Annotated in this window: 44 protein-coding genes; 28 read left to right on the top strand and 16 right to left on the bottom strand. The window is 69.0% G+C overall.

Annotated features, from left to right (window positions below):
* Window positions 1–306: 306 nt before the first annotated feature.
* The 10 genes from fbaA (at window position 307) to ABZ348_RS33030 (ending at window position 11198) form a co-directional block, all read left to right on the top strand.
* Window positions 307–1338, top strand: coding sequence for a class II fructose-bisphosphate aldolase (gene fbaA, locus ABZ348_RS33075; RefSeq protein WP_358939433.1), 1032 nt, complete (start codon window positions 307–309; stop codon window positions 1336–1338).
* Between the two features lie 181 nt (window positions 1339–1519).
* Complete coding sequence (locus tag ABZ348_RS33070; RefSeq protein WP_358939431.1) at window positions 1520–2998, top strand: MFS transporter; 1479 nt, start codon at window positions 1520–1522, stop codon at window positions 2996–2998.
* Window positions 2999–3106: 108 nt separating this feature from the next.
* Complete coding sequence (locus ABZ348_RS33065) at window positions 3107–3520, top strand: DUF3151 domain-containing protein (protein ID WP_358939429.1); 414 nt, start codon at window positions 3107–3109, stop codon at window positions 3518–3520.
* A gap of 153 nt (window positions 3521–3673) precedes the next feature.
* On the top strand, window positions 3674–4495 hold the full coding sequence (locus tag ABZ348_RS33060; protein WP_358939427.1) for a tryptophan 2,3-dioxygenase family protein: 822 nt from the start codon (window positions 3674–3676) through the stop codon (window positions 4493–4495).
* Window positions 4488–5837 carry a kynureninase gene (gene kynU / locus ABZ348_RS33055; RefSeq protein ID WP_358939425.1) on the top strand — a complete coding sequence of 450 codons (1350 nt, stop codon included), beginning with the start codon at window positions 4488–4490 and terminating at the stop codon, window positions 5835–5837. The genes ABZ348_RS33060 and kynU overlap by 8 nt, the downstream gene beginning before the upstream one ends.
* 118 nt (window positions 5838–5955) lie before the next feature.
* Window positions 5956–6825, top strand: coding sequence for an alpha/beta hydrolase (locus ABZ348_RS33050; RefSeq protein ID WP_358939423.1), 870 nt, complete (start codon window positions 5956–5958; stop codon window positions 6823–6825).
* 99 nt (window positions 6826–6924) lie between these two features.
* Window positions 6925–7746 (top strand): NAD(P)H-binding protein, encoded by an 822-nt coding sequence (locus tag ABZ348_RS33045; RefSeq protein ID WP_358939421.1) that lies wholly within the window; start codon window positions 6925–6927, stop codon window positions 7744–7746.
* A gap of 112 nt (window positions 7747–7858) precedes the next feature.
* Window positions 7859–9199, top strand: a complete 1341-nt coding sequence (locus tag ABZ348_RS33040; protein ID WP_358939419.1) for a histidine kinase — start codon at window positions 7859–7861, stop codon at window positions 9197–9199.
* Window positions 9196–9864, top strand: coding sequence for a response regulator transcription factor (locus ABZ348_RS33035; protein WP_358939417.1), 669 nt, complete (start codon window positions 9196–9198; stop codon window positions 9862–9864). Before ABZ348_RS33040 ends, ABZ348_RS33035 begins: the two co-directional genes overlap by 4 nt.
* 128 nt (window positions 9865–9992) lie before the next feature.
* Entirely contained in the window at window positions 9993–11198 is a 1206-nt protein-coding gene (locus ABZ348_RS33030; protein ID WP_358939416.1) for a cytochrome P450, read from the top strand.
* 103 nt (window positions 11199–11301) lie between these two features.
* On the opposite strand, the gene ABZ348_RS33025 is transcribed toward ABZ348_RS33030, so the two are convergent.
* Entirely contained in the window at window positions 11302–12132 is an 831-nt protein-coding gene (locus ABZ348_RS33025) for a diacylglycerol kinase (RefSeq protein ID WP_358939414.1), read from the bottom strand.
* Window positions 12133–12285: 153 nt separating this feature from the next.
* Here ABZ348_RS33025 and ABZ348_RS33020 point away from each other — a divergent pair, with 153 nt between their 5' ends.
* Both ABZ348_RS33020 and ABZ348_RS33015 read left to right on the top strand, forming a co-directional pair.
* Window positions 12286–13569: an adenylosuccinate synthase gene (locus ABZ348_RS33020; protein ID WP_358939412.1), complete on the top strand. Its 1284-nt coding sequence runs from the start codon at window positions 12286–12288 to the stop codon at window positions 13567–13569.
* A gap of 281 nt (window positions 13570–13850) precedes the next feature.
* Window positions 13851–14372, top strand: a complete 522-nt coding sequence (locus ABZ348_RS33015; RefSeq protein ID WP_358939410.1) for an SMI1/KNR4 family protein — start codon at window positions 13851–13853, stop codon at window positions 14370–14372.
* A 102-nt stretch (window positions 14373–14474) separates the two neighbouring features.
* On the opposite strand, the gene ABZ348_RS33010 is transcribed toward ABZ348_RS33015, so the two are convergent.
* The 7 genes from ABZ348_RS33010 to ABZ348_RS32980 all read right to left on the bottom strand — a co-directional run bounded on the left by ABZ348_RS33010 (window position 14475) and on the right by ABZ348_RS32980 (window position 20748).
* Window positions 14475–14858: a peptidoglycan-binding domain-containing protein gene (locus ABZ348_RS33010; protein WP_358939409.1), complete on the bottom strand. Its 384-nt coding sequence runs from the start codon at window positions 14856–14858 to the stop codon at window positions 14475–14477.
* A gap of 157 nt (window positions 14859–15015) precedes the next feature.
* Window positions 15016–15636 carry a hypothetical protein gene (locus tag ABZ348_RS33005; protein ID WP_358939407.1) on the bottom strand — a complete coding sequence of 207 codons (621 nt, stop codon included), beginning with the start codon at window positions 15634–15636 and terminating at the stop codon, window positions 15016–15018.
* Window positions 15633–17096: a hypothetical protein gene (locus tag ABZ348_RS33000; RefSeq protein ID WP_358939405.1), complete on the bottom strand. Its 1464-nt coding sequence runs from the start codon at window positions 17094–17096 to the stop codon at window positions 15633–15635. The genes ABZ348_RS33005 and ABZ348_RS33000 overlap by 4 nt, the downstream gene beginning before the upstream one ends.
* 12 nt (window positions 17097–17108) lie before the next feature.
* Complete coding sequence (locus tag ABZ348_RS32995) at window positions 17109–17594, bottom strand: hypothetical protein (protein ID WP_358939403.1); 486 nt, start codon at window positions 17592–17594, stop codon at window positions 17109–17111.
* A gap of 225 nt (window positions 17595–17819) precedes the next feature.
* The gene (locus ABZ348_RS32990) at window positions 17820–19583 is read right to left on the bottom strand and encodes a serine/threonine-protein kinase (RefSeq protein ID WP_358939401.1); all 1764 of its coding nucleotides are present in this window, start codon (window positions 19581–19583) and stop codon (window positions 17820–17822) included.
* 59 nt (window positions 19584–19642) lie between these two features.
* Window positions 19643–20089 carry a MarR family winged helix-turn-helix transcriptional regulator gene (locus ABZ348_RS32985; protein WP_358939399.1) on the bottom strand — a complete coding sequence of 149 codons (447 nt, stop codon included), beginning with the start codon at window positions 20087–20089 and terminating at the stop codon, window positions 19643–19645.
* Entirely contained in the window at window positions 20086–20748 is a 663-nt protein-coding gene (locus ABZ348_RS32980; protein ID WP_358939397.1) for a type 1 glutamine amidotransferase family protein, read from the bottom strand. The genes ABZ348_RS32985 and ABZ348_RS32980 overlap by 4 nt, the downstream gene beginning before the upstream one ends.
* A 155-nt stretch (window positions 20749–20903) precedes the next feature.
* On the opposite strand from ABZ348_RS32980, the gene ABZ348_RS32975 reads away from it, so the two are divergent.
* Window positions 20904–22274: an aspartate aminotransferase family protein gene (locus ABZ348_RS32975; RefSeq protein ID WP_358939395.1), complete on the top strand. Its 1371-nt coding sequence runs from the start codon at window positions 20904–20906 to the stop codon at window positions 22272–22274.
* Window positions 22275–22335: 61 nt separating this feature from the next.
* On the opposite strand, the gene ABZ348_RS32970 is transcribed toward ABZ348_RS32975, so the two are convergent.
* On the bottom strand, window positions 22336–23826 hold the full coding sequence (locus tag ABZ348_RS32970) for a TerD family protein (RefSeq protein ID WP_358939393.1): 1491 nt from the start codon (window positions 23824–23826) through the stop codon (window positions 22336–22338).
* Window positions 23827–24079: 253 nt separating this feature from the next.
* On the opposite strand from ABZ348_RS32970, the gene ABZ348_RS32965 reads away from it, so the two are divergent.
* Complete coding sequence (locus ABZ348_RS32965; RefSeq protein ID WP_358939392.1) at window positions 24080–24961, top strand: hypothetical protein; 882 nt, start codon at window positions 24080–24082, stop codon at window positions 24959–24961.
* Between the two features lie 140 nt (window positions 24962–25101).
* Here ABZ348_RS32965 and ABZ348_RS32960 read toward each other — a convergent pair whose 3' ends face one another.
* Entirely contained in the window at window positions 25102–25539 is a 438-nt protein-coding gene (locus ABZ348_RS32960; RefSeq protein WP_358939390.1) for a hypothetical protein, read from the bottom strand.
* 69 nt (window positions 25540–25608) lie between these two features.
* Here ABZ348_RS32960 and ABZ348_RS32955 point away from each other — a divergent pair, with 69 nt between their 5' ends.
* The 3 genes from ABZ348_RS32955 to ABZ348_RS32945 all read left to right on the top strand — a co-directional run bounded on the left by ABZ348_RS32955 (window position 25609) and on the right by ABZ348_RS32945 (window position 29969).
* Entirely contained in the window at window positions 25609–26286 is a 678-nt protein-coding gene (locus ABZ348_RS32955) for a GntR family transcriptional regulator (RefSeq protein ID WP_358939388.1), read from the top strand.
* A 356-nt stretch (window positions 26287–26642) separates the two neighbouring features.
* Window positions 26643–29087: a dolichyl-phosphate beta-glucosyltransferase gene (locus ABZ348_RS32950; RefSeq protein ID WP_358939435.1), complete on the top strand. Its 2445-nt coding sequence runs from the start codon at window positions 26643–26645 to the stop codon at window positions 29085–29087.
* 231 nt (window positions 29088–29318) lie between these two features.
* A complete protein-coding gene (locus tag ABZ348_RS32945; RefSeq protein ID WP_358939386.1) occupies window positions 29319–29969 on the top strand; it encodes a hypothetical protein in 651 nt (216 codons plus the stop codon).
* A gap of 207 nt (window positions 29970–30176) precedes the next feature.
* Here the strand turns inward: ABZ348_RS32945 and ABZ348_RS32940 are convergent, their stop codons facing one another.
* A complete protein-coding gene (locus tag ABZ348_RS32940; RefSeq protein ID WP_358939384.1) occupies window positions 30177–30923 on the bottom strand; it encodes an SLATT domain-containing protein in 747 nt (248 codons plus the stop codon).
* Window positions 30924–31246: 323 nt separating this feature from the next.
* Between ABZ348_RS32940 and ABZ348_RS32935 the strand changes: the two genes are divergently transcribed.
* From ABZ348_RS32935 to ABZ348_RS32905, 7 genes are all read left to right on the top strand, one after another.
* On the top strand, window positions 31247–31582 hold the full coding sequence (locus tag ABZ348_RS32935; protein ID WP_358939382.1) for a YbaB/EbfC family nucleoid-associated protein: 336 nt from the start codon (window positions 31247–31249) through the stop codon (window positions 31580–31582).
* Window positions 31583–31657: 75 nt separating this feature from the next.
* Window positions 31658–32257, top strand: a complete 600-nt coding sequence (recR, locus tag ABZ348_RS32930) for a recombination mediator RecR (RefSeq protein WP_358939381.1) — start codon at window positions 31658–31660, stop codon at window positions 32255–32257.
* Entirely contained in the window at window positions 32250–32906 is a 657-nt protein-coding gene (locus ABZ348_RS32925) for a DUF5063 domain-containing protein (RefSeq protein ID WP_358939379.1), read from the top strand. Before recR ends, ABZ348_RS32925 begins: the two co-directional genes overlap by 8 nt.
* 335 nt (window positions 32907–33241) lie before the next feature.
* The gene (locus ABZ348_RS32920; RefSeq protein WP_358939377.1) at window positions 33242–34513 is read left to right on the top strand and encodes an aspartate kinase; all 1272 of its coding nucleotides are present in this window, start codon (window positions 33242–33244) and stop codon (window positions 34511–34513) included.
* Between the two features lie 15 nt (window positions 34514–34528).
* Complete coding sequence (locus tag ABZ348_RS32915) at window positions 34529–35584, top strand: aspartate-semialdehyde dehydrogenase (protein ID WP_358939375.1); 1056 nt, start codon at window positions 34529–34531, stop codon at window positions 35582–35584.
* A 569-nt stretch (window positions 35585–36153) separates the two neighbouring features.
* Window positions 36154–36729, top strand: a complete 576-nt coding sequence (locus ABZ348_RS32910; RefSeq protein ID WP_358939373.1) for a SigE family RNA polymerase sigma factor — start codon at window positions 36154–36156, stop codon at window positions 36727–36729.
* Between the two features lie 71 nt (window positions 36730–36800).
* The gene (locus ABZ348_RS32905; RefSeq protein WP_358939371.1) at window positions 36801–38282 is read left to right on the top strand and encodes a hypothetical protein; all 1482 of its coding nucleotides are present in this window, start codon (window positions 36801–36803) and stop codon (window positions 38280–38282) included.
* Between the two features lie 371 nt (window positions 38283–38653).
* Here the strand turns inward: ABZ348_RS32905 and ABZ348_RS32900 are convergent, their stop codons facing one another.
* Together ABZ348_RS32900 and ABZ348_RS32895 are read right to left on the bottom strand one after the other, a co-directional pair.
* Entirely contained in the window at window positions 38654–39409 is a 756-nt protein-coding gene (locus ABZ348_RS32900; RefSeq protein ID WP_358939370.1) for an SURF1 family protein, read from the bottom strand.
* 202 nt (window positions 39410–39611) lie between these two features.
* Window positions 39612–41441: a prolyl oligopeptidase family serine peptidase gene (locus tag ABZ348_RS32895; protein ID WP_358939368.1), complete on the bottom strand. Its 1830-nt coding sequence runs from the start codon at window positions 41439–41441 to the stop codon at window positions 39612–39614.
* A gap of 69 nt (window positions 41442–41510) precedes the next feature.
* On the opposite strand from ABZ348_RS32895, the gene ABZ348_RS32890 reads away from it, so the two are divergent.
* On the top strand, window positions 41511–42344 hold the full coding sequence (locus ABZ348_RS32890; protein ID WP_358939366.1) for a methyltransferase domain-containing protein: 834 nt from the start codon (window positions 41511–41513) through the stop codon (window positions 42342–42344).
* Window positions 42345–42399: 55 nt separating this feature from the next.
* Here ABZ348_RS32890 and ABZ348_RS32885 read toward each other — a convergent pair whose 3' ends face one another.
* The 3 genes from ABZ348_RS32885 to ABZ348_RS32875 form a co-directional block, all read right to left on the bottom strand.
* Entirely contained in the window at window positions 42400–42699 is a 300-nt protein-coding gene (locus tag ABZ348_RS32885; protein WP_358939364.1) for a DUF6191 domain-containing protein, read from the bottom strand.
* 27 nt (window positions 42700–42726) lie between these two features.
* Complete coding sequence (locus ABZ348_RS32880) at window positions 42727–43470, bottom strand: 4'-phosphopantetheinyl transferase superfamily protein (RefSeq protein WP_358939362.1); 744 nt, start codon at window positions 43468–43470, stop codon at window positions 42727–42729.
* A gap of 325 nt (window positions 43471–43795) precedes the next feature.
* A complete protein-coding gene (locus ABZ348_RS32875; protein WP_358876662.1) occupies window positions 43796–44371 on the bottom strand; it encodes a TerD family protein in 576 nt (191 codons plus the stop codon).
* 152 nt (window positions 44372–44523) lie between these two features.
* Between ABZ348_RS32875 and ABZ348_RS32870 the strand changes: the two genes are divergently transcribed.
* The 3 genes from ABZ348_RS32870 (at window position 44524) to ABZ348_RS32860 (ending at window position 46615) form a co-directional block, all read left to right on the top strand.
* Window positions 44524–44898, top strand: a complete 375-nt coding sequence (locus ABZ348_RS32870) for a metalloregulator ArsR/SmtB family transcription factor (RefSeq protein WP_358939360.1) — start codon at window positions 44524–44526, stop codon at window positions 44896–44898.
* Window positions 44898–45539 carry an SRPBCC family protein gene (locus tag ABZ348_RS32865; RefSeq protein ID WP_358939358.1) on the top strand — a complete coding sequence of 214 codons (642 nt, stop codon included), beginning with the start codon at window positions 44898–44900 and terminating at the stop codon, window positions 45537–45539. Before ABZ348_RS32870 ends, ABZ348_RS32865 begins: the two co-directional genes overlap by 1 nt.
* Window positions 45540–45796: 257 nt before the next feature.
* Window positions 45797–46615, top strand: a complete 819-nt coding sequence (locus ABZ348_RS32860; protein ID WP_358939356.1) for a hypothetical protein — start codon at window positions 45797–45799, stop codon at window positions 46613–46615.
* Window positions 46616–46770 lie beyond the last annotated feature (155 nt).

Raw genomic sequence — 46770 nt, 5'->3', positions numbered from 1 at the left:
CTCATGTGACTGTATTTCAGTCGTGTGCTCTTCCGAGGCCCGGGCGCGCCCGGGCCCTCCGCACGGGCCGTCTTCCGGTCGATGGTCGGGATCCGGCCACCTCGGCACATCACCCGATGCCCCTGTCTGACCTGCGGCAATGAAGTAGATCTTGCCCTTTCGGTGGAAACCGAAAGATCGTCGCGAAGGGGCGGGCACCCGGTGTGCGGGAGTCCCTTGGGGAGTCTGGAAAGATAGGGGCTGACGATGACGTCGCCCCAAGGTCAGGGCCCATATCGCCAACCCGCACATACAAGGAGCGGACAGATGCCCATCGCAACCCCCGAGGTCTACAACGAGATGCTCGACCGGGCGAAGGCAGGCAAGTTCGCCTACCCGGCCATCAACGTGACCTCCTCCCAGACGCTCCACGCCGCACTGCGCGGCTTCGCGGAGGCCGAGAGCGACGGCATCATCCAGATCTCCACCGGCGGTGCCGAGTTCCTCGGCGGCCAGCACAGCAAGGACATGGTCACCGGAGCGGTCGCGCTCGCCGAGTTCGCGCACATCGTCGCCGCCAAGTACGACGTGACGGTCGCGCTCCACACCGACCACTGCCCCAAGGACAAGCTCGACGGCTTCGTCCGTCCGCTGCTGGCCGTCTCCGCCGAGCGCGTCGCCAAGGGTGAGAACCCGCTGTTCCAGTCCCACATGTGGGACGGTTCCGCCGAGACCCTCGCCGACAACCTCGCCATCGGCCAGGAGCTGCTGGCGCAGGCCGCCGCCGCCCGGATCATCCTGGAGGTGGAGATCACCCCCACCGGTGGTGAAGAGGACGGCGTCACGCACGAGATCAACGACGAGCTCTACACCACCGTCGACGACGCGCTGCGCACCGCCGAGGCGCTCGGACTGGGCGAGAAGGGCCGCTACCTGCTCGCCGCCTCCTTCGGCAACGTCCACGGCGTCTACAAGCCGGGCAACGTCGTCCTCCGTCCCGAGCTGCTGAAGGACCTCCAGGCGGGCGTCAGCGAGAAGTACGGCAAGGCCCAGGGCAGCCAGCCGTTCGACTTCGTCTTCCACGGCGGCTCGGGCTCCACCGCCGAGGAGATCGCCACGGCCCTGGAGAACGGCGTCGTCAAGATGAACCTCGACACCGACACCCAGTACGCGTTCACGCGTCCGGTCGCCGCGCACATGTTCACCAACTACGACGGCGTCCTGAAGGTCGACGGCGAGGTCGGCAACAAGAAGACCTACGACCCGCGGACCTGGGGCAAGCTCGCGGAGGCCGGCATGGCCACCCGCGTCTCCGAGGCGTGCGCCGCGCTGCGCTCCACCGGTACCCGACTGAAGTGAGTGCTTCCTGACGTCCGTGGCGTCTTTGACGTCCGGACGCCGCCCTCGGGCGGCGAAGGACACCCGACCCGGTGCATCCCCGCGGGGGGCACCGGGTTTGTCGTGTTCCGGGCCGTGTGGACGCAGCGACGGCCCCGGCTCCCCGGTAGTCGCCCGCGTCCCCCGCTGCGATGATCCGCGTATGGATGACCGTCCGGGAGACATCAGGCTGTCCACCCCCAAGGGCCGTTGGGTGATCCTCACGACCGTCCTCGGCTCCAGCATGGCCCTGCTGGACTCGACCGTGGTCAATGTGGCGCTCCCGCGCATCGGTGAGGACCTCAACGCGGACATGGCGGTCCTCCAATGGACCATCAACGCCTACATGCTCGCGCTCGCCGGCCTGATCCTCCTCGGCGGCGCACTCGGCGACCGGTACGGGCGCCGGAAGGTGTTCGTCGTCGGAGTGGTCTGGTTCGCCCTGGGGTCACTGCTCTGCGGGCTCGCCAGGAGCGGCGAGATGCTGGTCCTCTCACGCGCGCTCCAGGGCATCGGCGGGGCACTGCTCACCCCCGGCTCCCTCGCCCTGATCCAGGCCAGCTTTCACCCGGATGACCGTTCGCGGGCGGTGGGATTGTGGTCGGGGCTCGGCGGTGTCGGGGCGGCGATCGGCCCGTTCGTCGGCGGCTGGCTGGTCGACGGCCCCGGATGGCGGTGGGTGTTCCTGATCAATGTGCCCCTGGCGGCGATCTGTGTGCCCGTCGCCCTGAGGCACGTGCCCGAGTCCCGCGACCCCGCCGCCCACGACACCCACTTCGACGTGCTGGGTGCGGCGCTGGGCGCCCTGGCGCTGGGCCTGGTGACGTACGGGCTGATCGCACCGCAGTGGGTGGCGGCCCTGGCGGGCGTGGTCGTCGCGGTGGTGTTCGTCGGGGTGGAGCGAAGGCGCCCCGATCCCATGCTGCCCCTGTCGATCTTCAGATCGCGGCTGTTCACCGCGGTCAACGTCGTGACGCTCTGCGTGTACGCCGGGTTCGGCGGCTTCTTCTTCCTGGTGGCGCTCCAGTTGCAGGTCGTGGTCGGCTACTCGGCGCTCGGCGCCGGACTCGCCCTGCTGCCGACGACGGTCCTGATGCTGTTGTTCTCGGCGAAGTCCGGCGAGCTCGCGGAACGCATCGGGCCACGGATCCCGCTGACGGTGGGCCCGCTGCTGTGCGCCGCGGGAATGCTGCTCATGCTGCGGGTCGGGCAGGGCGCCTCGTACCTCGCCGACGTACTGCCCGCGCTGGTGGTGATGGGCCTGGGCATGGTGACCCTGGTCGCCCCGCTGACCGCGACCGTCCTGTCGTCGGTGGGGACGGCCCGTGCGGGGATCGCCAGCGGGGTCAACAATGCCGCGGCCCGGGCCGCCGGTCTGCTGGCCGTGGCGGCGCTGCCCCTGCTCGCGGGCATGGGCCCGGAGGCGTACCGCTCGGCCGACGAGTTCGGGGCGACGTTCCGCAGGGCGATGCCGATGTGCGCTGGGGTGCTGGTGCTCGGGGCGATCATCGCCTTCGCCACGGTCAGACGGCCGGCGCCGGCCCCGGACGGCACCGAGGCGCGCCCGGAATGCCGGGTGAACTGCGGGGTCGGCGCACCCCCGCTGGAGCCCCGGGCCGCGGAGAGTGCCCCGGGCGGCTGAGCAGTGCGGTGCGGCCCGCCCGGTGCGCCGGGCGGCCGTCGTCGCCCCGATCCGGTGATGGGGGCGGGGGCCGCCGTGGAAGCCGGCGCCGCCTGGGACACTGGAGGCATGGGCATCCATGAAAACCTCCTCGGGGGCCCGCCCCCGACCCACCTCCCCGACGACCCCGAGCCGCGCGAGCTGCTCGCCTCCGGCGCATCCCCGGCCGAGGTGGCCGCGAAGTACCCGACCTCGTCCCTGGCGTGGGCGCGACTCGCCGACGACGCATTCGAGCGCGGCAGCGTCGTCGAGTCCTACGCCTACGCCCGCACGGGCTACCACCGCGGACTGGATTCACTGCGCCGCAGCGGTTGGAAGGGACACGGCCCGGTGCCGTGGGAGCACGAGCCGAACCGCGGTTTCCTGCGGGCCCTGCACGCCCTGGCCAGGGCCGCAGGAGCGATCGGGGAGCAGGCGGAGTACGAGCGCTGCTCCACCTTCCTGCGCGACTCCTCGCAGACCGCTGCCGACACCCTGGGCTGAACCCCGGCCCCGCACATGCCGCGGGATGTGACACGGCCCGCGCCCTCGGAACGATCACGGGGTGCGGGCTGCGGCTTATGATGCGCTTGGGGACCGGGGCTCCCACACCAACAGGAAGGGGCGGACCGCTACCCGGACGTCTAGGAGACAGCGATGTCACATGACGCTGCCCCGCATCTGGATTTCGCGGGCACCACTCCGTACGAGGACTACGTCCAGGCGGATGTCCTCACCCATCTCCAGCGCACCCTCTCCGACGATCCCGGAGAGATGGTCTTCCTGGTCACCACACAGGTGATGGAGTTGTGGTTCACCGTCATCGTGCACGAGTGGGAGACCGCGTCCCGTGCCCTGAGCGAGGACCGGGTGCCGGACGCGATAGATGCACTCAAGCGGTCCGTGCGCGAACTGGAGGCGTTGAACGCGTCCTGGAGGCCGCTGGGCCAATTGACCCCCGCCCAGTTCAACTCCTACCGGGACGCCCTCGGCGAGGGCTCGGGGTTCCAGTCGGCCATGTACCGGCGGATGGAGTTCCTGCTCGGCGACAAGTCCGCGTCGATGCTGGTGCCCCACCGGGGTGCTCCGCGCGTCCACGCCGAGTTGGAGAAGGCCCTCCACCAGCCGAGTCTGTACGACGAGGTCCTGCGGCTGCTCGCCCGCCGCGGCCACGCCGTGCCGAGCGCCATCCTGGAGCGCGACCTCGCACTCAAGCACGAGCCGTCGCAGGACGTGGAGGCCGTGTGGGCGCGCATCTACGCCGACCCGGACGGCCATGCCGAGGTGGTGCGTCTGGGCGAGGCGCTGACCGATGTGGGCGAACTGGTGTGGCGCTGGCGCAACGACCACCTGGTGGCCACGCGCCGGGCGATGGGTTCGAAGACGGGCACCGGCGGCTCGGCCGGGGTCGCCTGGTTGGAGAAGCGAGCCCGCAAGAACGTCTTCCCCGAGTTGTGGACGGCGCGCAGCCATGTCTGAGGCCCTACAGCAGTCCGTGTCCGAGGACCTGGAAGAGCCCGTGTCCGAGGGCCTGGAAGAGCCCGTGTCCGAGGACCTTGAGAAGCAGGCCGCAGCGTTGAAGCAGAAGGCCGCGGTGTTGGGGCAGCAGGCCGCAGCGCTGGACGACGCCGATGAACTGCGTTCGCGCCGGGCCCTTTTCCAACTCGGCGACCTCGACGAGGACGTCTATCTGGACGGGAACTCACTGGGCGCGCTGCCCGCGCACGTTCCCGCGCGCATCGCCGATGTGATCCAACGCCAGTGGGGCGAACTGCGCATCCGCTCCTGGGACGAGAGCGGTTGGTGGAGCGCGCCGCAGCGGGTGGGCGATCGGATCGCCCCGCTGGTGGGCGCGGCCCCCGGCCGCGTGGTCGTGGGCGACTCCACCAGTGTCAATGTGTTCAAGGCGGTGGTGGCGGGCGCCCGGCTCAACCCGGGGCGCACCGAGATCGTCGTCGACTCCACCACCTTTCCCACCGACGGTTACATCGCCGCCTCCGCGGCCCGTCTGACCGGGTGCGGCATCGTCCCCGTGGAGCCCGGTGAACTGGCGTCCGTACTGGGCCCGGCGACGGCGGTGGTGCTGCTCAACCACGTCGACTTCCGCACCGGCCGACTGCACGACCTGCCGTCGCTGACCGCGCAGATCCAGGACGCGGGGGCGCTCGCCGTCTGGGACCTCTGCCACAGCGCTGGTGCCCTGCCGGTGGGTCTCGACGCCCACCGGGTGGACCTGGCGGTGGGCTGCACCTACAAGTACCTCAACGGCGGCCCGGGTTCACCCGCGTACCTGTATGTGGCCGAGCGCCATCAGCACGCCTTCGACAGTCCGCTGCCCGGGTGGAACTCCCATGCCGACCCGTTTGCCATGGCACCCGATCACACTCCGGCAGAGGGGGTGGCCCGGGGTCGGGTCGGTACGCCCGCGATCCTCTCCCTGCTGGCCCTGGAAGCGGCGCTGGACGTCTGGGACGGGGTCTCGATCGACTCCGTACGGGCGAAGAGCCTGGCCCTGACGGACTTCTTCCTGGAGTGCGCTGACTCCTATGTGACGGGCGGTGTGAGCGGACCGGGGTCCCCGGTGTCGTTGTTGACACCTCTCGCGCACGGTGAACGCGGCAGCCAGTTGGCGTTGCGTTGTGCGAACGCTCCGGTGGTGATGGAACGGCTCATCGCCCGCGGGGTCGTCGGGGACCTGCGGAGGCCGGACGTGTTGCGGTTCGGTTTCACACCGCTGTACACGGGGTTCGCGGACGTCGAACGGGCGGCTGCCGAACTCGCCCGGGTGCTGGCCGAGGTCGCAGGGGAGCTCCCTGCTTGATCCGCCTGGCCAACCTGACCAGCGGGGACTGATAGCGTCCCCGCTGGTCAGCACATTTCCGCGGTGACCCGTCGGGTCCGCGGTCAATTCCGAGACAGCTTCGGAAGGTTGGAAGCACATGCCGGACCCCGTCGCCCGTGACACCGCCGAGACCGAGTCGGCCTTCTCGCATCCCGCGGTGGCCCCGGACGTGTCCCTCGCGTACGGCGAACACCCCGATCAGATCGTCGACTTCTATGCGCCGAGGAGCGGACAGGACAGCGTGCCGCTGGTCGTTCTGCTGCACGGCGGGGCATGGCGGGCCCGGTACGACCGGGCGTACCTGACCCCGTTCGCCGACTTTCTGGCCCGTCGTGGGTTCGCGGTCGCCAATGTGGAGTACCGGCGGGGTCGGAGCCTGCCGCAGCAGGGCGGGCAGGGCCCGGTCGCGGGCCGGTGGCCGGAGACCTTCGACGACATCGCCGCGGTCCTCGACGCCCTGCCCGAACTCGCCGGTACCGCGCTGCCGCAGGCCGACGTCCGGCGCACGGTGCTCACGGGGCACTCCGCGGGAGGCCATCTGGCGCTCTGGGCCGCCGCCCGGCACGTACTGCCGGTCGGCTCCGCCTGGCGGCTGCCCGCACCGCCGCCGCTGCGCGGGGTGGTGGCACTGGCGCCGATCGTCGACTTCGCCCGGGCCGTGGAACTCGATGTGTGCGAGGGCGCGGTCGCCGAACTCCTCGGCCCAGAAGCCGAGTTCGCTTCCCGCGTGGCGCACAGCGACCCCGCCGTGCTGCTTCCCACGGGGATCGCCACCGCCGTGGTGCAGGGGCGGGACGACCTCACCGTCCCCCACCACCTCGCCGAGTCCTTCGTGGCGGCGGCGGCCGAGGCGGGAGAAACGGTGGGGCTGACGTTGCTGGAGGAGGTCGGACACTTCCCGGTGATCGACCCGGCCGCGGACGCCTGTGCGGTGGTCGCCGAGGAGATCGCCCAACTCGCCTTTTGAGCCATGCGGCCGGGCCGGCGTCGCAGTGCGGGCGGTTGCATTCGATGGGCTGTGGAATTGAGGACGGTAGGTGACCGCAAGCCCACCTACCTTCTCCCCATGACCTACCTAGTGACCGGAGCAACCGGAACCGTCGGCTCGCAGATCGTGCAGCAGTTGCTGGACCGCGGACACTCCGTCCGCGCCCTGACGCGTGACCCCGCGACCGCCACCTTCCCCGCCGGAGTCGACGTCGTCCGTGGAGACCTCACCGACCCGGCGTCGCTCGCCCCCGCCCTGGCGGGGGCGACGGGCCTGCACCTGATCACCTTCGGCGGCCCCTACTTCGCGGACCTGGAGACCGGTCCGCAGATCCTGGAACTGGCCCGGGCCGCCGGGGTGCGCCGCATCACCGTCCTCAACGGCGGCGGGCCCACCCCGTTGGAGACCGCCGTACGCGAGAGCGACTTCACCTGGACCGTGGTGATGCCGGTGGAGTTCATGTCGAACGCGCTCTCCTGGGCGGAGTCCGTCAAGGCGTCCGACGAGGTGCGCGAGCCGTTCGTGGAGCGGCTGAGCGCCATGGTCCACGAGTCCGACATCGGGGCCGTCGCCGCCGTCGCCCTCACCGAGGACGGCCACGGCGGGCAGCAGTACATCGTCACCGGCCCGGAGGTGCTCACCGTCAAGGACAAGACGGACGTCCTGGCCGCGGCCCGCAAGCGCGAGATCCGCCTCGTCGAGCTGACGAAGGAGGAAGCCGTGGCCGAATGGCGGGCAGCCGGGCAGCCAGACGAGGTGATCGACTTCCTGCTGGAGGTGTACGGCGACACCCCCGCCGTGGGCCGCACCGTCCTGGACACCGTGGAGAAGGTCACCGGGCGTCCTGCGCGCACCTTCACCGAGTGGGCGGCCGAGCACACGGACGCCTTCCGCGCCTGAACCACCCGTCCCCCGGAGGCCGCCCGCGTACGGGAAGGACCTCCGGGGGACGTCCGGCGTACCGGCGGAACCCCGGGTAGTCCTCAGGACGGACGCGGGGGGATCCGCAGTGATGGTGACGACCGCGCCCCCACCGCCACCTACCGTTGAGTACGTGACCGAGAAGACCCGCTCCCCCGAATTCCGCCTGGCAGCGGGGGCACTCAGCGGCCTGCGCCAGGACCTCGTCGTCAACGCCTTCGCCTATCGACCCCTGCCGCCGCTGAACCCCGACGGGTCGCTGATCCGCCGGCTGCCGGCGCGCATACAGGGGGCCGCCGTATGGGCTCCCCATGCAGCCGTGGGACTGTTCTGCCTCATCACCCTGACCGTCTGGCAGACCTCCCAGGTCACCGGCTTCGCCTCGCTGCTGAGCGTGACGCTGCCCATCCTCGCCCTGGCGATGACCCTGGTACGGCCCGTCGGCGGCTTCTGGCTCTCCATCGCGGCCGTTCTCCTGGTCAACGTGCTGGGCACCTACGGGGGGATGTGGCCCTGGTCCCCGACCGTCTTCTTCGCCCATCTCTGCGTGCTGACCGTGGTCACCCTGCGCACCCGCCCCCGCTCCGCCGTGTGGATGTGGCTGATCACCGCGTTCGTCGGGTACTCCATGGAGACGCTCCTCGACCGTTGGTATCCGACCAACACCTCCCAGCTCCTCTTCGTGTCCGGAGTGCTGATGCTGTTGGCGTCCACCCACCTCATCCGCAAGGGCGCCAAGGAGGAGGTCGCCGCCCAGCAGACGGTCACCGCCGTCGAACGCGATCGGCGCACCCTGCTGGAGGAGCGCACCACCATCGCCCGCGAACTCCACGACGTCGTCGCCCACCACATGTCGGTGGTCGCCATCCAGGCGGAAGCCGCCCCCTACCGGGTCGAGAACCCGCCGCCGGAGCTGGAGCAGGCGTTCGCCACCATCCGCGAGAACGCGGTCGCCGCGCTGACCGAGCTGCGCCGCATCCTCGGTGTGGTCAGGGCCGAGGACTACGAGGCCCCGGACGCCCCCCAACCGGTGCTCGCCGATCTCGACCAGCTGCTGGGCAATGTGAGCGAAGCGGGTCTGTCGACGGAGAAGACCATCACGGGAGCCGTGCGCACACTGCCCCCGGGCATCGAACTCTCGGCGTTCCGCATCGTCCAGGAGGCCCTGAGCAACACACTGCGGCACGCGCCCGGCTCGACAGCGAAGGTTGAGGTCTCCTACGTACTCGGAGGCATCGGGCTGCGGATCGTGAACACCGCGCCCCGGGGACTGGTGAAGCCGTCACCCGGCGCGGGCCACGGCATCACCGGAATGCGGGAGCGTGTGACCATGCTCCAGGGCGAGATGACCGCCGAGCCCACCGACGACGGAGGGTACGAGGTGACCGCCTTCATCCCCGTGCCCGCCGCCACCACCGAGGAGTCGGTATGACCGCGCAGCCCATCCGCGTACTGATCGTCGACGACCAGATCATGGTGCGCGAGGGCTTCTCGGTCCTGCTCAACGCGATGCCGGACATCGAGGTCGTCGGGGAGGCCGTCAACGGCCGCGAGGCGGTGGCGAAGGTCGCCGAGCTGGCTCCGGACGTGGTGCTGATGGACATCCGGATGCCCGAGCTCAACGGCATCGAGGCCACCCGCGAGATCGTGGCCGCAGGCGACCGTTCGAAGGTGCTGGTCCTCACCACCTTCGACCTCGACGAGTACGTCTACCAGGCCCTGCGCGCCGGGGCCTCGGGCTTCCTCCTCAAGGACGCGTCGGCCCGACAGCTCGCGGACGGGGTGCGGGTGGTCGCTGCGGGGGAGGCGCTCCTCGCGCCGACCGTGACCCGACGGCTGATCACGGAGTTCTCCAAACTCGGCGCCACGGCCAAGGCGCCCGCGCTCTCCCAGGTCGGAGATCTCACCGAGCGGGAGACCGAGGTGCTGGTGCTGATAGCCCAGGGGTTGTCGAACGCCGAGATCGCCTCGCACCTGGTGGTCGCCGAGTCGACTATCAAGACGCACGTGAGCCGCATCCTGGTGAAGCTCGGGCTGCGGGACCGCACCCAGGCCGCCGTGTTCGCCTACGAGGCACGGCTGGTCACACCCGGCTAGGAGACCCGCGCCGGGCGCGTTGCTGGGTGTGGCGCTGCGGGTGTCGCTGGAAAAGCGCTGGTCACAAACGGGTTGAGCCTCTTCGTGTGCACTGGCCACCATCGGGTCAAGGCGGTTAACGTCCCGCTATGAGCGCACTTTTCGAACCTTGGTCACCCGCTTTCGTCGCCGATCCGTACCCCGCGTACGAGGAACTGCGGGCGCAGGGGCGCGTGCACTGGTTCGAACCCACGCGGCAGTGGCTCGTCCCGCACTACGAGGACGTCTCGGCCCTGCTGCGCGACCGCCGGCTCGGGCGGACGTATCTGCACCGCTTCACCCACGAGGAGTTCGGCCGCACCGCTCCGCCGGCCGAGCACGAGCCGTTCCACACCCTCAACGACAACGGCATCCTCGATCTGGAGGCCCCGGACCACACGCGCATCCGCCGGTTGATCACCAAGGCGTTCACCCCGCGGACCGTGGCCCGGCTGGAGCCCACCGTGCAGCGGCTGGCCGCCGAACTGGTCGCGGACTTCGTCCGGGACGGTGGCGGCGACCTGCTGGCGCGCGTCGCCGAACCGTTGCCGGTGGCGGTGATCGCCGAGATGCTGGGCGTCCCGGACGTCGATCGGGGGCTGCTGCGGCCCTGGTCGGCCGACATCTGCGGGATGTTCGAACTCAACCCGTCGGCCGAGACCGCCGAGCGTGCGGTACGGGCGTCCGTGGAGTTCTCGGCCTATCTGCGGGAACTGATCGCCGAGCGCCGCAAGGAGCCCGGCGACGATCTGATCTCCGCGCTGATCGCCGCCCACGAGGAGGGCGACCGGCTCAGCGAACAGGAAATGATCTCCACCTGTGTGTTGCTGCTCAACGCCGGGCACGAGGCCACCGTCAACACCACAGCGAACGGTTGGTGGACCCTGCTGCGGCACCCCGAGCAGTTGGCGCTGCTCCGGGCCGACCACTCCCTGTTGCCCACCGCCATCGAGGAGCTGATGCGGTACGACACCCCGCTCCAGATGTTCGAGCGCTGGGTGCTGGACGACATCGAGATCGACGGCACCGTCCTGCCGCGCGGCTCCGAGCTGGCGCTGCTGTTCGGCTCCGCCAACCGGGACCCGCGGCAGTTCCCCGACCCGGACCGGCTCGACCTCGCCCGTACCGACAACGCACACATCACCTTCGGCGCGGGCATCCACTACTGCCTCGGCGCCCCGCTGGCCAGGATCGAGCTGGCGGCCTCCTTCGGGGAACTGCTGCGGCAGGCTCCGACGCTGAAGCTGGCGGCCGAGCCCCGATGGAAGCCCGGATACGTCATTCGCGGTGTGTACGAGCTCCCGGTAGAGCTCTAGGTCGTGTCCGTCCCGCGGTGCGTTCGACCGCAGCCGAGGACATCCGGTCCGGGAAGGGCCCGGGTAGGGGTCTGGGAAAGGGGCCGGGAAGGGCCCGGGTAAGTCAGCCCCCCGCGCTCGACGGCAGCGTCAGACCCCAGGCCCCCGCCTGGAGCGTCCACGTCCTGGTGCGCACCGGGCCCGTGACCATGATGTCCGCCCGGTAGCGGAAGTCCGGGCCCGACACCGTGACCGTCAGCGCCTTCGCGGTCAGCGGCTCCGCCGCAGGCCCGGGGCGCACCGGCGGCACCGGTTGCACCACCACCTCGGCCCGCCCGCCCACCGCCCGTACGGTCACCGACTCCAGCTCGCGGTCCAAATCGGCCAGCACCACTCCGTCCACCTCCACCCGCAACCGGTGCGGGCGCACTGCTGACGGCATGGGCACCGGTCTGACCAGCCCACGTACCAACGAACGGCAGCTCTGCCACAGCGAGCCGGCGCCGGCGGGATGTTTCGATCCGGCCACGGGGATGGTGAGATCCCCCACTACGACCCCGTCGCTCTCGTCCACCAGCAGATCCAGTCGCCGTACGGAGCCGTCCAGCACCGTGCGCGCCGCGGCGACCGCTCCACTGGGCACACCGAGGGCGTGCGCCAGCGCCACCGCGGGCCCCGGCCCCACCGGCACCAGCGACAGAGCACCGTTTCCCAGCCATCGATCCCGGTACAACAGGGCCACCGCACGCAACAGGGCACGGTCGTCACCGACCACGACGGGTCTCCTCGACCCCCTGCGGGCGAGGGCCCGCGCAAAGTCCTCGGGCCCCTCCGGAAGGCAGATTTTCGCCTCCGAGCCTCCGAGTAGAACATCCTTCGCGATCCGCACGGACTCGCCGTCACTTCGGCGGGCGACCGGGTCGATGACCACCAGCAGCTGGTCGTGAGCCGACACCTCGGTCCTTCCTCGGGTAGCATCTTTGTGCAAGAGCCCCTTGCGCTATTGCGCCAGGGGCTTCGTCTATTCCGGGGCAACCGGTCCGCGGACTCAGGCACGGCTCACGCCCCCTGACCCTGGACATGCCCCGCCCGGAAGGGGTGTACGCCTGTGCCCGCACTTGTGCTGCTCGGTGCTCAGTGGGGTGATGAGGGCAAGGGAAAGGCCACCGACCTGCTCGGTGGATCAGTGGACTATGTGGTGCGCTACCAGGGTGGCAACAACGCCGGCCATACGGTCGTCGTCGGCGACCAGAAGTACGCGCTGCATCTCCTCCCTTCCGGCATCCTCTCACCGGGGTGCACCCCGGTCATCGGCAACGGTGTCGTGGTCGACCCGGCCGTCCTGCTCTCCGAGCTGAGCGGGCTCAACGACCGCGGCGTGGACACGTCCAAGTTGTTGATCAGCGGCAACGCTCACCTCATCACTCCGTACAACGTCACCCTCGACAAGGTGACGGAACGGTTCCTCGGTACGCGGAAGATCGGCACCACGGGCCGGGGCATCGGCCCCACCTACGCCGACAAGATCAACCGTGTGGGCATCCGCGTCCAGGACCTCTACGACGAGTCGATCCTGGTGCAGAAGGTGGACGCCGCGCTGGAGTCCAAGAACCAACTGCTCGCCAAGGTCTTCAACCGACGCGCCATCGAGTCGGGGCGCATCGTCGAGGAGATGCTCCAGTACGCGGAGCAGCTGCGGCCGTACGTCGCCGACACCACGCTGATCCTCAACGACGCGATCGACAACGGCAAGGTGGTCCTCTTCGAGGGCGGCCAGGGCACACTGCTCGACGTCGACCACGGCACCTATCCGTTCGTGACCTCGTCGAACCCGACCGCGGGCGGCGCCTGCACAGGCGCGGGCGTGGGACCGACGAAGATCAGCCGCGTCATCGGCATCCTCAAGGCGTACACGACCCGCGTCGGCGCAGGACCGTTCCCGACCGAGCTGTTCGACGAGGACGGCGAGGCGCTGCGCCGCATCGGCGGCGAGCGGGGCGTCACCACCGGCCGTGACCGCCGCTGCGGCTGGTTCGACGCGGTCATCGCGCGGTACGCGACCCGGGTCAACGGGCTGACGGACTTCTTCCTCACCAAGCTCGACGTGCTCACCGGCTGGGAGCAGATCCCGGTCTGCGTCGCGTACGAGATCGACGGCAAGCGGGTCGAGGAGCTGCCGTACTCGCAGACCGACTTCCACCACGCGAAGCCGATCTACGAGATGCTGCCGGGCTGGTCCGAGGACATCACCAAGGCCAAGACCTTCGCTGACCTGCCGAAGAACGCGCAGGGCTATGTGAAGGCGCTGGAGGAGATGTCCGGGGCGCCGATCTCGGCGATCGGCGTGGGCCCCGGCCGCACCGAGACGATCGAGATCAACTCCTTCCTGTAGGGATCACGACCCCAGGACGTGTCCGGTGCGGGGTGCGGCGCCAATGCACCCCGTACCGTGCGCGGTCGACGCAGGATGCCCGGGCGGGTCGGTACCCGCCCGGGCATCGGTGTTTCCCCCTCCGGGGTCACGGGCCGGCCGTCCGGTCCGCCGGACTGGGGACCGGCCGCAGGACGCTGCGAGGGAGGCCACGAGACCGCGCTGACCACACGGTTTCCGCCTCCGCCCGCCGGTATCGGCCCGACGCCGTGCGCCGTCGGTCCAAGCGCTAGCCTGCGGCTGTGTCTCTCATTGATGATCGTGACTTTCCTGCGGCCCTCGCAGCCGTCGCCGAGTTCGACTTCGACTACGACGACGGCCACGGCGTCGACCTGTACCCCTTCGACGACTTCGTCTCCGCCGAGGAGACCACCGACTGGCTGCGCTCCTGGACCGGCAACCACGAGCTGGACGGCGACGCCTTCCGGGTGTTCGGCAAGGACGGCACCGGCGGCCAGGTGGCCCTCTGGCTGGTCCGGCCGGATGCACCGTTGATCGAGCAGCCGGTGGTGTTCCTCGGTTCGGAGGGGGAGACGGGTGTGGTCGCCCGCAACCTCAGCGACTACCTCTGGCTCCTGGCCGACGGCTTCGGCCCCTTCGAAGTGGTCGAGTACCCGGACCGCGATCCGCACCCACAGGAGGCGCTGACCGCGATAGCCGAGCGCCATGCCCGCGGGCCGCGCCGATCCGCCCACGAGGTGATGGCTGCGGCTGCGGAGGAGTTCCCGGACTTCCAGAAGACCATCGACGACCTCTGCCGCTGACCCTCCGGCCCGAGCCCCGGCCTGGGTCGGTTCGGGGCTCGGTGGGGAGCAGACACGGAAACGGGCCCGAGCGGCTGGGTCGGGCCCGTTGGGATCGGTCGATCAACAGCCGTTGCGCAGCACGCTCCAGGTGATGGGCCCGACGATCCCGTCGACACCGATGCCGCACGCGGCCTGGATGTCCCGCACGGCGGCTTCGGTACGCGCCCCGAACTGTCCGTCGACCCCGGACGGCCCCACGTCGAAGCCCCAGTACTGCAACAGACACTGCGCCTCTCTGACCGCGTTGCCCGTACTGCCACGCCGCACGGTGGGCGGGGTCACCGCGCCGTGGTAGCCGCAGTAGACGGCGGGTACGGGGGAGGAGGCGGCCACGGCCGGTCGCGGCTTCGTGACGGCGGACGCCGGGTCGGCGGCCAGGGTGGTGAAGGCACTCGCCAAGAGGGTGACGACGGCCAGGGGCACTCCGATTCTGCGCAGGCTCATCAGTTCTCTCCATTCGCTCCGGACGGTTCGGACACCTCCCAGAGCGCCATGAGGGCACGGAACACGCCAAGCAAAACCCAGGCAAACCGCCCTGACGGGGGAGACGGAAGCAGGGGCGTACGCACTGCTGCTGACGGTGCCCCATCATGAGCCGCGGTCAGTGCGCGGACGTTCCACCCGGTGTCGGAGGGCTGGCGCCGGGCTCGACGCTCGCCCGCATGTAGATGCGGGTGGAGCCGGGGGTGAACTCATGGGCGTAGATGTCCACGCAGTGGTGAACGTCGCGCCCCTCCGGAGTGGTGACATCTCCCTGACAGAGCCCCCCGAGCCGCATCCCCGTCACGATGGTCTCCGGCTCCGGCAACCCCAACCGGGCGAAGGGAGCCAACGGCTTGTAGTCCTTCCCCTCGGGGTTGAAGTTCTTGATCAATGTGGTCCCCGGGGGGTTCAACGCCTCCAAGTAGCCGTCAGCCGCCGCGCTCGGCAGGGTGAACGCAAGGAGAGAGGTATCCACGCGACCGCTCTTGTACGCGGCGCGCCGATCCGATGCCGCCCTCGGAACGCTCACACCGAGCAGTTCGATCGTCCACGCAGGTGTGACGCCGGCCGTCCAGCAGCAGTCCTTCTCCTTCTGCACCTGCTCCGACGTCATGCTGTTGCCGAGGTACTGGGCAAGGAGGACCCCTCCGCCGACGATGACCGTCAACGTGGCCGCGATGACGATCAGTCGGGTGGCGAGCGGGAGCTTCCGGCGTTCGTCGGAGTTCGCGGGAGTCATCGGCTCGGGTCCGTCCGTCCGCCGTCGCGACCGGGGTCGGGGGGTTGGGGAAGAGGGTCGGTGTTGGGCGACGATCCGCCCAGGTCGTAGTGCTTGACGGAACTGCTCCCGGCCATGTCGAACTCCTTGGCATGTCCGACGACGTGCTGCCGACCCATCTCACCGTCCGGGATGGACACAGGGCCGATCTCCACTCCCTTGCCGGCGTCCCAGTTGTACCGGTCCCAGGCATTGGCCTGGTAGTCGAGGCCGACTTTGGGCTGGCCGTTGGCATCGGGTACGACGGTGATCACTCCAGTGATGTTGGACCGGGTGGAGCCGACTGCGTAGAACCAATTGCTCTCCGTTTCCTGGCGGAACGTGTAGTCCCTGTTGCCGGTCTCGATCGGTATCGCCACCGGCCGTCCACCACTCTTGTGGAATTCTTCCAGGGCCTGTTCGCGCCACCCTTCCTGATGGTGTCGAATCTGGCTGTCGATATGATCCCGGAATTTCTCGTCATCGGAGAGCATCCTGTCCACCGGCAGTTCCAGGGGGTCTCCGCTCCGGCCGAGATAGTGCTCCATGTGCTTTCCTGCGTCATTGCTGCCGGCCCACTCGGAGCCAGTGATGAGGAGGTGCATCTTCTCCCTGGTGAGCCATTCGTCCGTGCCAGGGCTCTCCGAGTCGAATCGTCCCGAGCCCCGATCCGGCGCTGCTTTCTTGACGCTGGGATTCAACAGTCCGCCTGCGAGCAGGTCATCCCGGTGGCTCTGCCACAACTGGGCCCGTCCCTCCGGGCTCAGGGACTGCCACAACCGCCGCATTTCCGCCCGTTGCTTATCGTTCGCCTCGTCTCCGAGCGCCGCAAGCTTCATCGCACGTGGAAGTTGGTCCTGATCGAGAGATGTGTACCTCGCGTGACCGGCATCGTGCGGGTCACCTCCGTGGGTGGCCTTGAGAGCGCGGGTCGCTGCCGCGTCGACCTCCGCCGCGTGAGCCACCAGACCGGTGAGGGTGTCGGCGTACCATTGGATCAGATCTTCCGTTCGTTGCGACGGGCCCCTCGCATCACAGATCGTCGATACAACCTTCACCGTGCCGTTCCCCGCGTCCGAGACCATGAGGCCGGGGTCCGGCTCGGCCCGTTTCGGATCGCCGGCCGCGGCCTGTCGCACCAGTGACTTGACTCGGTTCTGGATGCGAGTGAGTTCCGCATGGGCGTCGTCCAGTACGTTGTGGACGCTCTGGGTCTGCGCATGGAGATCGGCGAACTCCTTCACCGTACTGCGGACGAACTCCCGGGTGACCGAGGCATTGACTCCCTGCCATCGCGCGGCCTCGGACTTCTTGAGCATTCCTTCGCTTGCGTCGGTCTTGAGTTTGGCGAGTGCGCCGACCATGGTCTTCCAGTCACCCACGGCTGTTTCGAGCTTGCCGAGGTCTAAGGAAATGAGATCGGAGTATCCGAATGTGCTCATCTCAACTCCTCGTTATGTGATGAGTCGAGAGATGTCGGATGCTGCAACGGCTGTTCCGTCGCGGCGACGCAGGCTTGCCGCTATTTCGGCTTCCTCGTTGCTGTGTGACTTCTTGGTGTAGTCCAAGTGGTTGGATATGTGGGCGCACATCTGGAGGAGGGTCTTCACCTGCGTGTCCCACAGGGAGAGGGTGGTGGAGAGTTCGCCACCCATGGCCAGATTGTGGTTCGAACATTCCTGTGCCGCCCGGGCGGTCGATCCGGATTGGCTCTTTCCGCTGCCGGCACCTGCAATGTCCGAGCCCTTGCGCAGTTGATCGTGCAGTCGGAACGCCTCGCTGCCGACCGCCCCGAGATCGTCTTGGGTCACTTCGAGGTCCCGCTCCGTGCTGCCCGACCCTCCACCGGGATCGGGCGCGACCTGATTCAGCTGCATTGCTGTCGCCTGGCGGTCTTTGGTGGCGGCGACAGCGTCAGCCCACTCGCTATTGAACGTCATGCCTGCTCCCCGTTCGCCTGCTCAACGCTAATTACCCATGCTAGTAAGGGAGTTGGCCGGAGGCGAGTTGTCCCGTAATACCCGGTGGATCAGCGCGCGCCTTCCGATGCGGTGCATCGGAAGGCGGAGGGTCGGCCTCACACGGGGTGTACTTGGGCGCTCCGACAACGCGGCGAGGTGCCCGTAGCTGTCGTTGTGCGACCGCCGGGTCTTACGGGACCGCCTTTAGTCGGTCCTGCTGTACGTCAGTGGTGTCCCGCCCGATCCCACCAGTTCGCGGACCAGGGTGCCCGACCCGGTCAGTTCCAGTCGGCTCCACTGTCCGGGGGAGCAGGCGCCGCGGTCGCCGCTGTCCAGTCGGGTGGGGCCCAGTTCCAGGGGAGGGCCCGCCTTCTGGAGGGTCGCGGACCAGCGGCAGTCGTACGTCGGTCCGGTGCCGGTCAGCACCATCGTGCGGTCGCCCGTTTCGCCCTGGCTGATCACCATCTCCCGGGTGTGGGTGCCGTCGTCAGCGCTGAAGGTGGCGCGCCAGGTGCCGAGGTAGTCCTCCGCGATGGCCCCGGCCGGTCGGGGTGAGCGGCTGGGGGACGGGCTGTTCGTCGGGGAGGGGCCGGGTGCCCCGGCGCTCGGGCGGGTGTCCGGTTCCGTACCGTCGGGCTCCTTCAGGGTGTAGTAGACCCAACTCGCCGATGCCACCGCGATCAGCACGGCCACCACGCCCAGGGCGATGGCACGCACGTGGGAGGTCGAAGCCGGAGGCGGCGGCGGAGCGTAGGGCGAGGGCGGCACATGGCCGGTGTCCCGTGTGGTGTGGTGACCGGAGGCCGGGGGGAGGCCGCCGGTGCCCGAGCCCGGTACCGAGCCCCAGGCGGGGGTGGGGGCCTGGCCGGGGGCCGCGGGGAAGGCCGGGTTCGGCAGTTGTACCGAGGGCGCTTGTCCCGACGGCCCCCGTCCGGTGGGCGTCTGGTGGACGGAGGCCTGTGCGGGGCCGAAGCCGGGCCAGGGCGTGTGCCCTGGAGGGCCGGGAGGCGTCGGCGTACGGGAGGCAGCTCCGCTGCCGGGGTCCCGCACCACCTGGGTCGGGGTGCGCTCCGCGGGCTGTTCCACTTCCAGCAGGCTCACGGCATGGCGTCCCAGTTGCGCCACGAGCGGCGCGGGCAGCCAGGGTTCGTCGTCCTCCGCTGTTCGCGTGCGCTCCAGGATCTCCGCCAGCCCCGGCCGTTCGGACGGGCTCTTGTGCAGACAGGCCCGCACCAGGTCGGCGAGCCCGTCCGGCACGTCCGACAGTTCCGGTTCCTCCTGCGCGATGCGGTACATCACCGCGTGCTGACCGCTGTCCGGTGAGCCGAACGGCAGCCGGCCCGTGGATGCGTACGCCAGTACCGAGCCCAGGCAGAAGATGTCGGACGCCGGGGTGACCCGGGTGGCACGCACCTGTTCCGGGGCCATGAAGCCCGGGGAGCCGACGACCGAGCCGGTACGGGTCAGGCCACCGTCGGTGGCGGTCTCCAGGGCGCGGGCGATGCCGAAGTCGATGACCCGGGGCCCGTCCAGGGTGATGAGGACGTTGGAGGGTTTGAGGTCGCGGTGGATCAGGCCCGCGGTGTGGATGTCGGTGAGGGCGTGGGCGAGCCCGGAGGCCAGGATGCGCACCGAACGTTCCGGCAGCGGCCCTGCGGCGATGACCGAATGGAGCGAGGGGCCGGCGACATAGCCGGTGGCCACCCAGGGCACGGCCGCCTCGGTGTCGGCGTCGAGCACGGGCGCGGTCCAGTCGCCGCCGACGCGACGGGCCGCCTGGACCTCCTGCCGGAAGCGGTTGCGGAACTCCTCCTGCTCGGCGAGTTCCCGGCGTACGAGTTTGACCGCGACCGTGCGTCCCCGGTCGTTGCGGGCCAGGTACACCTGCCCCATCCCGCCCGCCCCCAGCCGGGCCAGCAGGCGATATGCACCGATACTCCGCGGATCCCCGGGCGTGAGTTGCTCCATCGCCGCGCGTTCTCCCCCCATCGCGACATCTACGGACCGGGCTGAGGATAGTGCGCTTGTCACCCTTTCTGGATCGTCTCCATCGCCTTGGACAGCCGTTCCAACACCCGTGCGGTCTCCGCGAACTGTTCTGGGCCGAGCACCTCGGCCAGTCGTGCGGCGAGGGCCGCGTGGCCGGGGCCGAGCCGTGCGACGGCCGCCCGCCCCTCGTCCGTCGGCCGGAGGAGCTTGGCCCGCCGGTGGGCCGGATTGGGTTCGTACGCCGCGAGTCCGCGCTCCACCAGCAGATCGGCGATCCGCTGCACGCTCTGCCGGGTGATCCCCATGTCGCGGGCGATGCCGGCGACGGGCAGTGGTTCCGGCAGTACGGCTCCGAGGACCTGCCACCAGGCCGCGGTGAGTCCGGCCGGGGCGGCCAGTTCCTCGGACGCCGCGAGGAACTGGCCGTTCAGTCGGAAGATCCCGAGAGCCGTGCGGCTCAGCAGATCCTGTTCGGCACGGCTCATGAGGCGTCCGCCCCGGTGGAGCCCTCGTCTGTTCCTTCGCGTCCTTCGCGTCCATCGAGTCCTTCGAGGACGGCGTAGGCGGAGGCGTCGGAGTCGTGGAAGAGGCGGTACCAGGCGTCCAGCTTCTTCCCCTCGTACACGCCGAGGCGGGCGAAGACCTCCCGGGCGAAGGCGATCGGCTCGGTGGGGCCGGCGGTGATCAGGTCGCCGTCGGTGACGGCATCGGCCTCCCGGTAGTGGTCGCCGCCCCGGTAGCCGGATGCGGCGAGGTAGTACGACACCGCGCTGGTGTGGTCGCGGTCGTCGAGCAGTCCTTCGCGCGCCAGCCCCAGGGTCGCCCCGCAGATGGCCGCGACCGGGACGCCCGAGGCGAGGAAGTCGCGCGCTGTGGCGGCGAAGGGTGCGAGGTCGTCGCCGGTGTCCCACCGGGTGGAGCCGGTGAGCAGGAGCAGGGCGCTGTCGGCGACGGCCTCCGGGGTCAGTTCGTCGAGGCTCAGATCGGGCTGGATGCGGAGGCCGCCCATGGTGGTGACGGGGTCGGTGGTGAGGCCGACCGTGCGGACGGTGTAGCCGTGCTGGGTGAGCTGGGAGGTGGCGTATCCGGGCTCCCAGTCGGCGAAGTCGTCGTAGACGGCGAGATGGACGGTGGTGCGGGTCATGGTGTCTCCCTCGGTTGCTATGACAGAAGGCTGTCATGTTGACAGTATGTTGTCAAAAATGGGTCGGCTCACCCGACAGAACGACGAGGAAAGCGCCGCAGGACAGACAGGATGGTGATGTCCGGCAGCGGTGGGGCGTCCGTAGGCTCGCCGGCATGACCGCTCAAGCCCATCCCGCTGATCCCCAGGCCGGCGCCGCCGTGAAGGCCGCAGACCGTGCGCACGTCTTCCACTCGTGGTCCGCCCAGGGGCTGATCGATCCGCTCGCCGTCGCCGGCGCCGAGGGCTCGTACTTCTGGGACTACGAGGGCAAGCGCTACCTCGACTTCACCAGCGGCCTCGTCTACACCAACATCGGGTACCAGCACCCGAAGGTCGTGGCCGCCATCCAGGAGCAGGCGGGCAAGCTGTCCACCTTCGCGCCCGCCTTCGCGGTGGAGTCGCGATCCGAGGCCGCCCGGCTCATCGCCGAGCGCACCCCGGGTGACCTCGACAAGATCTTCTTCACCAACGGCGGCGCCGAGGCGATCGAGAACGCCATCCGCATGTCCCGGCTGCACACCGGTCGCCCCAAGGTGCTCTCCGCCTACCGCTCGTACCACGGCGGCACCACGACCGCGATCAACGTCACCGGTGACCCGCGGCGCTGGGCGTCCGACAACGGCACCTCCGGAGTGGTCCACTTCTGGGCGCCGTTCCTCTACCGCTCGCCCTTCTACTCGACCACCGAGGCCGAAGAGGCCCAGCGCGCCCTCCAGCACCTGGAGGACACGATCGCCTTCGAGGGTCCGGGCACGATCGCCGCGATCGTCCTGGAGACCGTCCCGGGCACCGCGGGCATCATGGTCCCGCCGCCCGGCTATCTCCCTGGTGTGCGCGAGATCTGTGACCGGTACGGGATCGTCCTCGTCCTCGACGAGGTGATGGCGGGCTTCGGTCGTACCGGTAAGTGGTTCGCGTCCGAGCACTTCGACGTCATCCCCGACCTGCTGACCTTCGCCAAGGGCGTCAACTCCGGCTATGTGCCGCTCGGCGGTGTGGCGATCTCCGAGAAGATCGCGGCCACCTTCGAGACCCGTGCCTATCCCGGCGGACTCACCTACTCCGGCCACCCGTTGGCCTGCGCCGCGGCGGTCGCCACCATCCAGGTGATGGAGGACGAGAAGGTCGTCGAGCACGCGGCCCGCATCGGCGAGACCGTACTCGGCCCGGGTCTGCGCGAGTTGGCCGAGCGCCACCCGAGCGTGGGCGAGGTCCGCGGCACGGGCGTGTTCTGGGCGCTCGACCTGGTCCGGGACCGCTCGACCCGTGAGCCGCTGGTGCCGTACAACGCCACCGGCGAAGCCGCCGCCCCGATGGCCGCCTTCGCCGCAGCGTGCAAGGCGCAGGGCCTGTGGCCGTTCGTCAACATGAACCGCACCCACACCGTGCCGCCGTGCAACGTGAGCGAGGCGGAGGCCAAGGAGGGGCTGGCGATCCTCGACGCCGCCCTCACCGTCGCCGACGGGTACACCGTCGGAGGCTGACACCACAGCGCAGCCGAAGGGCGGGCCCGGATGCCGGGCCCGCCCTTCGGCGTGTGGCCGGTCAGCGGGCTGCGGCGCCCGCCGCGGGGTGTACGTGGAGGGACCAGTACCCCTCGCCCTCCACGGTCAGGAACAGCGGCCCCGCGGGCACCGGCACGGTCTGCTGGAAGGGCCCGACCGCCCGGCTGAGCAGCGGTTCCGGATAGTCGTCGTACCCGTCCTCGGTGGGGAACAGCGGTCTGGTCTTGACCGTGATGTCATCGTGCCGGGACTCGCTGCCCCAGAACCGCACATCGAGGTTGGCGGACGGCCCCAGATACGCGAACACCTCGTTGCCGCGCCCTTCGACCGCGAGGCCGTCCAACCGCCGTATCGCGGAGAGCGGATGGATCACCACGGTCCAGTTCTCGCTTCCGTCGACCAACAGGAGCAACCGCCCCTCGGTGGGGATGCGGGCGATCGCGCGACCGCGGAAGTCGGTCAGGCTGGTGTTGAAGTACATGTCGTCCGGCTCGTGGCGGGACGTGAGCGAGTGGACCGAGAAGTAGCCGTCTCCCTCGGACCTGGCCTCGATCAGGGCGGGCCCGGGAGGCAGGGGGGCGTCGACGGCGAAGGTCAGCGTGCCGTGCCCGCGCTGGGTGTACGGCTGGAACCCGGGGAGGGCGCTGAACGGATCGGGTACGGGTGCGGCCGGTGGCACCGGCCGCTGGTGCGCGGGCTGGGGGTGGGAAGGCGGCTGCGGGTACGGATACGGGTACGGCAGCGGCGCGGAGGTCGGCTGGTACGCGGCCGGGGGAGCGGGATGTTGCCCCGGCACCCCCGGCACCCCCGGCACTCCCGGCTGCGGCGGGTAGGTGCCGGGAGCGCCAGGGCCCGCCGGGGGGTGGAACGCCCGGGGAACGGTCGCCGGGGCCAGGAACGCCGGCGCGGGTACGGCGGGCGCATGAAAGGGGGCGGGTGCCTGGGGCGCCTGTGGGACGGGCGCGATCGGCGGCTGTGCTGCGGGTGCTTGGGGTGCAGTCGGCGGCTGCGCCACGACGATCCCGAAGTCCGTGGCGAGCCCGGCGAGTCCGGAGGCGTACCCCTGTCCCACCGCCCGGAACTTCCACATCCCGTCCCGTCGGTAGAACTCACCGAGCACGAACGCCGTTTCCGTGGTCGCGTCCGTCACCGGGTAGTGCATCACGACGGCGCCGTCCGGTCCCACCGCCTGGATGAACAGACCCGGCACCGAGCCGAAGGCGGCACCGTCGCAGGACGCGGAGATCACCACGCGCTGGATCGCGGGCTCCACCGACGGGAGGTCCAACTCCAGCCATTCGGCGCGCTGTCCGGCACCCTCTGCGCTCCCCACGTGCCGCACCGAGCCCGACGGGTGCTGCGGCTGGTTGTAGAACACCAGGTCAGCATCGCCCCGTACCCGGCCCGTCGCGTCGAGCAACAGTGCTGAGGCGTCCACCGAGGGAACGCCGGGTGCCGCGTTCCGGCCCACTGCCACCCGTAGTCGGGACGTGGGGACAGGCACATTGGCGCCTTTGATGATCTGGGTCATGGGGCACATGCTGACAAACGGCCCGGGTGAAGTCGATGGGGAAGTCGCGTGAAGTGCCATCACGCGGGGACGCCGACGTGCGTGATGCGAATGCGGAGGGCGTGGCGGTCGCCACATCGGCCAGAACGGCACGGCCCCACCCCTCTTCGACGGCGATCGGATGGGGTGGGTCGTTGTGTGATTTCACGGACATGACGATCCCCACGAGTGCTACACAGGGGAGTTCTGAACGCTGTTGTACGAGGAGCCACTTGTGACATCCGCCCCCGAACCCACCCTTGAGCCCGGTGCGTGGAACCGCGAGCTCGCGAACGCCTTCGAGGTGCTCCTGGGCAAGCCCCTCGACGCGTACCCCGCGACGGCCGAGTACGCGCTCTTCACCTGGAACGACGAGTTGTCGTACCTGATGTACGAGGACCTCCTCAGCGGTGCAGTCGATATGAGCGTCGATGAATCCGATGAATCCGATGAATCCGATGAATCCGATGAATCCGATGAGCCCGGCGAACCGGATGGACTGGTCGACGAGGGTGAACACGGCTCTGAGCAACCGCAGTTCGACTGGGACCTCTGGCCGACGGACCACGAACGGTCGGTCTGGCTGATCGACGAGGGCGCACCGGGTGCGGACGGAGCTCTCGGTGAAGCGATCCACACGGCGTTGAGGGCCGTCTCGGTCGCGTACGACTCCCGGCGGGCCGTGTTCGGCGCGGACCTCGCCCGCGTGCTCGCCGTACACGGCCTCCCACCGGGCGAGGTCGATCCCGCCGATGCCGTGGGCATGGTGCAGTGGCTCCAGCGGGTCCGTACGGGCGGCACGCTGTTCGACGCGATGCGCGCCGCGACGTGGACCACAGGCGGCCCCGGCGCCCTCGTCCCGTTCGAAAGGGGGGCCGAGGTCGAGCCGGCGATGGAGCAGGCCCTGCGCCGGGTCTCCCACCCCCAACTGCGCGATCACCTCGGGATGCTCTGTCTGACGGCACACTGGGCCCGCTCCGACGGCGGGTACTACCTCGGTCCGGGCGGGTGCCCGAACGACCTGCGCTGGATCGCCGAGCAGCCGGGCCATGAAGTGGTGGCCGGTTGGGAGTTCGGCGAGGGACAGGCGTCCTCGGCGGTGTTCAGGATCAAGTAGGGGTCGTCCGGTCGCCCCGGGCCCGGGTCCCGCTCGGGCAGTCGGCCAGGGCCCGGGTCCCGCTCGGGCAGTCGGCCAGGGCCCGGGTCCCGCTCGGGCAGTCGGCCCGGGGCACGGGTCAAGGCAGGATCAGGGCGGGGTCAGGGTGCGGGTTCCACCTCAAGGAAGCGGCGGCGGCGCGGCCCCCGGTACAGCAGCGCCTCCCAACCCGCCGTCACCAGCGCGTCGGCGCACCGGCCGAGCTCCGACTCCTCCTGCTGCGCCGCGCCGCTGCCGCTCGGACCGAGCCAGTCCACGCACACCGTGCCCGGCCGTTCTGCCGGACGTACGCGATAACCGGTGGCCACGCGCGTACCGTCGGCGTCGACCGCGGACGGGGGCAGGCCGGCGGCCTCCAGGGCCAGGGCGACGGCTCGTACCGTCTGGGTCAGCTCCCAGGCCGCCGGAGCCGTCCCCGTCAGCCGCCGGATCTGCATCAGCCCGGCGAACGCCTGGCTCACATCGGCGGCCCGCCCGGCACTGTCCACGAGCCCCGGGGGACCGTCTCCCGTCGCCGCCTTGAACACTCCCTCTGCCACCCTGCACCTCACCTGTCTCGTACCGACTGGCTTATCGTGTCGGGGACCCCCGCGAAGGAGAAGCCATCGATGCCCAGCCCCGGCAGCACTTCCGTCACCCGGAGCACGCTGCGGCAACAGATCGCGGATGCGCTGCGTGACGAGGTGCTGGCAGGTCGCTTGCTCCCCGGGCAGGAGTTCACGGTCAAGCAGATCGCCGAACAGTACGGGGTCTCCGCCACTCCGGTACGGGAGGCGCTCGTCGACCTCTCCGCCCAGGGGTTGCTGGACTCGGACCAGCACCGGGGTTTTAGGGTGCACCAGTTCACGGTCGCGGACTACCGCAACATGGTCGATGCCCGGGCGCTGGTGATGGAGGGCGTCATCCGTCACGCCGAACGCAACGGGCGCACCCGGGTGCGCCCCAAGTCGGTGCTGCCGGTGCGGCGTCGGGCCGAAGAGGCCGCCCGCGCGGCCCGGTGCGGCGACCTCGACATCCACATCGGGTATGACCTGCGGTTCTGGTCCGAACTGGGATCTATTACAGCGAACTGCTATATCTCCGGCTTTCTCCACCAACTACGCGTGCACGGATGGGTTTTCGCGGTACCCCATCTGCGGCAGGACAGCGGTCGGCGCGAGTGGTTGTGGAGCGGACATGAGGATCTGATCGACGCTGTGACACTCGGCGATATGACCGCGGCGCGCGCCACCATCAGCGGATATAACGAACAGGCGCTGACCTGGGCCGATCGGTTGGAGCGGTGAGCGCGGAAATAGAATCGGAACCACAAGTTCCGACACGGGCGCTGTCCACGGAGGGCGCACCCGCCGACGCCCCGCCCCTGACAGGGGGCGCGCCTGCCGACATCCGGACGCCGACGGAGGACGAAGCCCCGGCGCTGACCCAAGACGCCACCCCTGCGGACGTCATCCCTGCGCCCCCTGCGGACGACGGTGCCGCGCCCCCGGCGGACGTCATCCCTGCGCCCCCGGCGGAGGGTCTCGCCCCCGCCGACCAGGACGAGCAGGGCCCGGCGGATCCACCCCATCCGTCCGATGCCGAGGTCATCGAGGCGGATTCCGACTCACCCCTCCCGGACCGCTCCGGCGAAGCGGGCGGCGTGCACTTGAGCATCGTCGTCCCCGCCTACAACGAAGAGGTTCGACTCCGCCCCACCCTGGACGCGATCTGCGCCCACCTCAAGGCCGAGCCGGACCGCTGGGGCAACTGGGAGGTGATCGTCGTCGACGACGGCTCCACCGACTCCACCGCGGCGATCGCGCGCGAGGCCGCCGCCGACGAGCCCCGCATTCATCTCATCTCCGCTGTGAACGGGATGAACCGGGGCAAGGGTGATGCCCTGCGCCGTGGCGTGCTCGCCTCCTACGGGCGCCAGGTCCTCGTCACGGACGCCGACCTCGCCGCCCCCATCGCCGAACTGGACAACCTGGCCGACGAACTCGAAGCCGACGACATCACCGCCGCGATAGGCTCCCGCGCCCATCCCGATTCCCAGATCGACGTACACCAGTGGCGGGTGCGCGAATGGCTGGGCCGCATGGGCAATGGACTCATACGCGCAGTCGCGGTTCCCGGAATTCACGACACACAGTGCGGATTCAAGCTCTTCGACGGAGACAAGGTTCGAGCCGCATTCGCCGATTCCCAGTTGAACGGCTGGGGCATTGACGTCGAAATACTGAGGTTCTTCCGGCGCGCGGGCTGGCCGATCGTGGAAGTTCCCGTGCGCTGGTCACACCAGTCCGGGTCCAAACTCAAACCGCTCGACTACGGCAGGGTCCTCCTCGAACTCCTGCGACTGCGAACCCGCCCACTGCACCGCATTGATCTACTGATCGCCGGCCTCTTCCTGTTGGCGTCCTTCGTCCTCTACTCGGACCTCTGGGGGGACCTCGACCGCGGATACCTCAGGGACGCAGGGCAGGACCAGAACCAATGGGAATGGTTCTTCAGGGTCACGGCCGACAATGTGGTCAATCTGAAGAATCCGCTGTTCACCACGCTCCAGGGATATCCCGAAGGCGTGAACCTCATGGCGAACACCGTGATGCTCGGCCTCTCGGTGCCCCTCACCCCGGTCACCCTGATCTGTGGCCCGCCGGTCACCTGGGCCTTGGTGCTGACGGCCGGTCTCGCCCTGACCGCGGTCTGTTGGTACTGGTTGATGGCCCGCCGACTCGGTGTGGGGCGCTGGGCTGCGGCCCTCGGCGCCGCCTTCGCCGCCTTCGCGCCACCCATGATCTCCCACGGGAACGCCCACCCCAATTTCCTCGTCCTTTTCATGATCCCCGTGATCATCGACCGTGCCCTGCGTCTCTGCGAAGGCCGCGCACCCGTACGGGACGGAGTCTTCCTGGGCCTCTTCGCGACCTATCAGATATTCCTGGGCGAGGAACCGCTGTTGCTGGCAGCGATGGGAATGCTGTTCTTCGCCGTCGCTTATGCGATCGTGCGACCTGCACAGGCCAAAAACTCCTGGCGCCCGCTACTCCATGGAATCCTGATCGGACTGGCGGTCTGCCTTCCCCTCGTGGCCTTTCCGCTCACCTGGCAATTCTTCGGGCCGCAGAGCTATACGCACGTGATGCACGGCTCCAACACCCACAACAGCCCGCTCGCCTTCGTCGAATTCGCAGGACGCTCGCTCCTGGGCAGCGATGAGACCGCGGATCCCCTGGCCATGAACCGCACCGAACAGAACGCCTTCTACGGCTGGCCGGTCCTTCTGCTAGCCACGGGAATCGTCGTTCTGCTCCGCCGGGAACCACGGGTGAAGGCGCTCGCCCTGACCGCCCTCACGGCCGCCTTCCTCTCGCTCGGCGTCAAGGTCCGCATTCCCCACACCGACATCGTGTTCACCGGTCCGTGGCGGCTGTTGGCGAACATGCCGCTGCTTGAGTCGGTGATCGAGTCCCGGGTGGCGATGATCTGCGCACCGGTGCTGGGCATGTTGCTGGCCATCGCGGTGCACCGACTCACGAACGGTTGGACGTCGAAGTCCCGCCGACCCGCGCTGCGGATCGCGGGCTGTCTCGCCATCGCCGCCGCAGTGCTCCCGGTGGTCCCGACGCCCTATCCCGTACGCGAGCGGTCCGAGGTGCCCGAGTTCATCACGGCGGGCCTGTACCGGCCTTACCTCGCGGCGGGGGAGTCGGTCGTGGTCGTACCGCTGCCCTACCCCGGAAACGCCGAAGCCCTGCGGTGGCAGTCGTCCACCGGTCTCGGCTTCTCGCTGGCGGGCGGCTACTTCAACGGACCCTGGGGACCCGACCGCATCGGAATCTACGGCTCCACGCCGCGCCACACCTCGAACCTCCTCTACGAGGTGCGCGATACGGGAGTGGTGCCGGACATCGGCTCGGCAGGCCGGGCCCAGGCACAGCACGATCTGAAGGCATGGCGGGCTGGTGTGGTGGTTCTGCCGCCGGAGTACCACGAGGAGGCGCTGTACCGCACGGTGTCGGCGCTCTTGGGTCGACCGGGGGAGAAGATCGGCGGGGTATGGGTGTGGGACGTGGGAGAACCGCACGGAGCACGGCGGTGATTTCCGCGCCAGCCGGGTACGACGCTGGAAAAGGCGACCTTCGCGCAACGTATCGCGGGCACTACGCTTTCCCGAACTTTGTGGACCCGCTTCGACACCGCACCACCCAGGGTCTGCCCCGGGTCTGGACACCGCACCGGACCTTGGGGTCAGATTCCGGGAACCTCCTTGTCCCGTCCGCTTTGACCGTCGGGCGCGCCGCGCCCCAACCCGCTGGAGAGCGAGCCTTCCTTGGCCTGTGACCTGTGGCTGGTCCCCCTCGTCGACGTGCTGTGCCACAGCCCCGACAACCCCTTCGCGGAAGAGATCGCCTCCTACGACAAGGCGCTGACCACCGCCGGGCTACCGACCGTCCCCGTCTTCGCCTACATGCCCGGGCTGTCGGGCGACGTGGCACCCGTCGCGGGTTTCGACTACGACGCCCTGCACTTCCTGCGCCGCGCCTATCTGCTGCAACTGTGCGGACTCGCCGTGACCCCGGTGGACGAACTGGGTGGGGACTACGAGCAGTTGTTGGAGATGTTCGAGACGACCGCGCAGGGCTCGCACCTGGTCTGGCACTACGACCACGCCGGTGCCTACGTCCCCGTCGACTTCACGGCCCCGCTGTTCAACGACGAACTGCTCGCAGGAGGCGGACCGCTGGGTTCCACCCAGGGCCTGCTGAGGGAACTGGAGTTCGTGGCGCCCGCGATCGGGATCGACCCGTCGAATCCGCCGGCGGCACCGCTGCCGCCCGAGCGTCCGACGACGCTGGAGGAGCCGGCCGGGCCCATCGCCCCCGACGACGGCCCGTTCTCCAGGGAACGCCATGTCTGGTTGGGCCTGCACGCGGCGGCGATCCGCAGCCTGGGCCAAGGCTCCATGATCGTGTTCAGCTGACCTGACCTGACCTGACCTGACCTGACCTGACCTGACCTGACCTGACTAGGCCAGGCCGGCGGGCCTATGCAACAGCGCGAGACCCCGGGCAACTACGGGTGAGCCCGGGGCCTTCGTTGTACACCGCGCGTTCGACGAGCCATGGGTACGTCGCCGGCAACCAGGCCAGCGAGTGCCGGCAGCCTCGCCAACCGAGGGGTGAGGGGTCTAGCGCGGGGTCTCCGGGGGGCGTTGTCGCGGCATGTTGGGACGCGTCCCCGGTGGCAGCATCGCCCGACCCCCCTGCGCCCCGCCTTCCAGCGCACGCGATGCCCCGGTCGGCGACAGGGGAAGCGCCTGGAGCAGCAGCGGCGCGGGGGCGCCGGCGAACTCCCGCATCCAGTCCGCGGTCTCCGCCTGCACGAGTTCGGTCACGTCCTCCGAGAAGCTGCGGAGCACCCCCAAACAGCGTTCGGCCGCCTCGCTCGCCGTGCCCTCCGTCGGCCCGAGGACCTCGCGCACGCTCTCGGACGCCCAGTCGAACTGGAGCCGTTGCAGGCGCCGCTGCACCGCCTGCGCGGTCGCCACGTTGCGCATCCAGCCCGAGGTGACCCCGAAGTACCGGTCGCAGGCGAGACAGGCGGCGCCGAGCAGCAGCGAGAGATAGCCCCAGCCGGCCGCGCCCGCCACCATGCCGGTGAGGTCCAGCAGCGGCAGGGTGGCTCCGGTGGCGACCCCGAGTGCGGCGCCGGCCCGCAACATCCGCCCGGTCCGCCTCTTCCACACCCGGTCGGCGAGGTACCACTCCGTCGTCCGCAGGGCACCCGCCTCGACCCACCGGTACAACTCGTCCAGCCGTTCCGCGGGCTCTCCCCAGTCGCCGAGCGGAAAGGGCCTTCCGGCCAGATCTCCGCGCGCTACCTCGCCGCGTTCCTCCCGGGCCGGCCCCCCGGGCTGCATCTCCGGCTGGCTCACCGGGGCACTCCTCTGTGACTATTGCGCCAAGTTCGCTACTGAGTGCAGTTTCTCGCTACTCTGAGTCATTTGGCGTTATGAAATATGTACGAACGTGCCCGATCTATGCAGCGCACGTTCTGGTGCGCATGTCTTTCCTACCGCCAAATGGTGGGCACGGGGGCGGAAATCCCAGTATTTCCGACCATGTATACGTCGTGATCAGGTAGAGGACCCGCAGGATACTCACACGAAAGAGTTGCCGTCTCTGCGTGCAGCGAGCCGTGCGGTGACCACGTAGGCTCGGCGTACGAACACCGTTGTCGAAGCGCCAGGAGTGACCCGTGATCCCCGGTGGTGGCCAGCCCAACATGCAGCAGATCCTCCAGCAGGCCCAGAGGATGCAGCAGGAACTCGCCCGGGCCGAGGAAGAGCTCGCACAGGCCGAGGTTGACGGCCAGGCCGGCGGCGGCCTCGTGAAGGCGACGGTCAACGGCTCCGGCGAACTGCGCGGTCTGGTCATCGACCCGAAGGCCGTGGACCCGGAGGACACCGAAACCCTGGCCGATCTGGTCGTCGCCGCCGTCCAGGCCGCGAACGACAACGCGCAGACGCTCCGACAGCAGAAGCTCGGCCCCCTCACGGAGGGTCTCGGCGGAATGCCGGGACTTCCCTTCTGACGGGGCGTGTGAGCAACTAGCGTACGTACGAACCGTAGAAGCGCGGCAACCGAAGGAACCGGAAGAGGCAGTCCGTTGTACGAAGGCGTGGTTCAGGACCTCATCGACGAACTGGGCAGACTGCCCGGCGTCGGTCCCAAGAGCGCGCAGCGGATCGCCTTCCACATCCTCCAGGCCGAGCCGACCGACGTACGACGCCTCGCACACGCACTGCTGGAAGTGAAGGACAAGGTCCGCTTCTGTGAAGTCTGCGGGAACGTCGCTCAACAGGCACAGTGCAACATCTGCCGCGATCCGCGCCGGGACCTCTCCGTCATCTGTGTGGTGGAGGAGTCGAAGGACGTCGTGGCGATCGAGCGGACCCGGGAATTCCGGGGTCGCTACCACGTGCTCGGCGGGGCCATCAGCCCCATCGAAGGCGTGGGCCCCGATGACCTGCGCATCCGTGAGCTGCTCTCGCGTCTCGCCGATGGTGCGGTCACCGAGCTGATCCTGGCCACCGACCCCAATTTGGAGGGCGAGGCGACCGCGACCTATCTGGCAAGAATGATCAAGCCGATGGGTTTGAAGGTCACTCGGCTGGCCAGTGGTCTGCCTGTGGGGGGAGACTTGGAATACGCCGACGAGGTCACGCTAGGGCGTGCCTTCGAGGGGAGACGACTTCTCGATGTCTGATGCCATGCTGCACGCGGTGAATCAGGATCCCGCCGACTTCGCGGTCCAGATCGCGGACTCGATCGAGTCCTTCATCGTCGCGACCACGGAAGTCGCCAAGGGCGACGAGCCCGACAGCGCCGTACCGTTCCTGCTGCTGGAGGTCTCCCAACTCCTGCTGACGGGCGGTCGACTCGGCGCGCACGAGGACATCGTCCCGGACGAGCGCTACGAGCCGGACACCGGCCCGGAACCGGACCTCGACGAACTGCGCGAGCGGTTCGCGGTCCTGCTCGACCCGGTCGACGTGTTCTCCGAGGTCTTCGACCCCTACGAGCCGCGCAAGGCCCCCGTGGCCTTCCGGATCTCCGACAACCTCGCCGACATCGTCACCGACCTCCGTCACGGTCTGGCCCACTACCGTGCGGGTCGCACCAGCGAGGCGCTGTGGTGGTGGCAGTTCTCGTACTTCTCCAACTGGGGGCCGACCGCCTCCGCGACCCTGCGCGCCCTCCAGTCGCTGGTCTCCCACGTCCGTCTCGACCAGCCGCTCCAGGCGCTGGACGGACTGGACACTGACGAGGACCTGGCCGAGGAGGCATTGGCCGAGGAAGCGGGCCGGGTGATGGCCGAGGAGATCGCCGTACCGCTGGGTCTGCGGACCACCTGACCGCTCGTTCAGTTCTGCTCGACCACTCTCGACCGCCTCCGTCTACTCGCGAGGCGGTCGAGGCGGTTTCAAGGCCGTCGAGCGGTGTTCACACCCTTTGCGCACGCCGGGCGGTGTTCACGCCCTTAGCGCGCACGGCAGGCACGTCCTGTGACCCGCCGCACATCTCCGCGTAGGTCCACCACGGCCGGGGCAAGAGTCGACCGAGCGACCGTGATCACTTGCTGAGCGGGGCATCTCACCATGTGACTGCCCCGAGACGCGTCACGGCCGCTCGTTAGACTGAGCCGACCGCAGCACCCGGCTGTGGTGGACATACCGAGCGAGGAGCGCACGTGGGCCTTGTCGTGCAGAAGTACGGCGGCTCCTCCGTTGCCGATGCCGAGGGCATCAAGCGCGTCGCCAAGCGGATCGTGGACGCCAAGAAGAACGGCCACCAAGTGGTCGTCGTGGTGTCGGCGATGGGTGACACGACGGACGAGTTGATCGATCTCGCGGGGCAGGTCTCCCCGATCCCTGCCGGGCGCGAGTTCGACATGCTGCTGACCGCGGGAGAGCGCATCTCCATGGCGCTGCTGGCCATGGCGATCAAAAACCTGGGGCATGAAGCCCAGTCCTTCACGGGCAGCCAGGCCGGCGTCATCACCGACTCGGTCCACAACAAAGCGCGCATCATCGATGTGACGCCGGGCCGGATCCGTACCGCTCTCGACGAGGGCAATATCGCCATCGTCGCCGGATTCCAGGGTGTGTCCCAGGACAAGAAGGACATCACCACCCTGGGTCGCGGTGGTTCCGACACCACCGCCGTGGCGCTCGCCGCCGCGCTGGAGGCCGAGGTCTGCGAGATCTACACGGATGTGGACGGCGTCTTCACCGCCGACCCCCGTGTGGTTCCCAAGGCCCGGAAGATCGAATGGATCTCCTCCGAGGACATGCTGGAGTTGGCCTCGTCCGGCTCCAAGGTGCTGCTGCACCGCTGCGTCGAGTACGCACGTCGATACAACATTCCGATCCACGTCCGCTCGTCCTTCTCGGGGCTGCGCGGCACCTGGGTCAGCAACGAGCCGCAGGGAGACCAGCAGGTGGAGCACGCCATCATCTCGGGAGTCGCCCACGACGTCTCCGAAGCGAAGGTCACCGTCGTCGGGGTGCCGGACAAGCCGGGCGAGGCCGCGGCCATCTTCCGGACCATCGCCGATGCCGAGATCAACATCGACATGGTCGTGCAGAACGTCTCGGCGGCCACCACGGCGCTGACCGACATCTCCTTCACCCTGCCCAAGACGGACGGGGCCAAGGCGATCGACGCGCTGGAGAAGGCGAAGTCGTCCATCGGCTTTGACTCGCTGCGCTACGACGACCAGATCGGCAAGATCTCGCTGGTCGGCGCGGGGATGAAGACCAACCCCGGAGTCACCGCCTCCTTCTTCGAGGCGCTCTCCGACGCGGGCGTCAACATTGAGCTCATCTCGACATCTGAGATCCGCATCTCGGTAGTGACACGTGCAGACGATGTGAACGAGGCCGTGCGTGCCGTGCACAGCGCCTTCGGTCTCGACAGCGACTCCGACGAGGCCGTCGTCTACGGCGGCACCGGGCGATGACCGGTCACCGGGGCGATGACCGGTAAGCCGACCCTCGCGGTCGTCGGAGCAACCGGCGCCGTCGGTGCGGTCATGCTCCAGCTCCTCTCGCAACATAAGGACATCTGGGGCGAAATCCGTCTCGTATCCTCCGCGCGTGCGGCCGGCCGAACGCTGGTCGTACGCGGGGAGGAGTGCGAGGTGATCGCCCTCAGCGAGGAAGCGCTCACGGATGTGGCCGTGGCGCTCTTCCTGGTGCCCGCGGACGTGTCCGCGCGATGGGCGCCGATCGCCGCAGCCAAGGGCGCGGTCGTGGTGGACAGCTCCGCCGCCTTCCGGCTCGACGACGACGTGCCCCTGGTCGTGCCCGAGATCAACCCCCATGCCGTACGGGTCCGCCCGCGCGGCATCGTCGCGAGCCCGCACGACACGACCCTCGCCCTCCTGCCGACGGTGGGAGCGCTGCACGCCGAATTCGGGCTCAGGGAACTCGTCGTCGCCTCCTACCAGGCGGCGAGTGGTGCGGGGCGCGAGGCCGTGTCCACACTGCGGGACCAGCTGTCTCTGGTGGCGGGCACCGATTTGGGGATGCGACCGGGCGACGTACGCCGGGCCGTCGGCGAGGACGCCGATCCCTTCGCCGCCCCCCTGGCCCTCAATGTGGTGCCGTGGTCGGGCACCCTCCAGGACGGCGGCTGGTCATCCGAGGAACTGGGTCTGCGGGCGGAGACCCGCAAGATCCTCGGGCTGCCCGGTCTGCGGGTGGCCGCGACCTTCGTCAGGGTGCCCGTCGTCACCACCCACTCGTTGGCGGTGCACGCGCGCTTCGAGAACGAGGTCACGGTCGCGCGGGCGCACGAGATCCTGGACACCTCACCCGGCGTGGTGCTCTGCGACGACCCTGCCGCGGGTGACTTCCCCACCCCCGCCGATGTGGTGGGAACGGACCCGACCTGGGTCGGTCGCGTACGTCGATCGCCTGACGACCCCTGTGCGTTGGACCTCTTCGTCTGCGGTGACAACCTCCGCAAGGGGGCGGCGTTGAACTCCGTGCAGATAGCCGAGGCCATCGCCGCGGACCTTCCGTACTGAGCCCGTCCATCCCACTGTGATCCCGCATCCCGCTGTGATCCCGCCCGCCACGCCGCTTCGTCCGGAGTCCCCGCGGCAGTCGGCGCCGGTCGTCGTGATGTCCCGCCGGACGCCGAAGATGATCAAATTCCCTGGTCACACTGGACAAAAGCGCACCTGGCGTTTGTAGGATCGACCCACAGCTATGCGTGACCTGTGCGGAACTTGAAGGTCTGTACCATTTGGTCCGGACCGGGGGATGCCTCAGAATTCGCTGCCCCGGTCTGCAACCAGCAGCCGGGCGAGGGCGTCTTTGCGGTCACCTCGATACGGTGCTGCGGAGAATGGGGCATTGGGGAAGAGCGAGTACGCATGAAGTCTGCAGGAACACCGTCAAAAGCGGTGGCGTACGCGTACAACCCTCACGGGGGGAAGCGTGTCCAACATACGTGGCAGAGGTACTCGACATCCCAGGGGTGGTCCCGGTCCGCGGCGCTTCCATGCGTTTGGTCCAGGGCGGTTCAGCGACCCCCGTCCGCGGCGCTGCGGTGCGTCCGGTTCGCAAGCCCCGTACACGGGCACCCGGCGGCATGCCGGTGATCGCACCCATGCCCACACCCCGCACCACCCGACTGCCGTCGCAGCGCGAGAGCGCTGACGAGCAGATGGCTGCTGGTACCACCGTCGATCACCTCACCGAGACCTACCGGGCCCACTACCGGTCGCTCCTCGGTCTCGCTGCGCTCCTGCTCGACGACACGGCCTCCTGTGAGGACGTCGTGCAAGAGGCGTTCATCCGCGTTCACTCGGCCCGCAATCGGGTACGGGACCCGGACAAGACCCTCGCCTATCTGCGGCAGACGGTGGTCAACCTCTCGCGATCGGCCCTGCGCCGGCGCATCCTCGGGTTGAAACTGCTCTCCAAGCCGATGCCGGACATGGCGAGCGCGGAGGAAGGGGCGTACGACCAACTGGAGCGCGACGCCTTGATCAAGGCGATGCGCGGACTCCAGCGTCGTCAGCGGGAGGTCCTCGTCCTGCGGTACTTCGCGGACATGACGGAGGCACAGGTCGCCGAGACGCTGGGCATATCCCTCGGGTCGGTCAAGGCGTACGGCTCACGGGGCATCGCGGCGTTGCGCGTCGCCATGGAGGCCACGGCATGAGCAGTGACAGGGAAAGCACTGAGCAGGGCGGGCCGGACGGGCCGTTTGACGACCGGACTGGAAACGGAATAGTGAACAACGGGCCGGACAACGAGCCGAGCGGCCACGAAGATCGTGAACGCCGTGACGACGCGGGCACCGACAGCACCCCGGGCACCGACAGCGGCGCGGGTACGGCGAGCACCGAGGGTGCCACGAGCCACGGTGCGCAGGATCGTGCGACTTCCGCGGACCGCGGTGAGGGCGACACCACGGATGAGCCGGGCGATTCGGCTGATGCACGCGGCCAGGACCATCCGACCGGGGAGTCCGGTGCTGCGGCGGTAACCGATGCCACCGCCGAGCTGAGCGCAGTGGGCGGCGCCGGCGATGACGAACCGGCCGGCGAACAGCCCGCATCGGGCAGTACGGACGGTACGGGTGGGTCCGGTGGGCTTGCCGCGCTGGCCGCTCTGGTCGGCCCGGGCACATCGAGCCACCCCGGCGGGGACGCCGACGCCGGATCGAACGGACCCGGTGAGGGCGCCACCCGCTTCGGCGAAGGCGGCCCGGGGGACGACGAAGAAGCGATCCGGCAGCTCTTCCAGGGGGTCGTGCAGGACCTCAACCCCTCCGACGGCGCGCTCGACCATCTGCGTCGAGCCGTCCCCGCCCGCCGGGCGCGCAAGAGGCAGGCGCTGGTCGGGGCTGCTGCCGCAGTGGTCCTGATGGGCACCGCGGTGCCGGCGTTCGTCCATGTGGCAGGCTCGGAAGGGGGCGGCAACGCCCGCCCGATCAATGCCGGACACGGACAGACCGCCCACGGCGGGACCGAGTCCGTTTCGGGCGAACCGGACGGCAAGGAAGCCACGACCGGCCCCACCGTCGGGAGCTCGGGCACGCCCCAGGGCACCGGCAGCGCGAGTCCGTCCCGGGGTTCCACACCGGGGAAGGACGGCACCGGCGGCGACGGTGTCACCGGCTCCCCCGAGCGGAGCCCGGAGGACGTTCCGAGCGGCGTCCCGGTCTGCGCCGCAGACCAACTGCACTTCACCTCGGCCCAGGCGGCCGGCCCGGACGCCGAAGGCAAGGTCTACGGCTCCTTCAAGGTCGCCAACGCCTCCACGGTCAGTTGCGCGGTCGAGGGACCGGGCCAGATCGGGTTCCAGGCGATGGGCGCCGCCGACCCGGGGAAGATCAAGGTCGTGGACCATGCGGCCGGGGACGCGGCGACCGGTCTTCCCGACCCGTCGCAGCAGTCGTCTTCCCTGTTGCTGAAACCGGATCGGGGCTACGAGGTGAAGTTCGCCTGGGTGCCGAGCGAGTCCTGTTCGACGAGTCCGACGACGCCGACGGATCCGCCCACCTCGCAGGAACCCTCCCCGGGCACGGGCGGTGGCCAGGGCTCTGTTCCGGACAACACGGAGACCCAGCTCCTCACCTCGGAGACCGTTCCGCAGGAGGGCAGCATCTCCGTGAGCCACACGGCAGAACCGGGCGGCCCGAGCACGGACACGACCATCAGCAACGCCTGCTCCGGCACCCTCTACCGCACGGGAATGCTGAGCTCGTAGGAGATCGCCGACAACTGCGTCCGCACGGCAGGGTGAGCGCCCTGCCGTGCGCGTGTTTACTGAGGCGGACGGGTGAGGGCGGGTCGCTGCGCTGGCGCTCGGGCAAGCAGGGCGCGTGCGGTGCACAGTGGGTCAGGCGTCCCAGCGGGTGGCCACTCCGCCCATGCCGGCCCTTGGCCCTTGGACCTTCCCTTGGCCCTTGGGTCTTCCCTTTCGACCTTGGAGCGGACGCCGCCGACCGTGGGGGCGGACACCTATCGCGACGATGTGTAGGGAACCCGCACCAGGTCGCCTGACGTGGCCAGAACCGGATTTCAGGAGCTAGTGCCGTGCCAGGCGTCGCGGGCCGGTGAACGTTCCCGGTCACAGCACTAGAGCGGGTGGCTCTCCAACCCGAGCCGCTGGTCGCGTACCGCCTCCGCCTCGCGTCGCACCAGCCGGAACCACATGAACAGCACGAACGCGGCGAAGACGAACCACTCTCCGGTGTACCCCAGGTTCTGGAACGCCTTCAGGTCCAACCCACTGCCCTCGGGGAGGGACGCGGGCACCGCGATCAGTCCGGCATCGGCCTTGGTCAGTGTGATCCATGCGTCATGGACATCATCCGGAACCACATTGACCAGGGACGCCGCACTGATCATCCCCAGCTGGCCACTGGGCAGCCCGCCCCCCGTGTGCACCCCGTCGGTGCCCGCGTTCTCATTGGCCTGGAGCGCGCCGACCACCGTGACCACACCGTCCGGGACGGGAGGCGCCGGGGACCCCTTGGCCAACCATCCCCGTACGACGGGCAGCGTCCGACCGCCGTCCGTCTTCAGGAGGGTCAGCACGTACGAGCCGTTCTTTCCGTCCACGCTCCGGTCGGGGACGAGGAACTGCTCCCCGTACACCCCGGTGGCGGTCGCATGCCGCCCCGAGGTCTCCTTGTCGACGGGCAGTAGCTCGTCCAGGGGCTCGACGGCCATCTCGCCGGGGGCAGGCGCGTTCTGCGCGTCCTGATGGGTCTCGACCCGGTCCTCGAACTTCCCGAGCTGCCAGGAACCCATGAAGATGCAGAAGGGGATCGCCAGCACGACGAAGACGTTGATGCCCCACCAGCGGGGCGTCAGCAGGAACCGGTACACCCCCCTACCGTACGTAACGCGCCTGCCGGCCCGTGTGGCGCCCCCCTCCTCGCACGCCGTTCAACCGCACCCGTCGCCCTCCCCCTACCGGTCAGCCCTTCCCCGGACCGGAACCACTGCCGCCCTCGCTCCGGGTGAGCAGGTGTGGCTCATCTGCTCACCCGAAGCATCAGTCCGGCGATGGCGCTCCTGGGTCGTGTCCTCAACGTCCTGTCTGCCTGGCGGGGTCCGGTGCGCTCACCACCTGAGCGAGATGCGTTTCGGCGAAGGCGATCTCCAGGGCGAGCTGCTTGATCCGCTCCTCCACCACCAGCGAGCCGTGACCCGCGTCGTACCGGTACACCTCGTGGACCGCCCCCCGCGCCGCCAGACGGTCCACGTAGTTCTCGATCTGGCGGATGGGGCAGCGCGGATCGTTGACGCCCGCCGAGATGTAGACGGGCACCCGCACCGCATCCACATAGCTGAGGGGCGAGGACGCCTCGAACCGCTCCGGAACTTCCTCCGGCGTACCCCCGAGCAAGGTGCGGTCCATGGCCTTCAAGGCTTCCATCTCGTCGTGATAGGCCGTGACGTAGTCGGCGACCGGTACCGCAGCGAGGCCCAGTGCCCATGCATCGGGCTCGGTCCCCAGGCCGAGCAGGGTGAGATAGCCGCCCCACGATCCGCCCGAGAGGACCAGCCGGTCGGGGTCGGCCAGCCCGGACAGCACCGCCCACTCACGGACGGCGGCGATGTCCTCCAGCTCGATCAGTCCCACCCGGTGCTTGAGCGCGTCCGTCCACTCCCGTCCGTAGCCCGTCGATCCCCGGTAGTTGACCCGTACCACCGCATAGCCGTGGTCGATCCAGGCGGCGGGTCCCGCCGCGAACGCATCGCTGTCGTGCCAGGTCGGACCCCCGTGGATGTCGAAGACCGTCGGCAGCGGTCCGCTGGCCCCCGCAGGGCGCTGCACCAGCGCGTGAATCCGCCCCCCGGGGCCCTCCACCCAGACATCCTCCACCGGCACCGACTCCGGTGCCGTCATCCCGGGCGGATCGAGCACCACGGTGCCCTCCGTCGAGCGCACCTGCGGTGGGAGCGCGGCCGACGACCACAAGTACTCCACCTCGCCCCCGGGACGGGCCGTAGCACCCGAGACCGTGCCCGCAGGAGTGTCGATCCTGGCCAGCTCCCGTGTCGACAGGTCGTAGCGCCACAGCTCCCCACGGGCCTCGAAACTGTGGGCCACCAACAGGCCCGAACCGTCCGGATACCACTCCGCATGGACGTCGCCCGGCAGCTCCAGCGCGAGATCCGATTCCTCACCCGATGCGATGTCCCAGATCATGGGCTCCCAGCGCCCACGCCGCTGGTGTGCGACGAGCAACCGGGTGTCCCCGGCGACCGGGGCGAATCCCAGCACCGCGAGTCCGAGCTCCTCGGTGCCCCCCTTGGTGTCGTCGAGCTCGGCCACCGAGGTCCCGTCCAGGCGCAGGACGCGGAGCGCCGAATGCATCGCGTCACCGTGTTCGGTGTGTTCGATCGCGACCCATTCACCGTCGTGCGACAGATCGCCGACGCCCGCTGATTCGCGATGGCGATAGATCTCCACGGGCTCGGCGCCCTCCCGCACGATGTGCAGCGTGGTGCCCTCCTCATCCGTGGACCGGCCGACCACCGATGCGCCGTGGCGCCCGATTGCGAGCCCCGCCGAGTAGGAAGGCGCAAGCCCGGGCGCGGCGGGGGAGTCCTCCCCGCCGCCGAACGGCTGCTTGAGCCAGACCCCGAACTCGTCCCCGTCGGAGTCGGAGAACCACCAGATCCACTGCCCGTCAGGTGACAACACACCGTCCGTCGTCCCGCTCGGCCGGTCGGTGGCCTGCCGCTGGTCACCGGTCGAGCGATCCCAGGCGTACAGCTCGTACGTCCCCGTGGCATTGGACACGAAGAGCGAACGGTGTGGGGCGTCCTCCGCCCAATCGGGCAGGGAGACGCGCGGAGCCCGGAAGCGCTTCTCCCAGTCGGGCATGGAATCAGTGGTCTCAGTCATGACCCCATTCTGCGTCGGACCCCCGACAAATCGTTCGCTTCCTCCGCAGCCTGTGGATAACTTCGAGGCATGGACCGATCCCTGCCCCCCGACTGGCGCGCCACCAACCGTTCCAACTGGGACGAGCGCGTACCCCTCCACGTTGCCAGCGAGTTCTACGACCTCGACGGATTCCGTGCGGGCAAGGAGGTGCTGCGCGACTTCGAGATCGCCGAGGTCGGAGACGTCGGCGGTCTCACCCTCCTCCACCTTCAGTGCCACATCGGTCAGGACACCTTGGGATGGGCCCGGCGAGGTGCTTCCCAGGTCGTCGGCCTGGACTTCTCCGAGCCGGCGGTGGAGACGGCCAGGGGCCTCGCCACCGAACTCGGTTTCGGCCCCGACCGGGCGGCCTTCGTGACCGCCGACGTGTACGACGCGGCCGAAGCCGTGCCGGACAGCTCGTACGACATCGTCTACACGGGCACGGGCGCACTGAACTGGCTCCCGGACATCGAGCGTTGGGCCGAGGTCGCCGCGTCCCTGGTGGCTCCCGGCGGATTCCTGTACATCGCCGAATTCCATCCGCTCACCGACACTCTGGACGACGAGACCGGCTCACGGATTGTCCACGACTACTTCGCGAAGGAACCCTGGATCGAGGACACCCCCGGGACCTACGCGGACCTGGGAGCGGAGACCGTCAACAACCGCAGCGTGGAATGGCAGCACCCCATCGGGACGGTCGTCACGGCTCTGTGTGCGGCTGGCCTTCGGCTGGAGTTCCTCCACGAACACGACGTGTCGCTGTTCCCGCGGTTCGCCGACTTCCACCAGGACGACGACGGCTACTTCCGCTTCCCGTCCGACCGCCCCCGCATCCCGTTGATGTACTCGCTCAAGGCGACACGGCCCCACCACTGACAACGGCGTCCACGGTCGGCGGTGTGCTGCCCGCAGTGCCGCGTATGTGTAGGCCCTACGGCTTGCCCGGACGAGGCAGTCGCACCACGGCTCGGCCGCCGTCGAGATCCACTGTGGAGCGATGAGGGGGCGCGCCGTCCTCGTCGTCGTCCTTCAGCAGCAGGGCGCTCTGCCGCTCGCGCAGTTCGTTCTGCTTTCCGGCGGAGAAGGTGGCGTGAAGTTGCTCGAACCCGGTCGCCGACACCTGCCCCTGGCGCTTCCCCAGCCCGGTCGCCCGCATGATCTGGTCGGCGAAGGCTATGAACACCAGAATGATCACCAGACCCGGCAGGGTCATGAAGACGATGAACTCCATGCTGTCGCTCTCTTCCGGATGCCCGGCTCAACCAGCCTGGGCCGCTGCATCCGGTGCGGCTTCTGCATCCGGTGCGGCTTCTGCATCCGGTGCGTGTGATCGGCAGACGGCCACCGCTGCTGCGAAGCCGGGGTCAACGGGTACGTCGGCGAGCAACCAGTGTGCGTTCGCCGCGGGTTGGGGACCGGCGCCCACATAGGTCAGGGACAGATCCTCGTTCAGCCCCACACCCCGCGCCTTGAGCACGGACTCCTTGCGGGTCCAGCAACGAGCGAAGGCAAGAGGGCGCTGGTCGACCGGTATCCGCTCTATCTCGCCGCGTTCCACAGGGTGCAACTGAGGGGTGATGTCGGCGACGGTCGTCGGGCGCGGCAAGCCCTCGACATCGATTCCCACGGGGTCGGAGGCGAGGGCTATCAGGACCATTCCCTTGGTGTGGGAGAGGGAGAAGTGCACGGCGTTCCCCGGTACCACCGGCCGCCCATGGGGGCCGGTGCACTGAGTGCAGGGCTCCCGCTCCATGACGACGGCTTCCGGAGCTCGTCCCAGCCGTGCTCCGAGAAGTCGGCGCAACGCCACATGCCCGACGGCGTAGGCGTCCCGGTCCTGAGTGCGGACGAAACCGTCGAGTCGTGCCGACTCCTCGGCGTCCAGGACGCCGCGGTGTGCAAGGGCATCGGCGGCGTGCTCCGCCACTCGACCGATCCAGAGCAGTTCCACCCCCGGGAGAGATGTCGTCTGCTCGCCGTTGAGAGGTGCCTCGGTCGCCATGTGGTGCCCTTCTCCTGGGGGAGCACAAGAATATCCAGGCCATCCGAGGGACGGCCTGGAGTCGCCGGCCGACTTTCCCGGACCGGATGTCGTGCCAGGACGGCATCCGAGGCGCTCGCCGAAGAAGCAGTGGCCTGGGAGTGCCCGTGGTCACGCAAGTCGAGGGCTGGTCCGGATCAGGATCAGTCGTCGACCAGGGACACCGCATACGGTGGCCGTGAAGTGACGGCGGGGTCTAGATCGTGCAGACCGGGAAGCGCATCCGTCCGGGTGGGACTGCCGAGCCACCCGGACGAACGCACCACCACATGTGGAGTGACCGGACTTAGATGTTCACACCGAAGTCCTGGGCGATGCCCCGCAGGCCGGAGGCGTACCCCTGGCCGACCGCGCGGAACTTCCACTCGGCGCCGTTGCGGTACAGCTCACCGAAGACCATGGCGGTCTCGGTCGAGGCGTCCTCGCTCAGGTCGTAGCGGGCCAGCTCGTTGTTGTCCGCCTGGTTGATCACGCGGATGAAGGCGTTGCGGACCTGCCCGAAGGACTGGCCGCGGCTTTCACCCTCGTGGATCGAGACCGGGAAGACGATCTTCTCGACACCGGCAGGCACTCCGGCCAGGTTGACCTTGATCTGCTCGTCGTCGCCCTCGCCCTCACCCGTGAGGTTGTCGCCCGTGTGCTCGACGGAGCCCTCGGGGCTCTTCAGGTTGTTGAAGAAGACGAAGTGCTGGTCGGAAACCACCTTGCCGTTGCCGTCCACCAGCAGCGCGCTGGCGTCCAGGTCGAAGTCGGTTCCGGTGGTGCTCCGAACGTCCCAGCCCAGGCCCACGACAACCGCAGAAAGGCCCGGGGCCTCCTTGCTGAGCGAGACATTGCCGCCCTTGGAAAGGCTGACACCCATGGAAATCCCCTGCGCAATCCGGCGCGGGCCGCGCCTCTCTTGACGATTCCTTGCCCAACCCGGCCAACGACCGACCCCCTGTTCCAGTTCCCCACCCCGAAACTCAATATATAAATCTTGACTTATATAAGCGATAGCTGCATCGTGGGGCCATGCACGCGTTCGATGTCCTGGGCGACCCGGTACGCCGCCGAATACTCCAGCTCCTGGCCGACGGCGAGCAGTCGTCGGGCGCCATCAGCTCGGTGATCCAGAACGAATTCGGAATCAGCCAACCCGCCGTCTCCCAGCATCTGCGCGTGCTCCGTGAGACCGAATTCGCTTCGGTCCGAGCCGCAGGAACCCGGCGCCTCTACGCCGTCGAGAGCGAACCACTCAAGGAGGCGGCCGACTGGCTGGACCAGTTCCGGCACTTCTGGGAACAGCGGCTGGACGCCCTCGGCACCGAACTCGCGCGTGGACGACGCGACCGAGAGCGCAGTCAGACGAGGAACGAACAGCGCGAATCAGCGCCGGAGGAGCAGTGATGAGCGACATCGTGAACCAGATCAACGACATCCACCGGAAGGTCGGCACCAGCCGGATCCCCCAGGGCGAGGCCCGCACGATCCTGTTGAGCCGCACCTACTCCGCCGCGGCGGAGGACGTCTGGGGCGCGGTCACCGACCCCGAGCGGATCGCCCGCTGGTTCCTCCCCGTCAGCGGAGATCTGCGCCTCGGCGGTCACTACCAACTGGAAGGCAACGCGGGCGGCGAAATCCTCCGGTGCGAGCCGCCGAAGGCGCTGAAGGTGAGCTGGCTCTTCGGAGAGGACCCCGGCTTCAGCGAGGTCGAGGTCCGACTGACCCCCGACGGCGACGACCGGACCCTGTTCGAGCTCGAACACGTCGCCGTCGTCCCACCGGAGATGTGGGACCAGTTCGGGCCCGGGGCGGTCGGAGTGGGCTGGGACCTCACGGTGATCGGCCTGGGGCTGCACCTCGGAGGCGGCGCGATCGAGGACCCGGAGGCATGGCAGCTCTCCGATGAGGCCCGTGACGTCATGACGCGCAGCAGCGAAAAGTGGGGCGAGGCGTACCTGGCCTCGGGCGCGCCCCCGGCGACGGTGGCGGCTGCCGTCAGCGGCACGACGGCCTTCTACGTCCCGGAGAAGCCCTCGGAGGCTTGACAAGGCCCCTCGCCGTTGCGGGTGGTGTGCAGCTCAGCAGCTCGATCGCCTTCGGTTGCCGATGCTGCTCACTCCCGCGCGAATGGCCCATGCAAGGCCCTGGTCAAGCGTCAAGACCTAGTGATCTTCACGCAGAACGCTGGCACCCGCCCCGCTCAACTCCCCTGGGCAGATAGCCCAACAGGTGAGTGAACACCAACGCCCGAGGCCGGATGTGGGTCAACAGCACTCCACGCCGGCGGCCTACCATGTGCGCCGTGACCGCATACATCGGTGCCGTCTTCAACAACGGATCGATCCACCAGCTTCTCGATCTGGCTCTCGATTGCGTCCGCACTGAAGGCCCTTCTTTGGAGGACGAGCTGGCCCGGTTCTGTCGCACGATCAGAAACTCGCCCGAAGCCGAGTGGGCCATGCCGCTAGCAACGGTGTCGGCTCTCCTCGATCTGCTGTCCGAGGAACTTGACCCGGCGAACCGACCTGACGTTCCGACGGGCTTCCGAGAGAAGTTGGACGAGGCGTCAGGTGACCAAACCAGCCCGGAGTTCCTCGGATTGCTGGCCGGATTGATCCGCATGCAGGACCAAGAGCTGATGCCGGATTTCGAGAGTCTGCCGATGGCACCCTGGGAGGCGGGATTGGTCTTCCCCAGAATCCGACAGTTCTCGTACTGGGTCGACTCCGGAGAGTACGACGACTTCGAAGAGGGACTGCGAGCCGGCGCGGCCAGCGAGCACCCGCACGGCTGCCACCAGGAGATGTCGCATTTGGCAGCCGAGCTACAGAGGGCCCTGCTCCTCTTCCCAACGCCAGAGTCGCTTCGCACCGGGCTCGGCACCACCATCCCATGGGCGTCCGTACCCACTCTGCGGGCTGTTCTGCGGGCCGTTCACCTCCATTTCGCGGAGCAGCACCGAGCCCCCGTCATCAGCGCGGCGGCCACTTCCGCGGACCGCTGCGTCGTCCGCGGCTCGACGCCTAGGACCGACCCGCCCCGGAAGAGAACTTGCGACTCGTTGGGCACTCCGGTACTGCGGCCACCGAGGAGGTCTACCGGAAGCAGATCCGGCTGCTGATCCAGACAGGGACGATCGCCACGGACGGCATCTTCAGGATCGACCCGAAACGCTAGTGCCGTATCAGGCAACGTTCGCCTCGTAGTTGGGGACGTGGTTCACGCCGTGGGTCTGTCGGTGTCTGCCAGAATCGGCGGATGCTGAGCATCGGAACG

The organism is Streptomyces sp. NPDC005963 (assembly GCF_040638655.1).
In the GTDB taxonomy this organism is placed as follows: domain Bacteria; phylum Actinomycetota; class Actinomycetes; order Streptomycetales; family Streptomycetaceae; genus Streptomyces.
This window is presented reverse-complemented; position numbering and strand designations above follow the sequence as displayed.

Bases quoted from the DNA above. Each gene is read 5' to 3' on its own strand.
- ABZ348_RS32955 (WP_358939388.1), top strand. From the start codon at position 25,609: ATGCCCAGCCCCGGCAGCACTTCCGTCACCCGGAGCACGCTGCGGCAA.
- ABZ348_RS33065 (WP_358939429.1), top strand. From the start codon at position 3,107: ATGGGCATCCATGAAAACCTCCTCGGGGGCCCGCCCCCGACCCACCTC.
- ABZ348_RS33035 (WP_358939417.1), top strand. From the start codon at position 9,196: ATGACCGCGCAGCCCATCCGCGTACTGATCGTCGACGACCAGATCATG.
- ABZ348_RS32970 (WP_358939393.1), bottom strand. From the start codon at position 23,826: ATGACCCAGATCATCAAAGGCGCCAATGTGCCTGTCCCCACGTCCCGA.
- ABZ348_RS33070 (WP_358939431.1), top strand. From the start codon at position 1,520: ATGGATGACCGTCCGGGAGACATCAGGCTGTCCACCCCCAAGGGCCGT.
- fbaA (WP_358939433.1), top strand. From the start codon at position 307: ATGCCCATCGCAACCCCCGAGGTCTACAACGAGATGCTCGACCGGGCG.
- ABZ348_RS32975 (WP_358939395.1), top strand. From the start codon at position 20,904: ATGACCGCTCAAGCCCATCCCGCTGATCCCCAGGCCGGCGCCGCCGTG.
- ABZ348_RS32870 (WP_358939360.1), top strand. From the start codon at position 44,524: ATGCACGCGTTCGATGTCCTGGGCGACCCGGTACGCCGCCGAATACTC.
- ABZ348_RS33040 (WP_358939419.1), top strand. From the start codon at position 7,859: ATGGTGACGACCGCGCCCCCACCGCCACCTACCGTTGAGTACGTGACC.
- ABZ348_RS33010 (WP_358939409.1), bottom strand. From the start codon at position 14,858: ATGAGCCTGCGCAGAATCGGAGTGCCCCTGGCCGTCGTCACCCTCTTG.
- ABZ348_RS32915 (WP_358939375.1), top strand. From the start codon at position 34,529: ATGACCGGTAAGCCGACCCTCGCGGTCGTCGGAGCAACCGGCGCCGTC.
- ABZ348_RS33030 (WP_358939416.1), top strand. From the start codon at position 9,993: ATGAGCGCACTTTTCGAACCTTGGTCACCCGCTTTCGTCGCCGATCCG.
- ABZ348_RS33000 (WP_358939405.1), bottom strand. From the start codon at position 17,096: ATGAGCACATTCGGATACTCCGATCTCATTTCCTTAGACCTCGGCAAG.
- ABZ348_RS32990 (WP_358939401.1), bottom strand. From the start codon at position 19,583: ATGGAGCAACTCACGCCCGGGGATCCGCGGAGTATCGGTGCATATCGC.
- ABZ348_RS33005 (WP_358939407.1), bottom strand. From the start codon at position 15,636: ATGACTCCCGCGAACTCCGACGAACGCCGGAAGCTCCCGCTCGCCACC.
- ABZ348_RS33060 (WP_358939427.1), top strand. From the start codon at position 3,674: ATGTCACATGACGCTGCCCCGCATCTGGATTTCGCGGGCACCACTCCG.
- ABZ348_RS32985 (WP_358939399.1), bottom strand. From the start codon at position 20,089: ATGAGCCGTGCCGAACAGGATCTGCTGAGCCGCACGGCTCTCGGGATC.
- ABZ348_RS33045 (WP_358939421.1), top strand. From the start codon at position 6,925: ATGACCTACCTAGTGACCGGAGCAACCGGAACCGTCGGCTCGCAGATC.
- ABZ348_RS32880 (WP_358939362.1), bottom strand. From the start codon at position 43,470: ATGGCGACCGAGGCACCTCTCAACGGCGAGCAGACGACATCTCTCCCG.
- ABZ348_RS32885 (WP_358939364.1), bottom strand. From the start codon at position 42,699: ATGGAGTTCATCGTCTTCATGACCCTGCCGGGTCTGGTGATCATTCTG.
- ABZ348_RS33050 (WP_358939423.1), top strand. From the start codon at position 5,956: ATGCCGGACCCCGTCGCCCGTGACACCGCCGAGACCGAGTCGGCCTTC.
- ABZ348_RS32925 (WP_358939379.1), top strand. From the start codon at position 32,250: ATGTCTGATGCCATGCTGCACGCGGTGAATCAGGATCCCGCCGACTTC.
- ABZ348_RS32890 (WP_358939366.1), top strand. From the start codon at position 41,511: ATGGACCGATCCCTGCCCCCCGACTGGCGCGCCACCAACCGTTCCAAC.
- ABZ348_RS32995 (WP_358939403.1), bottom strand. From the start codon at position 17,594: ATGACGTTCAATAGCGAGTGGGCTGACGCTGTCGCCGCCACCAAAGAC.
- kynU (WP_358939425.1), top strand. From the start codon at position 4,488: ATGTCTGAGGCCCTACAGCAGTCCGTGTCCGAGGACCTGGAAGAGCCC.
- ABZ348_RS32910 (WP_358939373.1), top strand. From the start codon at position 36,154: ATGCCGGTGATCGCACCCATGCCCACACCCCGCACCACCCGACTGCCG.
- ABZ348_RS32875 (WP_358876662.1), bottom strand. From the start codon at position 44,371: ATGGGTGTCAGCCTTTCCAAGGGCGGCAATGTCTCGCTCAGCAAGGAG.
- ABZ348_RS32865 (WP_358939358.1), top strand. From the start codon at position 44,898: ATGAGCGACATCGTGAACCAGATCAACGACATCCACCGGAAGGTCGGC.
- ABZ348_RS32895 (WP_358939368.1), bottom strand. From the start codon at position 41,441: ATGACTGAGACCACTGATTCCATGCCCGACTGGGAGAAGCGCTTCCGG.
- ABZ348_RS32980 (WP_358939397.1), bottom strand. From the start codon at position 20,748: ATGACCCGCACCACCGTCCATCTCGCCGTCTACGACGACTTCGCCGAC.